Below are 57,671 nucleotides of genomic sequence, written 5' to 3' on the forward strand. Positions count from 1 at the left end.
CAGCTTTCTAAAGTTATATTTCCTGTAGGTGAATTGCTTAAGACAAAAGTACGTGAAATTGCCGAAAAATTAAATTTATCCAATGCCAAAAAAAAGGACTCTACTGGAATCTGCTTTATCGGTGAAAGACCGTTTAGAGAGTTTTTAAATAAATATTTACCTACTAAACCTGGTCCTATCCTAACAGATAGTGGGGAATTAATTGGGGAGCATGTAGGGTTGTCCTTTTATACCATAGGTCAGCGCAAGGGTATAGGCATTGGTGGGGTTAAATCTCATATGAGTTCGGATGGAGTGTCAGATGCATGGTACGTTGCCCGCAAGGATATGAAAAATAATACTTTATATGTGGTAAATGGTCATGATCATCCGTGGTTGTTATCAAAAAAATTATATGCATTAGATGCTTCTTGGATTAATGAATACACCCCCTCAATAGGCACTTACGCTGCAAAAACTAGATACCGTCAAGCTGATGCCTCTTGTGAATTGGAATTTGCACAGGGTTTGGAATTTAAACTTAAATTTAGCGAAGATCAGTGGGCTGTTACACCTGGTCAATCTGCTGTTTTATATGATGGAGATGTTTGTTTGGGTGGCGGAATCATCGAACAGTCATTTCCTATTTAATTTGGAATTATTATGAATAATCAAAACTCAATTCTTGAATTTGCTTTAACGGCTTTGTCTCCTATAGATGGTAGATATTCAACTAAGTGCTCAGATTTAAGGGCTTATTTATCTGAAGCTGGATTTATGGCTCATAGAGTTGAAGTTGAAATAAATTGGCTAATAGCCTTATCAGAAGCTGGATTAAAAGAGATATCAGGATTTTCTGAGGATTCTAAAATCCAATTGCAAAACATTATCAAAGAGTTTTCACTAGCAGATGCAATCAGAATTAAGGAAATTGAAAAAACTACAAATCATGATGTAAAGGCAGTGGAGTACTTTCTAAAAGAGAAAATATCTTCTAGTAAAGAGTTATCCAAAGCTTCAGAATTTATTCATTTTGCCTGCACTTCTGAAGATATAAATAACACATCACATGCATTAATGCTTAAAAGGGTGCGAGAAAGTGTGTTATTGCCAAAAGCAAAAGAAATAATTGATATTTTACGTAGATACGCACACGAGTTTGCTGACATACCTATGCTATCTCGGACTCACGGTCAGACAGCTAGTCCAACTACTTTAGGAAAAGAATTTGCTAATGTGGTTTTGCGTTTAGAGAGGGCTTTTGAGGGAATTAAATCCGTTCAACCACTAGCTAAAATGAATGGAGCTACTGGTAATTACAATGCTCATTATTCTGCTTATCCCGAAATTGATTGGCCTAGTTTTAGTAAATCAGTTTTAGAAAAATTGGGTTTAACCCAAAACACTCACACAATTCAAATTGAGCCTCATGATTGGATGGCAGCTTTGTTTGATGCGGTTTCAAGATTTAATACAATATTGATTGATCTAAATAGGGATATATGGGGTTATATATCCCTAGGATACTTTAAACAAAAACTTAAGGAGGGTGAGGTAGGTTCATCTACTATGCCTCATAAAGTAAATCCTATAGATTTTGAAAATTCTGAAGGTAATCTCGGTTTGGCTAATTCAGTATTAAGGCATTTATCTGAGAAATTACCTATCTCTAGATGGCAACGAGATCTTACTGATTCAACAGTTTTGCGAAATCTAGGAGTAGCTTTTGGTTATTGCATGATTGCATGGGATTCTCACATAAAAGGTCTTAATAAACTAGAAGTTAATTATCAAAAAATCAAAGAGGATATTGAAAATTGTTGGGAGGTTTTAGCCGAACCTATTCAAACTGTAATGCGTAGATATGGCTTACCTCAGCCTTATGAGCAACTAAAAAAATTAACTCGTGGACATGGTATAACGAAAGAGGCATTGCAAAATTTTGTATCTAACTTAGCATTGCCAGAGCAAGTTAAAAGGGAACTTTTAGACCTTACTCCTGAGAAATATATAGGTTTTGCCCCTAATTTAGCAAAATTGGTTTAATACTCCTGTAACTTCAAATTTATATTTTTAAATTTGAAGTTTTTTATGGAGATAAATTATGAAACTACTTAAAACAATTTTTGTTGCCACCTGTATGATTTCTGCTGTTGCGGTTCAGGCTCACGATAAGGCTGAACCTACACCAGCAGAAAAAGCTGTTAAATATCGTCAATCTGCTAAAACAGTGATGGCTACACATTTTGGGATTCTTGGTGGATTGCTTAAAGCTGAAAAATTTGATGAAGAAGCCACTGAAAAACAAGCTGAAATTATCGCAGTAGTAGCACGCCTGCCGTGGTCTCACTTTGGTCCTGGTACTGAGGGTGGAAATGCAAAACCAGAAGTTTGGACTAATGTGGCAAAATTCGAAGAAAATAGAGATCTTCTTTTAAAATCAGTAGATGATTTAGAAGATGCTGAGGAGCTTGAAGAGTTCAAAAAAGCGTTTGCAGGTATGGGTGATGCTTGTAAAAAGTGTCACACAGAATTTAGAGTTAAAAAATAATTTTGGAGGGTGCTATTAGTGGAAGGTAAATTGGAAGGTAAGTCTATTAACTCATTTTTTAAGAAACTTTCTGGTCTTAGTGCCTGTTTATTATCTACTCTGTATTTGGTTGCTTGTTCTACACCTTTTATCAAGCAGCCTATCAAATCATTTCCAAACGAATTTATAAATACTTCATCAGCACTTAAAGCTAGAGCCAGTTTTGATAGAACTAGCATTGCCATCCGACAAGGCAGTTTTTCTCAGGTTGTTGGTCGTATCTATGTAAGAAACCAAAATGAGTCTAGAGAGCGGACTGGTAGATATGTTGAAGTTGCTCTTAATCCAGTTTCAAATTTAAGTAATCAGTGGTTTGACCAAATTTGCCAAAAGGGATTTGACTTAACTGGAAACCTTGAAAGTGGTTATAAGACATTAATTAGAACATCAGTGTCAAACGAGTTGGGTCAGTTTGCATTTCCAAATGTGCCAGTGGGCGAATATTACTTATCAGCAAGGGTATATTGGTTTGATGATAAACCACTCAGTGGACCTGAATTGTATGGCGGTTTGCTAGCGAAAAAAATATATGTTACACAAGCCGCAGTTTCTGAAGATTTGAATGAAAATCATGCTTGCCCAGGTAAATATAGGCTATTTAGACCAATAAGTATTTTTGAATCGTAACAAAATTTCATAATATGGTGAATTTTGTGATATAAACTAGCACTTATTTCACTCTACACAGAAAATTAATATGAAACTTACACATCTTCTACTATCAGCTGTTTTAGCTTCTGGACTAATTGCATGTGAAACTACCTCTCAACCGAGTAGTACTTCAGGTGTTTATAGACCGAATCCTTATAAGGATGGTAAATCTTTGGCTCTATATGTTGTGTCTCCACAAAAAGGCACAGTAAAAAAACGTGTTAAAAATAAGAAAAACCGTTTAGTGTGGGTTAATGAAAAACGTGAAACTCAGTTAGATGCTGATGGTAAAACTTACTTTACTACAGGTCGTGTTGTTGGTCTAGATGATATTTCTTATGCACTAGCAGCTAAAACAATTAATGATGAGCCTGCACTTGGACTTCGTCTTACTCCTGATGCTGCACAACGATTAGCTTCAGAATTAAATTCCACAAAAAATGGGACAATTTTAGCCAGTATCGATAATAAATTTTTCTCACGCGTAAATAATGCAGGAGCTAAGCTAGAGGACGGTGTTATCTTGTTCCCAGTATCATCTTTAGTAGATGCTAGGGACTTAGCTGTTACTTTACGCGATGGAAAGAAAGGTAAGTAAGCATTACAATTTTCGAAACTTAACTTTTAGGAACTCCTATGAATTTGTTTAGAAAATTTTTGCTTTTTTTAGTACCTTTTCTTATAGTTGCTTGTCAGTCGCCTAATCAACCAGGCGACACAAGTACTCCTACAGAACAAGATTCCATTGTTGAGGTTTATCACGCTTCTAATGAGCCTTTAGATGGTTTCCAATCATTAAAGGTTAATAAGAAAATCCGCATTTATGTTTCTAAATTCCCTGTTATAAATAGGTCTTATATCAACCAAGTTCAGAATATCGTGGACGAAAAAGGAAATGCCTATATTCGTTTAGGTCTTACTGCTGATGGGGTTGCTGCCCTATCAAAAACTCCACAAAATCTTGGATATGTAACTGTTGTAAAAGGGAATCTAGTTTCTATTGATGCTTTTGTTCAGCAAAGTAATCTTTTTGTTTTGGTTCCAGACCAAGAAACTGCAAGTTCTTTGAGTAAAATTATCTCAAGTTCAACCAACTGATTAAGGTTTAGTCATGGCTAAATATATATACTCCCGTTATACAGTCTTTGGATTAGTAATTATAGGGAGTGTGGTAGGTTCGATTTTAGCCATGACAGTTAGTTCTTATTGGTTGTGGCTTGCAGTACCCTGTATTTTCTTAACTCTAGTGGGCATAAGAGATTTAACTCAAACCAAACATGCCGTCACGCGCAATTACCCAGTTATCGGTAATATGCGATACATTCTAGAATCCATTCGTCCAGAAATTAGACAGTACTTCCTTGAGCAAGATAATGAGATATTGCCATTTTCAAGGAATCAAAGAGCAGTTGTTTATCAAAGGGCTAAGCAACAAGTTGATAAACGACCTTTTGGTACTATTAAAGACGTTTATGAACAGCAGTACGAGTGGATTAACCACTCTATGCATCCTACGAAAATCGATAACTTTGATTTTCGTACCACTGTAGGCGGTTCTCAGTGTAAGCAGCCTTATTCAATTTCTATATTTAATATATCTGCTATGAGCTTTGGGGCTTTATCTAAAAATGCCATTCTTTCTCTAAATCGTGGTGCAAAACAGGGTGGATTTGCACATGATACTGGAGAGGGTGGTATCAGCAAATATCATATGCAGGGTGGCGACTTAATTTGGAATATAGGTTCTGGATATTTTGGATGTAGGAATTCAGACGGCACATTTAGTGATGAAGAGTTTGCTAAAAAAGCTACTCAGCCTAATGTGAAGATGATTGAGCTTAAAGTTTCACAAGGGGCGAAGCCTGGTCACGGAGGTATACTGCCAGGTGCTAAAGTTACACCTGAAATTGCAGAGGCACGTGGTGTTCCAGTCGGAGAGGATTGTAATTCTCCAGCTTTTCATCCTGAATTTGATACTCCAATTGAGATGATGCACTTTATACAAAGGTTGCGTGACCTATCTGGAGGTAAACCTGTTGGTTTTAAAATTTGTATTGGGCATGCTTGGGAGTTTTTCTCTATTGCAAAAGCCTTTTTAGAAACTGGTATATATCCAGACTTTATTGTGGTTGACGGGGCTGAAGGTGGAACGGGTGCGGCTCCTATTGAGTTTGCGGATCACGTCGGTACTCCTTTAAGAGAGGGTTTGCGACTAGTTCATAATACTCTTGTAGGTATCGGACTTCGCAAGCATATAAAAATTGGTGCTGCGGGTAAGATAATTACTGCGTTCGATATTGCTAGAACTTTATCTTTGGGGGCTGATTGGTGTAATGCAGGTCGTGGATTTATGTTTGCTGTTGGTTGTATACAAGCACAAGCCTGCCACACAGATAAGTGTCCTACTGGCGTAGCAACCCAAGATCCTTTAAGGACTAAAGCATTAGTAGTAGAGGATAAAGCATATCGTGTATACAACTACCACAAAAATACATTGCACGCTTTATCTGAATTGTTAGGTGCTGCTGGTTTAAATCATCCTAGTGAACTTAGGGCACACCATATTGCAAGAAGGATTTCTCCAACTGAAATCAGACTTCTATCTGCAATTTATCCTGAGATGGTTGAAAATGAACTAATTGACGGTAGTAAATGTAGCTTAAAATTATTTGAAGTTGCATGGCCAGTAGCTAATGCACATAGCTTCCATTTAGAGGAATCTGCACAAAATATGGTAGCTTCATTTCACAAAGTGTACGGGGTTAATGAAATGCCCCCAAATTCTTCTAGGGGGCATACTTCTTAAGTTTATTCTTAGGGTCCAAGTAGTCGCTTTAGATTAAAGAATTATTTAAGTTTTGAACAAGACTTAATAAAGCTATCAACAACTTTATCTTCAGGTTCCAATTTTTCCTTAGGTGTATTCCAAAGCCCTTCAGCAAATGTTTTAAAGTCTGCAGGGATTTCAGGGTTTTCTTCCATATACTTAATGGCATCTTCTAGTGGTTTATCTTCGAGCCTTAGAGCATAGAAATTGTGAATAATTGGTTCTGCCATATCACATGTAAACCCACTTTCCTCAACTGAATTAGTTTCGTTTGAAGTATTTTCAAAAGCATCTTTGGTTGTGAGAGTTTCTGGATTAGTAGTTGTGTTTTGATTTGGTTTAATGACTTGTTGTGTGTCAGGATTTACTGGGTCATCCTGAAGGAGAACGTCTTTAAATGAGTTAAACAAAAGATATCCAATACCTACTAAAATTAAAACAAAGATTAAAACCTTAATAATATTTTTCATTAAAAACCTTATGCACAAACGCAATACTAGAAAAAAATCTTATTTTTATTTTACCTTAATAGTAATGTCACTCATTACTATATGGTCCTTTATAAAATTTGGTAAAACATCTGCAGATGTAGCTATACAGAACATAGACTCTTGCGAAGTTGTTATACCCGAATGGATTAAAGCTAATCTTAAAAACAATTTAGATTCCAATCAAGTAATTGAAATTGTGCGTAATCTTGATGAAGAAGGAACATTGCCAAACTACTATGTAACTAAAAGAGAGGCTAGAGCTTTGGGTTGGACTCCAGGTCGTGCATTCAATGAAATCGAGAATTTAAAAGGTAAATCTATAGGAGGGGATCATTTTGGAGACTTCGAAAAACGCTTACCAAGAGGGCGTTGGAAAGAAGCTGATCTTGAGTATAAAGGGGAAAAGAGAAATGCAAAACGTATTTTATTTAACAATAATGGTCGTAAATTTGTGACCATTGACCATTATGAGACTTTTGTAGAGGTTCCAAAATGCAAATAAAAAAATGTGATCTAACAGGTATCAAAAGCACTGAGGAAGCTTATACAAGGTTTACGGATGCATTTAAATTGCCTTCTTGTGTTGGTAGGAACCTTGATGCCTTATATGATGTTTTGAGCACTGAGGTAGAAGGACCATTGGAGATAATTTGGTCTGATTTAGATGGCAGTGCAACTAGTATGAGTTGGGATACAATCAATTCTATGTTAGAAGTGTTTAGATGCGTAGAAAACGACAGGGACGATTTAAATTTGAGGATTTCGGAATAATTTCTTGTCTTTTCTAGGGGGGCAATGTAAAATAATTTTCTTTACTTTGGCTATTCTAAGTATAAATCTTACTTAAGAGAGGCTCTTTAGCTCAGTCGGTTAGAGCGACGGAATCATAATCCGCAGGTCCCCCGTTCGAATCGGGGAAGAGCCACCAATTTTTCTATTGTTGGGCTGTTCCAGCTACTAAATAATTATTTTAGATAATATCACTCAATACTGAATCAATTTGTTTTGCCAACTTACCTCAAACATCTCAAGCAACTGCACCTGGAAAAGCATGTTTGAAGTTTCTGTCGAACTTCATGAGGGGAATTTCGATGTAGCCGTTGGATTTTACGTGCTGTACAAAGTTTACAAATTGCCTAAATTTTAGATTCTAATTTATTCCACTTCTCATAAAGAGTTTCTAAATTAACCTCTAATTCAGTTATTTTCGCTTGTAAATCGATAGATATCTGCGGTCCGTGCTCATAAATACTAGGATCAGATAACTTCTCGGTAATCTTTGAAATTTCACCCTCAATATCTGATATCCTTTGGGGCAGTTCTTCAAGTTCCTTTAATTCAAAAGAACTCAGCTTGGATTTGTTTTTAGGCTTATTTTCTTTAGGTTTTCCAATTTCTGTATCAGACTTTTGTGGAGGACTTTCTTTGGCAATGCTAGGTCTCTGGCGAACATAATCTTCATATCCGCCTACATAATTGGTCCAGGTGGCATTGCCATCATAGGCAATGGTTTGCGTAATCACGTTATCTAAGAAAACGCGATCGTGACTAACAAGAAGCACAGTGCCTGTGTAGGTTTGAAGTAACTCCTCTAAAAGTTCTAGTGTCTCGATATCCAAATCATTTGTAGGCTCATCTAAAACAAGCACATTCGCTGGTCTTGCAAACAAACGAGCCAATAATAGTCGGGCTCGCTCTCCGCCAGATAAACTACTCACAGGAGAATTAGCCCTTGCGGGGTCAAATAAAAAATCTCCTAAATAACCTATAATATGTTTTTTAGTACCGCCGATTTCAACCCACTCACTACCAGGGCTTATAACATCTGCCAATGTAGATTGCTCATCAAGTTGATTTCGCATTTGGTCGAAATATGCAATTTCTAAATTAGTGCCTAATCTGACAGTTCCAGAATTAGGATTAAGCTGTCCTAATATAATACGAAGTAGGGTAGTTTTTCCCGCAGCATTCGGACCGATAATACCGATTCGATCTCCACGAAAAATCTTAGTAGAAAAGTTGCGAACAATCTCCTTAGATCCAAAACTAAAGCTTACATTTTCTAGTTCGGCTACTAGTTTTCCAGATTTTTCACCGCTTGAGAGCTTGAAATTCACATTTCCAATTCGATCACGACGTTCTGCTCTTTCTCGTCTCAAAGCCTCAAGTCTACGAACACGCCCCTCATTTCTAGTTCTTCTGGCTTCTATCCCTTTCCTAATCCAAACTTCCTCTTGTGCTAAAAACTTATCAAATTTTGAGTTTTGAATCTCTTCAGCTTTAAGTGAAGCCTCTTTTTGAACTTGCCATTGAGAGAAATTACCTGGAAAACTATAAAGCTTACCCCTATCAAGTTCAATAATGCGAGTAGTTACCTCATCCAAGAATCGCCTATCATGAGTTATTACAAGTAGTGCAAATGAAGCATTTTTCAGTTTTCCTTCTAGCCATATTATGCTTTCAAAGTCTAAGTGATTTGTAGGTTCATCCAGCAATAGCAGATCAGGATTTTTTAAAATAGAAGTAGCCAAAGCAATTTTCTTATTAGTTCCTCCAGATAATCCATCAGCTTTAAGATTTCCATCGAGACCCAGCTCAATAAGAATTTGTTCAGCTTTAGAACTTCTTTCCCAGTCTTCAGCTTCTATGTAGTCACTTAAAAGATTTTCAAATATAGTTTTACTGTTATCTAGTTTTGGTTCTTGCTCAACTGTTACTACACGTATTCCATTTAAATACGTAACCTCGCCATCATCCGCATGTATGCGAGAATCCAGTATTTTGAGCATAGAAGATTTGCCAGCCCCATTGCGACCAATAAGTCCAACCCTTTCACCCTGTGCAATCGCAAAGTTTGCATGATCAAGTAATGCATGATGCCCAAATGCCAGTTGAACATCTGTAAAAGTAATAAGAGATGCCATTAAAATTTTTCGCTTTTAAGCCTCTCTAAAATTGACTGCTCAGGAATACCCGTCGCTGGCAATGACAACCTTTGTTGCTCAAACCTTATAGCATCCTGAGTTTTAGATCCTGCAATACCATCAGGCTCTCCGATCTGATGTCCGCGTGAAATAAGAATAGTCTGAAGTTCTCGGGTCTGTGCTCGAGAGAGGCTCACATCCTTTGTAGGCCAAGGTTTGACAATAGGTCCTTTTCCACGAAGTCTATCCGATAGATGAGCAATAGCAAGTGCATAACTTTCAGCTGCGTTATAGCTATATATAGCATCAAAATTCTTAAAAGTTATAAATGCAGGACCATCAATTCCAGCTGGCAGTAATAAAGCAGCTCTTGTATCAGGGGATGCCAAAGTTGAAAGGTTCTGTCCATCAATAGTTTTAATGCCTTTGCTCATCCAATAATGAAGTGGACGCTTATTTTTACGCCCAGAAACTTCTATGGACATATTTGGTGGCAATGCTACCTCCGCCCCCCAAGGCTTTCCAGTCTGCCAACCACTTTTAACCATATAATTTGCAGTTGAACCTAGGGCATCCGCTACATTATCTACTAAATCTCTTCGACCGTCGTGGTCAAAGTCTACTGCAATTCTTTCGAATGTCGACGGCATAAACTGTGTCTGCCCAAATGCTCCAGCCCATGAGCCTTTAAGCTTATCTTTTGTAATATCACCAGACTGTAAAATTCGTAATGCAGAAAATAATTCGCCACGGAAATAAAGCTTTCTACGACCCTTACATGCCAATGTGCCTAAAGATCGAACTAAATCATACTTACCTAGATTTGTACCAAAATTACTCTCTACGCCCCAGATGGCTACTACAGTGGCAGGATCAACTCCCATTTGATTTTGAACCTTTTCAAGTAGACTTGCATGTTTTTGCATTAAAGCACGCCCTTGATTAATTCGCTCTTGATCTACTAAATTAGCCATATAACGCCAAATCGGAGTAACAAATTCAGGCTGATAGTTCAATTTTTGCAATAGAGAATCATCAGCTTTGATGGGTAATACATACTTTTCGAAAGTAATATAATTTACGTTTGATTTTTCAGCAGGACCTCTAAGTAGTGATAAGCAATTCTGAAATGAATCAGTCATAGCATATATAGAAGAAGAAAACGAAATCCCTAGGGTGGCAATGACAATTGATTTTAAGTTTAAATTCATGGTCATGAGAGGTAATTTAGTGAAATAAGATTAAAGAGGTTATTAATGATTTTACAATGCTTTGGTTCTGTATAATCAACGTTAAATAAATATTAAATTACGATAGGTTTATGAAATTAAATCATATTTTTTCAAGTGCCATTTTGTCTTTTTCAGTATTAGCATTGCCAGCACTAGCACAAACTGAATCTACCGATAATACCTTTAAACCAGCTAAGTTTAAGGAATTGGAATTCAAAGAAAATTATGCTAGGGCTACAATTCTTTCAGCTCTTATTTTTGATAGATTTCAATACGAAAAAAAACCATTTGACTCGAAGCTACAATCCTTAGTATTTGAGAACTTATTTAAATCACTTGATACTAATAAGATGATTTTTACAAAGGAGGACATTGCCTCCTTCAAAAAGTATGAATCTCAAATTCTAAATTATTATAAAAAGGGTCAGCTTCAAATAGGATTTGAGATATTCAACCTATATAAGCATAGATTAGTTGAAAGATATGATTACGCTATATCTTTGTTAAATAACGGTTTTGATTTTTCTAAAAACGAGGAATTCATAATCGACCGCGAGGATTTGGATTGGCCTGCTACTCATAAAGAAGCTAATGATTTATGGCGCAAAAGAATTAAAAATGATTACTTACGCCTAAAACTAGCTAATGTCGAAGACGAAAAAATTAAAACTACTCTACGCAAGCGCTATATCAATCGCCGAAATACCGTTGCACGTATGGACGGAGAGCAAGCAGCTGAGTATTTTATTAATTCATTGGGAGACAGTTTAGATCCACATACTACCTACTATAGTCCTTCTTCAGCAAAAAACTTTGACGTTACTATTAGCTTATCTGTAGAGGGTATTGGGGCTGTTCTACAAAAGCATTTTGAATATGGTCAAATCCGAGAAGTTGTAGCTGGTGGACCTGCAGCTAAAAGCAAACTAATTAATCCAGGAGATTTGATTGTTGGGGTGGCTCAGGGAGATGATGGTGCTTTTGAGGATGTTATTGATTGGGAATTGGATGACATCGTTAAAAAAATTCGCGGTAAAAGAGGTAGTACCGTTAGGATTCAATTGATACCAGCGGGTTCTGGTCTGGATGGTAAACCAAAAGAAGTAAAAATCGTTAGAGAAAAGGTTTCTATGGAGGAGCAGGCTGCTAGATCTAAAGTCATTGAGGCTAAGACTGACGGTAAAACTCATAAAGTTGGTGTAATAACCATACCATCATTTTATGAGGATTTTGATGCTCAGAGAGCTAAAGAAAAAGACTTTAACAGCCTATCTAAAGATATTTCTAAATTTCTTGATGAGTACAAAAAAAATGGTGTTGAAGCCCTAGTTCTAGACCTTAGAAATAATGGTGGAGGATCACTTAATGAGGCCGCCAAAGTTAGTGGATTATTCATAGGTAATAGAGAAAAAGTAGTTCAAGTAAGTACTCAAAACGGTGAAATTAAAATGGTTGAGTCCCGAGGTGTTGAGCAGTTGTGGGATAAACCAGTTGTTGTGGTTATAAATAGATTCTCAGCATCAGCTTCTGAGATACTTGCTGCAGCTATAAAAGATTATGGTAGAGGAGTTATTGTAGGGTCACAAACATGGGGTAAGGGTACTGTTCAAACCTTCCGTGATTTAAAGGACTTTTTACGTAATGATGCTCAGTACACAGATTTAGGTGCTGTTAAGTGGACTATTCAAAAGTTTTTCCGCGTAAATGGAAGTTCTACTCAACTTAAAGGTGTTGAGCCTGATATTGAGTTTCCTTCAAGTGTGGACAAAGAAAAATTGGGTGAGTCTAGTTACGATAACCCATTGCCATGGACTATATTAAGACCAGCAGATTTTAAGCCTTTTGCGGATTTAAAAGAAAGCATTGCCAAGCTAAATACATTACATAAAGATCGTGTAGAAAAGTCTGGTAGTTGGAGTCTTCTTAAAAAGGAAAATGATTTCCGATTAAAACTTTCTCAGAGAAAAACTTATTCATTGAATTTTGATGCACGCAAAAAGGAACGTGAAGAGATGGATGCACAGATTAAGGCGTTTGATAAAGAGCGTGAAGAATTGGGAGAAATTAATTTTAATGATCTCAAGTTGGATGATGGATTGGCACGTGGAGAGGGTGACTTGAATGAAGAATTGGCTGACGAGAAAAAGCGTAAAGAAAATCTCGATACGATAGCTCGTGAAAGTGCAAATATCGCTGCCGACATGATATCAGTTACTTCGGGGATTAAGTTTAGTCGCTAGTTATGGTTGCGGCCTATAAAGCCCCACCTCATAAAAGAGCCGTTATTATCGGTAATACAGGTCAGTTGGGGCTATCTTTAAAGTTTTCTAAAAGTCTCTATAGCATATGCAGGTATTTTAATTTTTTTATAACCTCGCATATTGATCCTCACGAAAATTTTCGAGCTGTAAAGTCTTATTTAACGGCTTATAAGCCCGATTTAGTAATAAATACTATAGCCTACACATCCGTTGATGCAGCAGAAGAAGATAAGCTAATTTCTTATCATATCAATTCTGTTTTTCCAAAAATTTTAGCTGAGTGGTGTTTAAAAAATGATGCCACTTTGGTTCATTTTTCAACGGACTACGTTTTTGATGGTCGCTCTAATAAACCCTATAAAGAGGAAGATTCTCCCAATCCTATAAATCAATATGGATACGATAAGCTAACTGCAGAACTCTATATTGAGCAAATGACTAACAATTTTTATATTTTTAGGACTAGTGCACTTTATAGCCCTTTTAGAGTTAATTTCCTTAAGAAAATATTCCATAAACTAAGTCATCCTAAGGCAAAAGGTGGATATAGTTTCAATGTTGTGAATGATCAGATTACAATCCCAACAAGCTGTGATTTTTTACTTGAGCACATGTATAAAATCATTAGTACTAAAGCTAATGGTATATACCATGTAGTGCCTTCAAATTATTGTTCATGGTATGAATTTGCTCGATTGATTAGGTCAGAGGCAATTAGAAAAGGGTTCCTAAGTTCAAGTGCCCCCATGATTAGTCCTGTTAAATCAACTAGATTTAAATCTGCAGCAAAAAGACCATTATTTTCAGTATTGGATAATTCTAAAATGGCAAAAGCTTTGGGTATCGAAATTCCAAGTTGGGATGAGATTTTCCGAGAAAATTGCAATGAAATATTCCCCTTAATTCTCTAGAGTGACTTAATTTTAAGTTTTTGCTACAATTAATCTTAAGCTGTATATCTGATTGACTGAATTATTTTTGGACGCGGGTTCGACTCCCGCCGTCTCCACCAATAGGGCATTTGGCTTAAGTGTTTTATTGGCGGGGACGTATTGGCTTCGACAGGGATAACTAGGAAAATTGGCAGTCGGTAGGCGATGACCGTAAATCAAGCACATCAATAAATGCTAACGATGAAAACTTTGCATTGGCAGCTTAATTAAAAAGCTCCCAGGAGTGTGATTCACTTTGCAACAGAAAGAATCAAGGCAGCTTCGGCTGCCTTTTTTATATACAAAATAACTCTATAATTCCTAACTCAATTTCGCCGGGATTGTTTGCTATATAATCCGCATCCCATGATGGGATATTTTGAGGTTCTGGGCAGTAGCCATAAGTTAGAACAATAGTCTTCATATTAGCAGCTTTTCCAGCTAGGATATCTCTTTCATCGTCCCCCACATATATGCATTTGGATGGATCAACATTAGCTTGTTTGCAGGCTAACAATATAGTATCTGGGTGGGGTTTATTGTTCAATGCTGAATCCCCATAGGTGGATGCAATACATCTAGAATCTAATCCTAGGTGCTTGAGCAATGGAATTGCTAATTCTGATGGCTTATTTGTAACTATACCCCATGCAATACCCTTAGAGTCTAATGAATCAAGTAATTCTGGAATACCATCGAAGTATCTAAGATTTTTAGTTAATCTAGAGCGGTAATTAGTCAAATAGTCAATTTTTATAGATTCATAATTTGTATCTGACTTGTGTATACCTAAGGCTTCACCTATCATGGCAGGAGTACCTCTAGATACGAAATTTTTTAAATACTCATATGGAAGAGGGGGTAAACCTCTTTGGGTTCTTAGATTATTTGCACAATCTACTAAATCTATAGCAGAGTCAATTAAAGTTCCATCAAGATCAAAAAAAACTGCTTTATCTACTTTAAAGTTCATTTTTTCTAACTGCTACCATATAGTTAATATCAAGCGACCTACATAATTCATATTCGCCAGTTAATGGTTTGTATTCAAAACCGCTGGAATCTATAAATTCAAGTCCACATCCTCTAGCAAATCTCATAATTTCGCTAGGTTTTAAAAATTTGCTATGTGTATGAGTGCCCTTAGGAACCATGCCTAATACATACTCAGCTACAACTATAGCAAGTGCAAATGACTTTAAATTTCTATTAATAGTAGAAAAAAAGGCAATTCCACCAGGTTTTAATAATTTTGCTACTGCCTCGATAAGACTTTGTGGACTTGGTACATGTTCTAACAATTCCATACATGTGATGACATCATAATATCCACTATTAGTTACAGCATGCTCTTCTGCAGATATAACTTCATAATTGATTTTTAGATCACTATCAAGTGCATGCAGTTTAGCCACTGTTATAGATTCCTTTGCTAAATCTATACCAGTTAAATTCTCTATGCCAGCTTTTACAAGACTCTCAGCCAATATTCCACCACCACATCCAATATCCAAAACTTTTAATTCTGATAAATTACTAGGGATGTGGCTTAAAATCCAATTAAGCCTAATAGGGTTTATATCATGGAGTGTTTTGAATTCACTAGTTTTATCCCACCATTTTGAGGCAATGGATGAGAACTTTTCCAATTCGTTTTTGCTAACGTTTGTCATACATATTAAGTCCAAATGAAAATGGCCCCTAATTAGGAGCCATAATCTTACTAAATAATTTCAAAAATTGGAATTATTTAGGAGTACCAACCATTTCGATATCTACACGACGGTTTTGAGCACGACCTTCACGAGTACGGTTGTCTGCGATAGGTTGAGTTTCACCGCGACCAGAAGCGATGATTTGTTCAGCAGGAACACCTTTGTCGATTAGGTAGTTTTTAACTGTAGCAGCACGACGCTCAGAAAGTTTTTGGTTGTAAGCGTTAGTACCGATAGAGTCAGTGTGACCTACAGTGATTAATGATTCAAGAGTTAAAAGTTTAACTTGCTCAGCGATTTGATCTAGAACAGTACGACCTTCAGGTTTAAGGCTAGATTTGTCGAAATCAAAGAATGTATCAGCATTGAAAGTCACTTTGTTTGCTGTAATAGGTTGAGCAGCTGGAGCACTTGGTTCAGTAACACCGCCACACTCAGGAAGTGCAGTAGCAGGAGTCCAGAAGTCATTTTGCCAGCAGTCGCCGAAGTCACTAACTACAGGATCACCGAAATCACTAACCCAGTTGTCTACTGTTTGAGCTGATGCAACGCCAGCTGAGAAAGCAAGAGCAATTGCTAAAGCGAATTTAGAGGTCATTTATATTTCTCCTCGAAGAGCTAAATGTGCTAAAAAAAGATTCGCAGCGCGTGACGCCACATAAATAAAATTCAGGGATAGTATACCAATCAATGAAGCTTAATACAAAACCTTTTGAATAGAACTCCCTTATTTCCGTAGTTAATATTACGTTATTTAAGGGAATTTAGTTAATATTTACTGTCATATTTACTAGTATCTTGTTAATTTTGTGGTTTTTTTCGTACATTAGTTGTAATTTTTATACAAAGTAAGGTTGTCTTAGATGCGGAAAATTTTAAATTTCTAAAAATAAATATAGATTAGCTTAAAAAGTTAAAGCGCTTTATTAAGTTTGCAGGCATCGTTTGATTGAAACTATTTTGAAACACCTTCAAAATGCTAAAATTTGAGATTAATAAAAATTTTAATAAGTGAATTATATGGATTCTTTCGCAAAGGAAACCCTTCCTGTATCTCTTGAAGAGGAGATGCGTCGTAGTTATCTTAGTTACTCTATGAGCGTGATTGTAGGTAGGGCATTGCCAGACGTAAGGGATGGTCTTAAGCCAGTACATCGCCGAGTGCTATATGCGATGCACGAATTATCTAATAGCTGGAACAAACCATATAAAAAATCTGCACGTATTGTAGGTGATGTAATTGGTAAATATCACCCTCACGGAGATACTGCTGTATATGACACTATTGTTCGTATGGCTCAAGATTTCTCAATGAGATACATGCTTGTCGATGGTCAGGGAAACTTTGGTTCTATCGATGGTGATGGTGCAGCTGCCATGCGTTATACGGAAATTCGTCTAGAGAAAATTTCCCATGAGATGTTGGCAGATCTTGAAAAAGAGACAGTCGACTTTGCTCCTAATTATGACGGGAGTGAGTTTGAACCGAAAATATTGCCAACCAAAATACCTGGGCTTTTAATTAACGGTAGCTCTGGGATTGCAGTTGGAATGGCTACAAATATACCACCGCACAATCTTTCTGAAGTGATCGATGGTTGTTTATTTTGTTTAAAAAATCCCGATTGCAGTATAGATGAATTAATCGAATATATACCTGCACCAGATTTTCCAACAGGTGGGATTATATATGGGTATAGCGGTGTGCGTGAAGGTTATCGAACTGGTCGTGGCCGCGTAATTATGAGGGCTAAAACTCACATCGAGGATTTCGAAAAGGGAAATAGACAAGCCATAATTATCGATGAGATTCCTTATCAAGTTAACAAAAAAACACTTCAAGAAAAAATTGCTGACTTGGTAAATGAAAAACGTATTGAAGGCATATCTGATATCAGAGATGAATCTGATAAAGATGGGATGAGATTAGTTATCGAGCTCAAAAGAGGCGAAGTAGCTGATGTTGTATTAAATAACCTGTTTAAACTAACTCAATTACAAGATACTTTTGGGATGAATTTGGTTGCTCTAGTTAACGGTCAACCAAAACTTTTAAATCTTAAAGAGTTAGTAGTTTACTTCTTGCAACATAGAAGAGAGGTCATTACAAGAAGAACAGTATTTGAGCTTCGCAAAGCAAGGGAAGAGGGGCATAAGCTAGAAGGTCTTGCAGTTGCACTAGCTAATATCGATGAGTTCATTCAAATAATTAAAACTTCAGCTTCACCAGATGAAGCACTTGAGAGATTGATGAGCCGTGGCTGGGATTCTTCTTTGGTTAAAAGTTTGCTATCTAGAGTTGATGAAGATAAAGCTCTTGGTGGATTTAAAGCCTATAGACCTGAAGGTCTACCAGAAGAATATGGTTTACGAAATGATGGTCTATATTACCTAAGTTATGACCAAACTCGAGAAATTCTGAACATGAATTTAAGACGTTTGACAGGACTTGAACAAGAGAAAATTATTTCAAGTTACGAAGCTGCGATGGATGCAATCACTGATCTATTGGATATTCTTTCTAAACCTGAGAGGATAACTGCCATAATTGGTGAAGAGCTTATTGCCATCAAAAATGAGTACACAATTAAAGATGCACGTCGTTCTCAAATCGAATATAACGCAGTTGAATTTGAAACTGAAGATTTGATTACACCTATGGATATGGTTGTGACTCTTTCAAATGAAGGCTATATAAAAAGTCAACCATTGTCTGAGTATCAAGCACAAAATCGCGGTGGCAAAGGTAAAAAAGCCACGGAGATGAAGGATAATGATTTTGTTCAGCAATTGTTTATTGCAAATACTCATGATTATGTATTGTGTTTCTCAAGTTTAGGACGACTTCATAGACTTAAAGTTTGGGAGGTTCCTCAGGGCGGTCGTAATTCAAAAGGTAGACCTATTGTTAATCTTTTTGAGCTTCAAGAAAACGAGAAAATAACGGTTGTATTGCCAATTAAGCAATTCTCGGATGACCAATTTATTTTCCTTGCAACTGCAAAAGGTGTAGTTAAGAAAACCGCACTTTCCCAATATTCAAGCACACGTAAAATGGCAGTTATTGCTGTTACTTTGGATGAGGATGACTATTTGGTAGGGGCCGAATTAACTGACGGTAATAGTGACATTATGCTTTTCTCAAATGCAGGTAAAGCCGTTAGATTTGATGAATCTTCAGTTAGAGCCACAGGTAGATCATCACGTGGTGTTCTAGGTATGAGGCTTGAAGAAGGTCAATCCATTATTTCTTTAATCGTATCTAAAAATGAAAATGCGTATGTTTTAACAGCTACTGAAAATGGTTACGGCAAACGTACTCCTGTAGTTGAATACACTCGTCATGGGCGTGGTACCAAGGGTATGATTGCAATACAAACTAGTGAGCGAAACGGTAAAGTTGTTGCTGCTGTTTTAGTTGATGAATCCGATGAAATTATGCTTATAACTACTGATGGTATTGTTGTTCGTACTAAGGTTGCCCCTATTAGGGAGTTAGGTAGAGCTACTCAGGGCGTTAAGTTGATTAGAATCGATAACGATACTAAATTAAAGGGTGTTCAGAGAGTTGTAGAGTCCGTAAGTGAATCAGAAGTTGGCTTAGATTCTGATACCGTTGTCGAAAACGAATATTCAGTTAATCAGATTAATAAGGATGATGCGGACTATTTAGAAAGTACAGATAGTAGTACTGAAGGAGAAGAATAGTGGGTGTATGGAATTTTTCTGCAGGTCCTGCAAAGTTACCTAAACCTGTATTAGAGCAAGCTTCATCTGAAATGCTTGATTGGAATTCAAGTGGTATTTCAGTTATGGAGATGAGTCATAGATCTGCTGAATATGAACAAATTCTTCAAAATGCAATTTCAGATTTTAAAGATTTGTTAGGAGTTCCAGAGGGTTATTCGGTTCTCTTTATGCAAGGTGGGGCTACAGCTCAAAATGCATTAATTCCTTTGAATATCTTAGGTTCTCGCGAATCAAAAAAAGCTGGTTATGTTCTGACTGGAACTTGGTCGATTAAATCTCATAAAGAAGCAACAAAATACGGTGATATTAGTGTTGTAGCATCTAATCAAACAGACATAGAAATAGATGGTGTACGTTATAAACCTGGTATGTGGATGCCAGAATTCAAGGATTGGGAGCTAAATCCAAATTCTTCTTATGTTCACTTGTGCTCAAACGAGACTATCAGTGGTTTGGAGTTAAAAGAACTACCAAACATGAAAGAATTTGGTTTTGCCGATGTTCCAATGGTAGTAGATATGTCTTCTCATATTTTATCTAGACCCGTCAATTTTGATGGGGTCGGTATTATTTATGCAGGTGCTCAAAAAAATCTAGGTCCTGCAGGTGTTACAGTATTAATTGTTCGAGATGATTTACTTGGATTTACTGAATCGAACTGCCCATCGGTTTTTAACTATGAAAATGTTAAGAATGCAAATTCTGGTTTTAATACACCTCCAACTTATGCAATTTATATCTGTGGTTTAGTGTTTCAATGGCTTCGTTCTAAGGGTGGGCTACTTGCTATACATGAACAAAATATAGCCAAGGCACGTACTTTATATGATTTAATTGATAAATCAAATGGCTTTTATAAAAATGAAGTTCAGACAAAGTATAGATCTGATATGAATGTAACTTTTACATTGCCAACTGAGGAACTTCATAATTTATTTTTGAAAGAAACTAAGGCTAATGGTTTGTTGGGACTTAAGGGACATAAATCCGTAGGCGGTATTAGAGCTTCTATTTATAATGCAATGCCAATAGATGGAGTTAAAGCATTAGCTGAATTTATGGATAGTTTCCTGGCACAGTATGGCTGATCAAAACGAACTTCTCTCGAAGCTTGCACCCTTACGAGATCAAATAGACGAAATAGACGATGCAATATTAATTTTATTGGATAAGCGTGCAAGACTTGCAGTTGAAGTCGGAGAAATCAAAAAAAAATATGGTTCCGATTCTGATGTTTTAAAGCCTGAGCGTGAGACGATAATTTTTAAATCGCTTTCACAAAAGGCTGAAGTTTTTCCTTCAGAAGCAGTCCAAAACGTTTGGACTGAAATTATTTCCGCTTGTCGAGGGCTAGAGAGAAAGCTTAAGGTTGCTTACTTAGGTCCAAGCGGATCTTTTTCAGAAATAGCAGCCTACAAGATTTATGGTCATTATATTGATACCATTTCCTGTGTCACATTTGAGGAAGTTTTTAAGTCGGTCGAATCTAAAGTTGCTGACGTTGGTGTAGTTCCAGTTGAAAATTCTACTGAAGGAACGGTTAATACAACGCAAGATTTATTTTTAGGTTCAAAACTTAAAATTCATAGTGAGTGTGATGTGGAAGTGCATCATTGTCTGCTTCATAAAACGGGTGATATCTCTAATGCAAAAAAACTATTTGTTCACCCTCAAACTCGTGGACAATGTCATAAATGGATATCAAATAATCTACCAAATATAGAAATAGTGACTGCTAGAAGTAATTCTGAAGCAGCTCATATGGCATCGACAGATTCAGCTTCTTTAGCAATAGCTAGTGAAAGTGCAGCCATAATATATGATCTTAAGTGTATACATCATGGTGTACAGGATTCCTCAAATAATAAAACTAGATTCGTTGGTATTGGATACATCAATCCCAAACCAAGTGGCAATGATAAAACAAGTTTGATATTTGCCGCTTCAAATGAAGCTGGAAGTGTATATAAGCTTCTAAATCCGTTTGCTGAATGTGGAGTGTCCATGAGTAGATTGGAGTCTAGACCATTTAAAAATGGTGAATGGGAATATTACTTTTATGTTGATTTGCTTGGCCATGCAGAAGATCAAAACGTAAAAAAGGCTCTAAATGTACTGAAATCTGAGGCACCATTTGTAAAAGTTTTAGGGTCCTACCCAGCCACGAGAAGCTAAATGAAAAGTATTCATAACCTTGGATTAGTGGGTGTGGGGTTAATAGGGACCTCTTTTGTCAGAGGACTACTTGAAAATAATATAGTTTCAAATGTACTCGCATATGATTCAAATCCTTCTAACTTAGAACATGCTTTAAATCAAGGGTGGATTTCTGATCAGGCATCTTTAAATAAGTTATCGAAGGTGTGTGATTTTATTGTCATTGCCACCCCAACAAAATCGATTGTTAAGGTTTTAGATGAGATTAGTACTGATTTAAACGCCGAAGCTATGCTTATCGATGTGGGTAGCACGAAAAATGAGATTATTACCCATGTTAGCGAAAAATTACCCCATCTTAGGACGCAGTTCATACCTTGTCATCCGATTGCTGGATGGCATATTAATGGACCATCATCAGCCAATCCAGATTTGTTTAATTCTAAAAACGTGATTTTGGTCCCTTTTCCAGAGACCGATTCTGACAGGGTTCAATATGTATGCCAATTATGGGAGGGATTAGGTGCTGTTGTTACCATATTAAATGATGCGAGAGAGCACGATAAGATTTTTTCTGCTCTAAGTCATTTTCCTCATTTTATTGCCTCTTCATACATGGAATTTCTTTTACGTAACCCAAGCTTCTCATCTAATTTAAACTTAGGTGGGACTGGTTTTCGTGATTTTTCCCGTATAGCTGGTGGGTCTGAACAAGTGTGGACTGATATATTTTTATCGAATCGTCTTGAGCTTTTAAATCAAATTTTGGAATTTGAAGAACTTGTGTCTGAAATTAAGGAATTACTTAATAAGGGAGATAAAGAAGGAATTTCTCAATGGCTACAGAGAACCGCATTACTGAGAAACTCATGGAGAGGATCTTCTAAATGAATCTTATAACTATAGACGGTCCTAGTGCGTCGGGCAAGGGTACTGTTAGCCAAAGGGTGGCTACTATACTTGGTTGGAATGTACTTGACTCCGGTGCTCTATATAGGCTTTCTGCATTAACTTGCATACGAAATAATGTTCCTATTTCTAATATAGATTTAGTAGTAAAAAGCATTAAGGAGATGGACATAAGATTTTGTGATGGTGAGGTTTTTTTAGATTCAAATATCGTTACAGAAGATATAAGAAACGAGGAAGTTGGTCTTATTGCATCTAAACTTGCTTCAATACCTGAAGTTAGACTAGCTTTAGTGGACTTGCAACATTCATTTCTAACTTCAAAAGGTCTTATCGCTGATGGGCGAGATATGGGTACTGTAATTTTTCCCGAGGCCCCCCTTAAGATATTTTTAGATTCTGATCTGCATACCAGGGTCACAAGACGTTTTAATCAATTAAAAGAAAAAGGTATTGATGCAAATTACGATGAAATTTGGTCAGATATGGCTAGAAGGGATGAGTTAGACAGGAACAGGAAAATTTCTCCACTTATTCCATCTGCAGATGCTTTAATTATTGATAGTACACACTTGTCCATAGATGAAGTTGTAAATTTGATAATTACTAAGTGGCAAAACCTTCAATCAACAACATAAATTATTGATTAAAAAGAATTTTTTATATAAAATTATTATCTTTTTAAGTGCCCTATGCTATAGGGTTTTTTTAACTCCGCTGGTTTTTATGACTGGTGTGTAACTAGGATTAGCCGTTAGGTTTAATCTTTTGGATTTATTAATGTCTCAAACTCTTAACTTACAAGACGCCCTTGGAGGCGAAAGCTTTGCTGATATATTTGAATCAGCTAACCAAAAAGAAATCAAATCAGGTGAGGTTATCACCGCAGAAGTTGTTCGAATAGAACATAATCACGTAGTGGTTAATACTGGACTTAAGTCTGAGTCTATGGTTCCACGAGAAGAATTCCTTAACGATCAGGGCGAACTTGAAGTTGAAGTAGGTGACTTCGTATCAGTTGCTGTTGATTCTCCAGAAAATGGTTTTGGTGAAACTGTTGTTTCTCGTGATCGAGCTAAACGCTTAGCTGCATGGCTTAAACTTGAAGAAGCACTTAATTCTGGTGAACTAATTACTGGTACTATCACTGGTAAAGTTAAAGGTGGCTTGACTGTTATGACTAATGGTATCCGTGCTTTCTTACCAGGCTCATTAGTTGATGTTCGACCAGTTAAAGATACTACTCCATACGAAAATAAAACTATGGAGTTTAAAGTTATTAAACTTGACCGTAAACGTAATAACGTAGTTTTATCACGTCGTTCTGTACTTGAATCTAGTATGGGTGAAGAGCTACAAAAACTTCTTGAAAATCTTCAAGAAGGTTCAGTGGTTAAAGGTACAGTTAAAAATATTACTGAATATGGTGCCTTCGTTGATTTGGGTGGTATCGACGGTCTACTACACATTACAGATATGGCATGGCGTCGTGTTCGTCATCCATCTGAAGTACTTACAGTTGGTCAGGAAGTAGAAGCTAAGGTTCTAAAATTCGACAAAGATAAAAATCGCGTATCACTTGGTATTAAACAACTTGGAGAGGATCCTTGGGTTGGTCTTGCTACTCGTTATCCTAAAGATTCTAAACTTACAGGTAAAGTTACAAACATCACAGAATACGGTGCGTTCGTTGAGGTTGAGACAGGAATTGAAGGTCTTGTTCACGTATCTGAAATGGATTGGACAAATAAAAACGTTGACCCTCGTAAAGTTGTTTCTCAAGGTCAAGAAATCGAGGTTTGCGTTCTTGAAATCGATGAGGATCGTCGTCGCATTTCACTTGGTATGAAGCAAGTTCAACCAAATCCATGGGAAGAATTCGCTAATAATCATAAACGTGGTGATCGCATTAAAGGTGCTATTAAATCAATTACTGACTTTGGTGTATTCATTGGTTTAGAAGGTGGTATCGACGGTTTAATTCATTTATCTGATTTATCTTGGAATGAACCAGGCGAAGTTTATGTACGTAAACTAAGCAAAGGTGACGAAATCGAAGCTATAGTTATTGCCATCGATACAGAAAAAGAGCGTATCTCTTTAGGGCATAAGCAATTGGAAGGTGATCCGTTCACTATGTATACTTCTGCCCATGAGAAATCTTCATTAGTAAAAGGTGTAGTTAAATCGGTAGAACCTAAGGGTGCTACAGTTACCCTTGACTCAGAAGTTGAAGGTTATTTACGTGCTTCTGAGATTTCTAATGGTCGCATCGAAGACGCAACTACAGTTCTTAAAGAAGGTGATGAAGTAGAGGCTATGATTATTAATATTGATCGTAAGGCTCGCTCTATTCAGCTTTCTATTAAGGCTCGCGAAAATGCTCAGACTGCAGAAAAACTTGAGTCTCTTAAAGATTCTTCTTCTGGAACAACAAGTCTTGGTGCTCTACTAAAAGCAAAAATCGATCAAGCGAAAGATAATAAATAGTGACAAAATCAGAACTTATTGATGCACTGGTTGCGAGTTACCCACAATTCGCAACCCGTGACATGGATATAGCTGTCAAAACTATTCTAGATGCTATGACCTTATCCTTAGCACAAGGACATAGAATTGAAATCAGAGGTTTTGGTAGTTTTTCGTTGTCACAGCGTGCACCACGTGTGGGACGCAATCCTAGGACTGGAGAGATGGTTGAAGTCGTTGGAAAACGGGTTCCTCACTTTAAGGCCGGAAAGGAGTTGCGCGAAAAAGTTGATGAGGAGTTTAAGAAATTAATCAATCCCATAATTACTGAGGATAGTTGGGTTTCTTAATCCTAGTTTCAATTACTAGCCTGATACTTTGTATCAGGCTTTTTTTTAAACTCTTTTATGCCTTACAATAATGGAAATTAGAAATTTGGGGTCGATATGAGAATTGTTATTTGGGCTATACGCATCATACTTTTCGTTCTAGTTATTCTTTTAGCAATCAAAAATACTGCACCCGTTGATATTAATTTCTACGGTAACTTATCACTCAAAGCAGTGCCTTTAATTGTCGTTATACTTGCAAGTTTTATTATCGGTGGGGTGTTTATTTATTTGCTCACATTGCCATCAAAATTTAGCAATGGGATTGAACTCAATCGTCTTAGAAAAGAAAATCAGTTGCTGAAATCTGATCTTGAATACACTCACAAAAATGAGAAGATTCTACCAGTCGCTCCCCCTGATGGTTTTGTAGTTACAGAAAAAGTTCGTTGATAGGTTTATTTTGAACTTCGAATTCTGGTATTTAATTTTTATACCCATTTTCTTTGTGCTTGGTTGGTATGCTTCACGTATCGATACCAAGCATTTGGTAGATGAATCAAGTAACCTTCCTAATTCATATTTCAAAGGTTTAAATTTCCTTTTAAAGGAAGATTACGATAGGGCCATAGACTCCTTTGTAGAAGTCGCAAAACTTGATACCGAGACAACTGAGCTACATTTTGCACTGGGAAGTTTGTTTCGCAGAAGGGGCGAGATAGACCGTTCGATTAGAGTCCATCAAAGCTTGCTTAATAGACCCGATCTGCCTGCTCACGAAGCGTCACATGCGAGATTTGAGTTGGCCCAAGATTACTTTAAAGCTGGTCTTCTTGATAGAGCCGAGGTTGAATTTAAAAATTCTATCAAAGACAGCAAATATGCATTGCCATCTTATGCATCTCTTTTGAGGGTGTACGAGATTACTCACGATTGGGAGCTTGCAATCGAAACGCTAAATGGGTTGCAGACTCTCATAGGCAAACCTCTGTCTCAAATAGTTCATTACTATTGTGAAATTATTGAAGACGAATTTCGCTCAAAAAATCCTGATTTAAATAAAATTAAATCAATAATAGAAAAAGCACATAAAGCACACAATGAATTGGGTTCAGAGTCAAATTCTTCAGTTACAGCTAGACTAAATATAGTTGAGGCGAAAATTGCCAAACTATTAAAAGATACTGAAAAGCAAAAAGAGTTTCTACTTAAAGTTCTTGAACAAGCCCCTGAATTTGGTGGGCTAGTTGCATTTCAGATTATGGATTTAATGAGGGCTTCAAATCATGAGTGGGAGGGCTTTGAGCTTCTTAGATCTCACTACGATAAGTACCCTTCAATTGAAGTCTTTAGTGTATTGTTTGATTACTTAGTTAATAAATCCCAAGAGCAGGCTTTGGATTTTGCTAAAAGTGCACTCGTTGCACATCCTTCCATTTTGGCACTTAATAATGCACTTTCAAGCTACCTAAAATCCAATACTTCACACGAGGTGGACAATTTAGTCCTTCTTAAAAAATTGATATCCGCTCAAAGTGATAAACTTGAAAAATATACATGCAACCACTGCGGATTTCAGGCTAAATCCTTTTATTGGCAATGCCCAGGTTGCAACAATTGGAATACTTTTGACCATAAAAGAGTAGAGGACCGATAGTGTCAAATAATTATCCCTTAGAAAAGATAAAAAAAAGCAGGATATTAGTTATTGGTGATTTGATGGTGGATCGATATTGGTTTGGTCAGGTTGACCGAATCTCTCCAGAAGCACCTGTGCCTGTTGTTCACGTCAAAAAAAATGAAAATCGACTCGGTGGTGCAGCTAACGTTGCAAGCAATATTGTAAGTTTAGGAGCACAAGCAACGCTTATGGGAGTTGTGGGGCTAGATGAGCCCGCAAATATTCTGACCAATCTATGTGATGAACACAACATCAAAACAAATTTTGTTGTAGATGATAAAGCTGAAACGACTATAAAGATGAGAGTTCTTGGTGGTCAACAGCAACTACTTCGTATTGATTTTGAAAAATTTCCAAGCGATGAGATCGCTAAAAATTTATGTGAAATTGCATTGCCACTCATTCAAGAACATGATTTAGTGGTCTTTTCAGACTATAACAAGGGGGCACTTAAGTTTATAAGAGAGATGATTTCTCATGCTACTTCATTGAATATTCCTGTATTAGTAGATCCAAAAGGTGCGGACTACTCTCGTTACTCAGGGGCTAGCCTAATTACGCCTAATCGCAAGGAGATGGAGCAAGCCGTGGGTTTATGGAATACTGAAGAGGAATTGACTCAAAAGGCTCAAGAACAAAGAAATAAGCATAAATTAGGAGCTATTTTAGTTACCAGGTCCGAGCGAGGTATGACACTTTTTGACGATAACGGTCGTAGACATCAGGACGCACAAGCCAAAGAGGTGTTTGATGTTTCAGGTGCTGGTGATACTGTTTTAGCAACATTGGCAGTTACTCATGCAGCTGGCTTGGATTTGAAGGATGCGATAATCTGGGCAAATAAAGCAGGCGGTATAGTTGTTGGTAAACTCGGTACTTCAACCGTAAGTGCTAAAGAGATTATGCAATAGTGTGATAGATGATTAAATTTTTAAAATTATTTTTTGCGTATGTGCTTTTTATCGGTTGTGCATGGGCAAATTCAGTTGACGTAAATACTGCTTCATTGCAAGAGCTGGATTCAATTAAAGGCATAGGACCCAAAATGGCCACTTTAATTATTGAAGCTAGAAAAAATGGTGGTAATTTTAAGTCCTACTCTGATTTGGCTGAGAGAGTTAAAGGTCTTGGTTTAAAGAAAATCAAAAGCTTACGTATCGCTGGATTTGAAATCAAGGGTGCGGGGGATGAGGATTTATTGCCACAAATTGAGCCTAAAAAAAGCAAATCAAAAAAACGTGTAAAAAAAATCGATCCAAAAAATGAAGTCGAAATGGCAGTTCCACGTGATACCTTTCCTAAACTTGTAAGACCACCTAAGTTCTAATGGCTACACGAAATTCAATATTTTCAATACCTGAAAATCTTCCTGAAGAAGACAGATCTAGAAGACGTGCAATGCTTTCGCGTCTTGGAATTGCTTGGCTCGTTATGATGCAAATAATGATGTTTGCAGTACCTGGTTATGTGAAGTCCAGCTACGAAGACACGGACAGTTATGAACTGCTATCGAAAGTCATTATTATGATGAACTGGATTAGCTTGGCTCTTACAATCCCAGTAATTTTGTATTGTGCAACTCCGATTTGGAATGGGCTTTTTCGTGCCAATGATGTAAAACATGTGAATATGAACTGGCCCGTTGCAATTGGGATAATCGTTGCTTTTGTGCCATCTGTAATGGTTACATTGACTCATAATGGCGAAGTCTACTATGACTCTATATCTATGTTCGTGGCTTTTTTACTAACAGCTAGATATCTCGAACTAGCAGCAGAGCAGTCAACTTTCAATAAGCAAAGCAATCTCGATTTACAGTCTATTCACGAATCGTTAAAAACTAAAGCTGACAAACTTGCACTAATTTTTGTTGTATTGCAGATTATTCTCGCTGTCATAACCGCAACTATATGGTATGTGTGGATTGATAAATCACATGCATTGCCAGTACTGGTATCTTTATTTGTTATGAGTTGTCCATGTGCTATGGCAATGTCCGTGCCTACAGCCTTTTCGGCTGCTAGATCTGGACTATCTGAAGAAGCTGTTTCAAAGCACCATGAAACCTTAATTAAAAGGATTAAAATTTGTACTTACCAGAATTTGTATGGTTCCTTGATATGGCACATTCTTATGACTCCTCTAGCTATGTTTGGCTTAGTTGAACCATGGCTTGCTGCTGTAACTATGCTTATATCTTCTTTGGGCGTGGCTTGGAACTCATATAGATTATTTAAATTTTTGAAATCAAAAAACTAACTAGATGTACGCATTATTCATACTTTTAGCATTGTCATTTGTATTTGTAATTATGGTCGGATTGTTTCTATTTTGGGCTACCAGTTCAGGGCAATTTGATGATGTTCAAAAACATTCCACAGCTATTTTGGCGGACGACGATACACAAAATTTTGATGTATCTCAATCTTTAGATGAATAGCTGATTTTGGCACTATGTTTTTTTGACTTACTTCAAAATATTTAAGTAAAATGGGAAAGTCCGATGAAATCGATTGAAATTAATTCGGGCAATTTTTAAAAATTTAATAGACTTGTTTTATTAAGAGGAAAACCTATGCGTACATTAAGCGCTGATACACCTGAAACCTTTAACTATAAGGTTGTAAGGCAATTTGCGATTATGACTGTGATATGGGGTGTTGTGGGTATGTTAGTAGGCGTCATTATTGCCGCTCAACTAGTATTCCCAGAGCTTAACCTTGTAGATATTCTCGGTTATGGTCGTTTACGTCCACTTCATACTAATGCAGTAATTTTTGCATTTGGAGGTAGTGCTCTTTTTGCTACATCATATTATGTAGTTCAAAGGACCTGTCATACACGCCTATTCTCAAGTGCACTTGCTTCATTTACATTTTGGGGATGGCAGTTAATTATCGTTTTAGCAGCAGTTACATTGCCAGCGGGCTTTACTAGCTCTAAAGAATATGCGGAGCTTGAGTGGCCAATCGATATTCTAATTACTCTTGTATGGGTTGCTTACGCTGTGGTGTTCTTCGGAACAATATTTAAACGTAGAGTTAAACATATATATGTAGCTAACTGGTTCTACGGAAGCTTCATCTTAACTATTGCAATTCTTCATATCTTTAATAATATTGAATTCCCTGTAGCTGGAGAGTGGTTTAAATCATACTCATTCTATGCTGGTGTACAGGATGCTATGGTTCAATGGTGGTATGGTCATAATGCTGTAGGTTTCTTCTTAACAACCAGCTTCTTGGGTATGATGTACTACTATGTACCAAAACAAGCTCAAAGACCAATTTTCTCATACCGTCTATCTATCGTTCACTTCTGGGCTTTAGCATTCACTTATATGTGGGCAGGTCCACACCACTTGTTATGGACTTCATTGCCAGACTGGACACAAAGTTTGGGTATGACTTTCTCATTAATTCTTCTTGCTCCATCTTGGGGTGGTATGGTTAACGGTATCATGACTATGTCAGGTGCTTGGCATAAACTTCGCCAAGATCCAATCCTTAAATTCATGGTTACTGCACTTTCATTCTACGGTATGTCTACATTCGAAGGCTCTATGATGTCTATCCGTACCGTTAATGCACTATCTCACTATACTGAATGGACAGTTGCACATGTTCACTCTGGTGCGTTAGGTTGGGTTGCTATGATTACGTTCGGTAGTATGTACTATACAATCCCACGACTTTGGGGTCGTAGTGAAATGGCTTCTAAGGGTCTTGTAGAGCTACACTTCTGGATTGCAACTATTGGTGTTGTACTTTACATCGCTTCTATGTGGGTTGCTGGTGTTATGGAAGGTTTAATGTGGCGTTCAGTTGAGGCTGATGGCACTATGACTTACTCATTTGTTCAAGCATTAGATGCTAAAAAACCTCTTCTAATGATTCGTTTACTTGGAGGTACTTTATACCTAGTTGGTATCGTTATCATGTTAGTTAACACTATCAATACAATCCGTGGTCACAAAGCTGTGAATCCTGCTGTTCCTGCACCTACCGAGCACGATGTTGCTCCTAACACAGTAACTGCTTAAGGAGAATGTAATTATGGCTAGTAATAATAAAAAATTCTTCTCTCACCATACAATTGAGAGAAACATGGGCTTATTAATTATCTGCTCTATCCTAGTGGTTATTTTCGGTGGTTTAGTTCAGATTATTCCTCTTTTCTTCCAACATACAACTACTCAAGCTGCACCTGGAGTTAAACCTTTGGATGCTCTTCAATTAGTTGGTCGTGATGTATACATTAAAGAGGGTTGCTACGGATGTCACAGCCAGCAAGTTCGTGTACTTGCTTCTGAAGTTCAACGTTATGGACCATATTCAGTTGCAGGTGAAAGCGTATACGACTATCCTTTCTTATGGGGTTCTCGTCGTATGGGTCCTGATCTTGCACGCGTAGGTAAGCGTTACTCAGACGAGTGGCATCGTGCTCACCTTCGTAATCCTAGACAGTTTGTGCCAGAATCCAATATGCCTGCATATAAATGGCTACAGAATAAGGACATTTCTTCAGTAAATATTCAAAACCGTATGAAAACTTTGAATTCACTTCATAAGACTCATACTGGTCAAGGTATGTATTCTGAGGAAGAAATCGCAAAAGCACCTGAGATGCTAAAAGGCAAAACTGAGGAAGATGCAGTAATTGCATTCCTTCAAAACTTAGGTGTTGGTTATCAAGCTGCGTTGGCGGAGCAGAAAAAAGCAAGTACTGCTCCAGCACAACCTGCTACAAACTAATAGGAGCTGAAAGTAATGGCATTATTGAATGGTTTTTTCACTATTCTATCTATGGCATTATTTTTCGGCATAATCTGGTGGGCTTGGTCTACTAGACGCAAAAAAGATAATGAAGTTGCTGCTAATTTACCTTTTAGCCTACCAGACGAAATTGAATCAGATCAAAATAATGGAGAGTTGTAATCATGAGTGATTTTTTTAGTAGCGGTTGGAGTTACTGGATCACCATCATCACGATAGTGGGCATAGTTTTCTGTATTTGGTTGCTGTGGTCACAAAGACAATGGCTAAAAAGACAAACAGAAATTACTGATACTGGTCATGAGTGGGATGGTATTACAGAGTTCAATTACCCGATTCCACGTTGGTGGATCTTTATGTACCTTGGCCTTTGTGTTATCGGTATTTCTATTATCTTTTTGTACCCAGCTTTAGGTGATTTTAAAGGTATGCTTAACTTTACTTCGCAAGGTAAAGTAGCAGAAGAGCTAAATGAACAAGCTCAAAACATGAAATCAATATACGCTAAATTTGATGGTAAATCAGTAGAAGAGCTTTCAAAAGACCCAGGAGCATTAGCTTTGGGTGAGCGCCTATTCTTAAATAATTGTGCTCAATGCCATGGCTCAGATGCGAAAGGCTCGCCTAACTTCCCTAATTTAACTGATAATGATTGGAAATGGGGATCTCAAGAGGGTGACAAATTTGTAACTACTCCTAATGACATTATTGATATTATTACTAATGGTCGTTTAGGTGTGATGGCAGCATGGAATTCTGTACTTACTCCAGATGATGCAAATAACGTGGCTCACTATGTACGTTCTCTTTCAGGCTTGTCACATGATGCAACTTTGATTGCTAAAGGTAAAGAAAAATACGATCAAATTTGTATTTCTTGCCATATGGCTGATGGTAAGGGTAATCGTCTTTTAGGTGCTCCTAATTTGACAGATGATGTATGGTTCAATAGTTCATCTCGTGATGTTATTGTTCATACAATCCTTAATGGTCGTCAGGGTGAGATGCCATCCCATGGACATCTTTTAACTCAAGATCAAATTAAGATTTTGGCTAGTTATGTTTGGGGATTGTCACACTCAGAAGCTGCTAATTAGCCTCAGATAGCGATTGGGTATTTAGGTACCCAATTTCTAGTCAGTTATAATGACCACTATCTATGATAGTGGTCTTTTTACTTTAAAAAAGTTATGAATACAGAGAATCAAGAAAATATTGAAGAGCAAGGGGAAGAGGAAACTCCTGATTGGCAGCCCCATCGTATAGCTATATCCGAGGATGAAACTGCCCGCATCATGAAGGAAACTACGGCCAAAATTTACGCTAGATCAGTAAAGGGAAGGTTTGATAGGATACGCCAGTTCATGGTGTACTTTACGCAATTTATTTTCTTAATACTACCTTGGTTTAATTGGAATGGACGTCAAGCTTTTTTGCTTGATGTTATAAATCGTAGGTTTTATATTGGTCCTATGGTTCTTACATCCCAGGATGTACTATATCTTGCCATTATCTTGATTATTTCAGCTTATGGACTTTTCCTTGTGACCGCACTAGCTGGTAGGGTGTTTTGTGGTTATGCCTGTCCTCAAACTGTGTATACAGAAATCTTTATGTGGATTGAAAAGCATATAGAAGGGGATCGTGTTCAGAGGATGAAATTAGATAATTCACCTTGGACTGGGCGTAAAATCTTTCTTAGAACATCTAAGCATTTAGCTTGGGGTGCTTTTGCACTCTGGTGTGGTTTAACACTTGTAGGCTGGTTTATGCCTATACGCGATATTGTTCCGCGTGCATTCACTCTGGATTTAAGTTTCTGGCCATACTTTTGGACTATATTTTATGGCACTATCATGTTCTTATTTGCTGGATTATTAAGAGAAAATATCTGCAAATACATGTGTCCATACGCACGTTTCCAAAGTGTGATGATAGATAAAGACACTATTATCGTTACATATGATCAAAAGCGGGGCGAACCAAGAGGTAAACGTAAAAAGGGTTCGGATTACAAAGCTCAAGGACTGGGCGATTGTATTGACTGTACTATGTGCGTTCAAGTTTGTCCTACAGGTATTGATATACGCAATGGTCTACAGTATATGTGCATTGGTTGTGGTGCCTGTATTGACGCCTGTGATGAGGTAATGGATAAGGTTAATTACCCTCGTGGACTGATTCGTTACTCCTCAGAATATGGCGTAAATAACGGCTTAACAGCTAAAGAAGTTCGTCATAGATTTTATAGACCTCGTATCTATATCTATATGACTCTTTTATTTTTATTAATTGGCGGTCTAGCTTATTCATTGCTCTCCCACAATCCTGTAAAAGTTGATATCGTGCGAGATAGGGGCTCTCTTGGTAGGGAAGTTAAAGGTGGATTTTTTGAAAATGTTTATAGAATCCAAGTTTCAAATATGACTACTGAACCGAGAGTGTTCACAGTTTCTGCTGATCAAAATGTACTCCCTGGTGCAGAAGTGAAACTTCAACACAGAAGAGACACGCTTTCATCGGGTAGTAATCACTCTGACCATAAGCATGCAGAGAGTCAAAATTCAGATAATCACGTTAGGGTTGGACCTCTCGAATCTAAGTGGATTCCACTAGTTATACGAGTACCAGGAGATAATCTAAAACGTGGAGAATCGTACGATTTTGAAGTGAAAGTTAATTCAAAATCTGATGATTTAGGAGACCTTGAAGCTGATCATGAAACTAGCTTTTATGCACCTAATTAAATATGAGAAAAAAAACATTTGAAGAATTAGATAAAAAACCTAACCCTTGGTATAAGGAACCCTGGCCCTGGATACTTATGGCAGGGCCTATTATGGCTGTCATAGGATGTATTATTACTATTAACTTAGCACTTAAAGATAATTACGACGACAAAAATAAAGTCCATGCTTATAAGCAAGGTAAATTTATAAGTCGCGATGGATCTGATTTGCCTAAAACTTTATTAAAGAAAACAGATAAAAAGGATTTTGAAATTGGTACTCCTAGTGATGAGGAGAATTCAAAAACTAAGGAGTCTAAGTCTAATAGTTCAAAGTAACTAAAATTGAATTGGTTCAGATTTTTGAATCGCAGTTAATTTTTCTGGTTCTAAAATCTGAACATTTTTATTTTGTATACGAATAATTCCTTCTTTGGAAAACTTAGAAAATAATCTGCTTACCGTTTCTAGAGTCAATCCCAAGTAATTTCCAATATCTTCTCTACGCATACGCAAAACAAAATTCTTAGGAGAATATCCCATAGTTTCTTGTTTTTGTGCGGTATCTTGCAAAAACATAGCCAACTTTTGCTCTGCATTTAGTGAGCCTAGAGTAAGAATCATGTTATGCGATCTGGAAATTTCACTCCCGACAATATCAACCATGACATCGCGTACCTCGGTATACTCATCTATCATATGCTCAACATCTTTGACTGCAAGAAGACAAACTTCAGAATCTTCCATAGCAACTGCATAAGATGCGTGGACCTTGTGGCTTAGTGCATCCAAACCAAGCACCTCATCCCTATAGAAAAATCCAGTTATTTGGCTATGCCCATTGGAATACTCAATAAGGGTTTTAAATGAACCTGATCGTATCGCATATAGGCTAGTAAAAGCATCACCAGTCTTAAAAAGAGCTTCCTTTTTTGGAACACGGATTCTCTCCTTAACTATGATGTCATCGGTTATCTTCAAGCTGTTAGGAAGTTTGCCGTTAGGTAAACAAAACCTACCAACCTTACAGGAAACGCAATTTGGCGATAGCTCTTTTGCTACAAGATGTTTAAGCAAATTAATCCCTTAAATTTTAATTTTTTTTGATTTTAACAAGTTTTAGAATATAAAACATTTTCATAACCAAAGAGTATCCAACGCTGTGGATTGCTATGCATCGAGATTCTGACATGTGTTTTTATAGGGATGTATCCCTCGGTAAAAATCCTACTTTTATAAGAAAAAGACCAACTACTTCCAAGTAAATTTTTAATCAAAAACTGCACTCCAGGGACTATAGGTTTGTAAGGATAAATAAGACTTAGTTCAATAGTATTTGCATTAAAAATACTGCTATCTTTTTTATCATCAGCTTGCTCTTTTTGATAACTATTATTAATAGTGGGATTAAAACGGCTTAGTCGTCCATCGTACCATGTATTAAAATTATCACATGTTGGAGATTCGATTCCGATAACCCATGATTTCCCGAAAAGGTTTTTATTTTGAGCAAATATTTTTTTCTGCAGGGCTATGGGCGACTTACTAATAAATAGTGGCAATGTTTCCGCCTCAAACGTCTCAATTATGACTCTAGGGTTTGCATTTTCAACCATTGCCTGTCTTGCAGTTTCCAACAAAGCAAGATTAAGTATCTGCTTGTACTGATACCATCTAGTAAATTCAAAACATATAAGGGACAGTAGTAAACATGGGATTACAGCTATCAAAAATTCAACTGCACTAGAACCCTTTAAAGGAAAAATTTTCATAACAAAATCCTCATTTTGAGGATTTGATTGTGCAACAAATCACTTTTAATTAAAAGGAGGGTGGATATATTTGTCCTATTTAATTTAGTGCGTAGTTTTAGGATTTTCTTGGGGAGTAGATTTGCTTGAATCTATAAAAAGCTGAGCTGCATCTACAGCATCAAAATTATAAATTTTCCCACAAAAATGACAGCTAACTTCAATATTATTTCGCTCTTTAAGAATACTTTCAATTTCGGACTGACCAAGCATACGAAGCATATCACCTACTTTATATTTTGAGCAGGGACAGTACCAGATTACTGATTCTGCAGGATGCTCTAGTAATTTTTGCTCCCAAAAAAGTCTATCTAGTAACTGGTTTGAATTTATTTGTAGCATCTCATTACTATTAATAGTAGATGCTAGTGCTTTAAGGGTGTCCCAAGTTTCTTGTGCTTGATTAGAGCTTATTTCGTGTCCCCCCGATTCTGGCAATCTTTGTATAAGTAGTCCAGTTGCTCTCTCTGAGTTTGCAGCTAAGTACAAAAGACTATCAAGTTGCTCAGACTGCTTCATGTAATGAGATAAATTTTCAGATATAGAATCCCCTAGTATTTCAACTACACCAATATAAGGTTTTTGACCTTGGGTTTTATCTTTTGGATCTAGGATTACACTAAACCTTCCGCTATTATTATGATTTATAAGTTCCGTGAAAGTAGAGCTATCTGTGATAGGAAATTTATCATTTAGCTTTACAGTAGACCTTATTTTAAAATCGCTTGTGCACTCTACAACAGCCAAAGACACAGCCCCATCACTTTGTATCTGTAGGATTACAGAGCCTTCAAATTTTATATTTGCAGCCAATAAGATACAGGCACAAGTTAGTTGACCAAGATATATAGGCAATGGTGCGGGATAATTTTTATCATATAAAGAATCATCCCAAGCATCTTTCAAATCTACACTTATAATGCGTGCACTTTTATCTATTGTTAGAAATTTCTGAACTTGATCCATCGTTTGAAAGTCTATTAAGAGAGGTTTTGTAGATTTGCCCCAAACTTACGTAATTAAGAGTGTTTTGCTTAAACCTATCTCTAAGTTCCTCAGAGACGTCACCTTTAATTTGATTAACGCCTACTACAAGTGAGTTTGGAGGAATTTGTTTACCCTCAGTAACAATGGCTCCTGCCGCAATTATGCAATTATCTCCAATTACAGCTCCATCTAGAATTATGGAATTCATGCCAATCAAGCAACCATTACCTATGGTGCAAGCATGAACCATAGCCATATGGCCGATTGTTACATAATCTCCGATAATCAAAGGATATTCTGAAGCTTCGTGAAGTACTGAGCCTTCTTGAATATTAGTTCCTTCACCTATAACGACTTTATTAACGTCGCCTCTGATTGCGGTATTTGGCCACACACTACTTTTTGGTCCTATGGTCACATCCCCAATAATAATCGCATTTTCAAAGATAAATGCTGATGGGTGGATTTTAGGTTTTTTATCTTTTAAGGAATAAATTGGCATGTAGGACCTCACATCGTGTCTTTAAGCCAGTAGTATCCATTTTTATCTATTTTTATGGCAATGCCTGTGTCAAACCACTGGTCATCCACTAATGGTACTGGATGTAGAAAATTTGTATGCCACTTCAAGGTACTAACACCTGGACAAGAGTCATTGTGTATGTCAGTTTCTTTAACGTGCAATGTACCAAATGAATTGGTTTTTACCTTATTACCCTCATGGTCAAATACACCCAATACATAACCTGGTACAGCCTTACCAGCACTACCAGCCTCCGAAGGCCACTTTCCGTTAGATTCAGAAATCACAATTGAGAATCCCACAGGCATAAGGATTTTATTAAAACTAAAATTTGAAGATTCTCTAAGCCAAAATTCCAATGCCGAACTGCAACCTTCAGCAAGGGTAGAGACACACCTTAAACCGTACTTACAGCTAGAAAGAACACCTGAATATGCTCTAATACGCTCTAGTTCGTCTGGAGAGGCGAAGAAATTAGTTACTGGATAATGTTCTATCAAAGATAATAATCGTGGTACTGTACGACCGCTCGGACAGCCCACAATTGTTCTGCCAAAATACAAAGTAGGCAGTAATCCACCCATAAGCCCATAATAACTACTCCAATCGTAAGTAGTAAAAAATATGTCCTTATTTTGCGGAAACCAATCCTGTGAGCATGTAAATCCAGGCAAACTACCAATTAAAGTCTCATGTGAAATTACGGTGGCAACAATTTCTTTTTCGATCTGTGGATTTGAGTTAGAACCTTTTTTTGATTTTGTATTTGGGCTATCAAGTCCCACTCCTGAATAAAGAAGTATAGCAGTCGTGTCTGGTCTAACAGGAATAACATTAAAATCCTTAGGCTGTCTAGCTAACAATGACTTCCAAGGGATTAATCGCTCATCCTCAGTATTTAACCCTATGATTTGCTTAAGAGAGTTTTTAAGTTGCGAGTTATGGTCGACAGCATGCAAAAAAGGAGAAAATGAATGCTTATCCACTATCGCAATTCTAGCCCCACAGTCTAACAATCTCTTAGAATAGTACTGTGAGTCATCACTAATACCTAAAGGCACAGCTATAGCCCCAACAGTAATGGCAGCTAAAATGGTTATAGCAGTTTCAGCCGAATGCTGAAGTGCGATAGCGATACGGTCCTGAGGATGTATACCCATGCGTACAAAACCGTTAGCCAATTTATTAACTTTTTCAGAAAGTTGACCATATGACAAGCTCGTAAGCTGTCCGACCTGATCCTCAAAATAAATAGCTGCTAATCTTGCTTCATGAGGACTAGCGGCCCATCTATGACAGCAGGCAGATGCAATATTAAAATTTGAAGGTATATACCACTCGTAATCATCATAAAGACTAGAGTGCATATTAGTAGTTTTAATTTCTTCCATTAAACCGCCTATGGCCACAAATGGCAATATATTAAATAACTTCCTATTATAAGAATTTAAGCTTTATTTGACTAGTGTAAGGTAGGTGCCAGAAAGCCTATCTTGCAAGAAAAGACCCTTAGGATCAAACCATGAATAAACAAAATTCAAAAATGGCGTGAAGAAAACAAAAATAGTCACAGATGACCAACCTATAGCTTTAGATGCTTGATCGACAACAAAAGCCCCCAAAAGTGGGATAATCCAAGCAGTTACGTATCGGATAATCATTCTGCCTAGGGATGGTTTTTTTGAATCAAAGGTTTTTAAGCCTATATTCCAGGTTTTCATTGGCAATGTTTGACCTTTAATATTCCATGACAAAATGAAATAAAGACCTATTGCCAAAAATAAAATAGCCTCACTTACCCAGTAAAATTTATTTGTGTCGGTTCTCTGAGTTAATGAGTCAAATGCGTAAGATGTAACGAATAAAACTGCAAGCAAAAGCATGCCTTCATACATATAGCATGCAAAAATCTTAAGTTTAGTCGGTCGAGCATATTCTAATTTAAGCATCTCTGTAGCTCTCCTGAACCATTTCAAAATTAAACAGTCTGCAGTCTAAATCGCCATTAAAAACAGGGGTTTTACGTCTCGGTTTAAGTCTTAATTTGGATGGTAGGTCTCTGTCACTGGTAATTATATTTATGTCCCAACCAGCATATTGTTTTTTAAGTAGAGAAGACCACTGTCGCCAAAACAGATTATCTTCTTCATCTAAACGTTCACCGTAAGGGGGATTGCATAAAATCATACCCGTTTCGCAAGGAGGCATGCTTTCAAGGGCATTTTGCATTTTTAAGGAAATTTCGTTTTCTTCAAGACCCGCTCTCATCATATTGGAGCGAGCAGCCTTGAGGGCGAAATTATCTATATCAGTTCCAAATAATTTAAGCGGCGTATCTGCCCTAAGTTCAGCTTTAGCTTGTGCCTTCATTTCACGCCATATTTTTACAGGATGATTGCGAAGACGCTCAAATCCTAAGGGGTGAAAAAGTGCAGGGGGTATGTTTTTTGCAATCCAAGCAGCCTCAATAAGAATAGTTCCGCTTCCACAAAATGGATCGTAAAGGGGGATATCTGGGGTCCAATTTGCAAGTGATAAAAGTCCTGCAGCTAGATTTTCTCTGATAGGAGCCATGCCCTTATCCAATCTCCAGCCCCTTTTAAACAAGGACTCTCCAGAGGTGTCTAAATAAATTGTTGCTGATGTAGAATCTATAAAGAGGTGAACTTTTGCACTAGGTCTAGCCTTGTCAATATTAGGGCGAGCACCTTCTTTTATGCGCAATCTATCAACAATTCCATCCTTAGCCCTTAAATTACAAAACTGCAAACTTGTAAATGTGCTTTTTAATCCAGTCACATCAACTCTAAGCGTATGTTCAGGTCCAAACCAACGCTCCCATGGTGCTGACCTAGCTAAATCATATATCTCGTCTTCGGTTTTGATATCCCCATGAGCAATTTGTACTAATATACGGGAGGCAATGCGTGAGTACAGATTTGCTTTCATAACACCAATCCAATTGGTATTGAATTTACAACCTGATTTCCCAACTTCTGCGTCAGAAAATCCAAGATTTAACAATTCATTTTTAAGAGGAACCTCTAATCCAATAGGGCAGGGAGCAAATACAACGAACTCTTCAGTGGTATAGTCGGATTTCTTTTTTGTTTCAGTACGTTCATTTATCGTCGTTTTAGTTGTATTAAGCTCTCTAAGTGCCACTTTTCGAGCACGAGCTCCACTTTTAACTCTTTTATCTTCCGAGCTACTAAATTTTGGAGTTCGTTTAGAAAGCTTTAATGTGTTGTTCTCTTTTTTTTCAGAAGTCATAAGGAGATAGTTTTAAATACCGCTAACCAAACTATACCTACTAATAAAATCAGTGGTAGTTCATTAAAAATTCTGTAATACTTGTGTGATTTAGTATTTGTGCGGTTTTCGAAGGATTTATGAATTTTAAAGCATAGATGATGATAAAAAATTACACCCAAAACTAAAACTAATTTTACGTGCATCCATGGACCACTTTTCCAATAGTAATTTAGCCACAATACTAAACCTAAAACTATACCTGGTACAGCGATAATAGTCATAAATCTTAGGAGCCTTTTTGACATACCTAAGAGATATTCATAAATTACTGGATTATCTTTATTGCTAGCTAAATTAACAAAAATTCGTGGCAAATAAAAAATCCCAACATACCATGATAAAACAAAAACAATATGAAAAACTTTAAGCCATAAAAGCATAGAGTGCCCTATAAAAGTCCATTGCCAGCAGCTTTAAAAACAAGCCGCTCCATTTCAAGCCAAGAATCAGCTAAACGCCCATCTACGGCATATCCCTTTGATATCTGATCTATATCAGTTGCATGCTGTAAAAGCCCCATAATTTTGGGTAGATTTAAGCGACTTAAAGCTTGCATATATCTTTGATGAAAACTTGAAAAAATTCTTAGTTCGTTTAGTACCGAATTGATAGATTTTCCACCGACCTGAGCCTGAACAAGTTTATATAAAATCCTAATTTCACGTGTGATCATAGGCAACAATTGAGGAATCACTGAACCTTCCTGTTTAAGACCTTGTAGAATCTTAAGGCTACGAGAGACATTACCTAAAAGAATAGATTCAGTAAGTTGAAATATATCGTATCGAGCCGAATCAGCGACACTAGCACGCACGGTTTCAAGTGTTAAGTTAGCACCTTTTCCAGCTACTAATGCCAACTTATTTATCTCCTGCTGAGCAGCCACGATATTGCCCTCAATTTTGTCTATAAGAAGCATAAGTGCTTCATCCTCGATAGTTTGATTATTTGCTTTAATAAGCTTTCTAGCCCATGCTGGAAGATCTTGACGTTTTAAATTTGGTATCTCTATTAAGGTGGCAATGCTTTTTATACCAACATACCATTTGGTTTGTTGTGTTTTTTTATCAAGTTTTGGGATGGATAAAATAACGCAGATATCATCTGGTTTATGGGTATCTATATATTCAGCCAACTTAGCTAAAGTGGGTCCTCCTTTTTTTCCAAATTTACCAGTAGGAACCGAGATTTCGAGAATTTTTTTCTCGGAAAATAATGAGTTGGATTGTAGGTGATTCAGAACATCATCCCAAGGACTATTTGAATCCATCACCATAGATATACGTTCCGAGTATTCATGGTTTCTGCAAAAAGCTCTTAATTTATCAGTCGCATCTATACTTAGTAAAATTTCATCGCCAGTAATTAAATAGAATCTTTCAGGTCCATTCTTAGATTCTTTTATATGTTTATCAAGTGAATCGTAATACATAATTTATTTTTTATTTTTAAACTTCTCACTTAATTCGGAGGCGGTGATACGACCAAATAACTTAGATGCAATTTCTTTTTCCATATCTTCATATAGAAATTCTGTCTCTTTATCACCAGCATTTGATTCCAATATGTTGTAAGGCATAATTCGTGTAGTTTTAATAAGAGTTTTTGGGACTAGAACTTCACCTTTATTTGATAATAATTTAAATTCTAAGGATACATATAGTTCATACTCTTCTACTTTTCCGTCAGGGTCAAGTGATAATGGAGTGCGGGCTTTAGAGAGGCCCTTAGTCTCAAGGATAATGTCTGCTAATTTAGGATCATCAATAAATTTAAGATTTGGTGATCTAGCTTTAAGCATTCTTTTGAGCATCACACCAAATCTTTCTTGTGTATTAAGTTCTGAATAAATGGTAGAAAATGGAAGTTCAACTTCTGATCGCATATGAAACCCACAGGACACTAAAATGGTAGTGCTTATAAGAAATAAAAGAATAAAAGCGAACTTAATATTTCTAACCACTTTACTAACCCACTACATTAACCAATTTATTTGGTACAACAATTATTTTTTTTGGAGTACGACCTTCAAGGTGTCTTTCAATTTGTGGATGTTGGAGTGCAAGTTGCTCAATCTGCTCTTTGCTTGATCCATTTGGTACTGTTATTTGACCACGAAGCTTACCGTTTATTTGGAGAACCATTTCAATTTCATCAGCTACTAAAGCTTTTTGATCAACTTGAGGCCATGATGCATCCAAAATCTCACCATATGATTTAGCAAAACCTAAATCCTGCCATAAAACATAAGTTATGTGAGGAACAGCAGGATAAAGCAATCTGAGCAATATGCTTATAGCTTCACTAAGAGCAGGTTTTTTATATTCGCTTTCCTCAAATTTTGCATCTTCTAAAAGATTTAAAAGTTTCATATTTGCTGAAACTACAGTGTTGTATTGCATACGACCATAATCATAGTCAGCTTGATTCAGAATTTGATAAACACTAAGTCTAAATTGTTTTATATCTTTTGGAGCATTTGAAAAGTCAAACCTTTCTCCGTCAGGTATTATCTCATCTTTGAGTGAATAACATAAATTCCATAGTCTTCTTAAGAACCTATTGGAACCGTCAAGACCTGTATTAGACCACTCTAGCGTTTGTTCGGGAGGACTTGCAAACATAACAAATAACCGTGCTGTATCTGCCCCCATGGTATCGATTAGATACTGAGGATCAACACCATTATTTTTAGATTTAGACATGGTACCAATACCCATATAATCAACTGGCTGACCATCTTCTAGGGATGTGGCCCCTACTATTTGTCCTTTATCTCCATAGACATTTTCAACTTTGTCAGGCCAGAAATAATCTATTCCACCACGTTCATTTTTTCGACTATAAATATGATTTAAAACCATACCTTGAGTCAGCAAATTTTTAAATGGTTCGTCAAATTTAACTAGACCAAGATCCCTACTAACTTTTGACCAAAAACGTGCATATAGCAAATGCATGACTGCATGTTCAATGCCACCAATATATTGATCCATAGGCATCCAATAATCAGTTCTGCTATCAACCATAGCTTGGTCATTGTGATGTGAGGCATAACGCATGTAATACCATGAGGAATCAACAAACGTGTCCATAGTATCCGTTTCTCTTTTAGCGTCCGAACCACATTTTGGACACTTGCATTTCATAAATTCATCACATTTGTTTAGAGGATTTCCGCTACCATCAGGAATCAAATCGGTAGGTAATACAACAGGTAAATCTTGATAGGGCACAGGAACAGTACCACAATGGTGACAATGAATTATAGGTATAGGCGTACCCCAATATCTTTGCCTTGAAATGCCCCAATCTCTCAGTCTCCATGTTTCTTGGCGAGAACCAAGCCCTAACTCATTCATGAAGACTTCAATTTTTCTGAATGCATCCTTAAAGTTAAGCCCATCAAGTAAACCTGAATTTATGCACACACCTCTCGATTTATCGGAATACCAATCCTTCCATTCGGTATTACTAAATTCTTCGCCTTTTACGGATATAACTTGTTTGATAGGAATTGAGTATTTAAGAGCAAATGCAAAATCCCTCTCATCATGTGCAGGAACACCCATAACAGCTCCGTCCCCGTATGACATAAGAACATAATTACCTACCCAGATCTCAATTTTTTCCTGTGTAACTGGATGGGTAACAAATAGCCCAGTCGGGATGCCAGATTTTTCCTTAGTGGCCATTTCAGCTTCAGTTGTCCCACCTAATTTTGCTTCCTCAATAAAAGAAGCTATTTTAGGATCCCTAGAAGCAGCAAGGGTGGCAATGGGGTGTTCAGGGGCTACAGCACAGAATGTAACACCCATAATGGTGTCTGGGCGAGTGGTGAAAACGTATAATTTTCCATCTTGAATTAATTTTCCATCCGCATCTTTAATTTCGTGTGGAAATGCAAATCTTAATCCCTCACTTTTGCCTAACCAATTAATCTGCATTAACTTAACGCGTTCAGGCCAGCCTTCCAGACCATTTTGCACATAATCAAGCAATTCCTGTGCATAGTCTGTAATCTTTAAATAATAACCAGGAATTTCACGTTTTTCGATCAAGGCTCCAGAACGCCAACCCCTGCCATCAACTACCTGTTCATTAGCCAGTACAGTTTGATCAACTGGATCCCAATTAACAGTTTGGGTTTTTCTGTAGGCAATGCCTTTTTCAAGCATCTTTAGAAACATCCACTGATTCCATTTGTAATACTCAGGATCACATGCGGCAAACTCTCTAGACCAGTCAATTGCGAACCCCATAGCTTGCAATTGTTTTTTCATATAGTCGATATTTGCATATGTCCACTCTGCTGGAGGCACTTTAGATTTTATGGCCGCATTTTCTGCGGGCATGCCAAAAGCGTCCCAACCCATAGGCATAAGCACGTTGTAGCCTTTCATGCGTAGTTGCCTAGTAAGCATATCATTAATTGTGTAATTTCTAACATGACCCATGTGTAGCTTTCCGCTTGGGTAAGGAAGCATAGAACATGCGTAAAATTTAGGCTTTTCTGTGCCATCCGAATTTTTATCGTGTTCAGTTACTCGATATACGTCAGCATCATTCCATTCTTTTTGTGCTTGCTTTTCAACTAGTTGTGCTTGATATTGGTCTAACATTTGGCAATATATTTTGTTATTTTTAAAGTGATTCATTATAAATCACAGCCTATTTGGATATAGTAATATTAATAGCAGTAATTAATCTATGAGGTATAAATGAATTCAAACTCCATTACTGAATTAGAACCGAAAATTTTATGGAAGTGGTTCGATGATTTTTGCAGTATTCCTCATCCTAGTTTCCACGAAAAAGCCTTAAGCAACTTTATTTTCAATAAAGCTAAGGAATTTGGTTTGTATGTAGAGCAAGATGAAAAAAACAATTTATTAATTAAAAAACCTGCAACTAAGGGAATGGAGGGATATCCAGCCATTGCCATGCAAGCTCATATTGATATGGTTCCTCAAAAAGGGGTAGATAGTAATCATAATTTTGAAACAGACCCTATTACCCCTTATGTAAGGGAGGGTTGGGTTTACGCTAATGATACAACATTAGGTGCGGATAATGGTATCGGGGCGGCTATGGCTTTGGGAGTGATGTTTTCAGATAATGTATCACATCCGCAATTGGATTTAGTTTTAACTACTGAAGAAGAGATTGGAATGGGCGGTGCTGAGGTCTTAAACCCTAGTTGGTTGTCAGCACCGTATTTATTAAATTTAGATTCCGAAGACGAAAGAGTAATTACAGTTGCCTGTGCGGGTGGTCGCGATATAACCCTTAAATTGGAATATGAACAAAATGACCTTTCGGCAGATGCAATAGTTTATGAGGTTAAATTGCATGGGCTCAAAGGTGGGCATTCTGGGATAGATATTAATAAGGGTAGGGTAAATGCAATAATCATGCTTGCGAAAATTTTATTAGCAAGTGATATTAATTTTGCACTTGTTAGTTTAAAAGCAGGCTCTGTGCGTAATGCAATTCCTCGTGAGGCTTCAGCTATAGTGTCCGTAGAAGGACTTTCTATGGGGGATATAGAAAATAAACTCCTTTCATTACTACCAGTTTTATCAGAAGAATTTAAACATACAGAAAATCCATTTCAATTAAGTGTTAGTTCAGTAACTTCTGACACTGGCTCTAATTCAGCTTCCATTGCGGAAACAAAAAGAATACTTAATTTAATTTCTAGTATCCCTAATGGAATGATAAAAAACACTCATTTTTCACATGAATTAGTTGAGACTTCAACTAGTTTAGGCGTTGTTCAAATATCAAATGGTAAATGTGAAATGCAGTGCCTGATGAGATCTTTGATTGATGCTTCAAAATATGGGCTTGAACAACAATTCAAAAGCATTGCAGACCTGGCACAAGCTCATATGGAGTCATCTGCGGATTATCCTGCATGGCAGCCTGAGATGGACTCTCCTTTACTATCAAGCATGGTTAAGATATTCACGGATTACTATGATGAAAAACCATCAATAAAGGCTATGCATGCAGGTCTTGAGTGTGGAATATTAAAAAAACATGCACCTAATATGCAGATGATTTCCTTTGGTCCAAATATTCGTCAAGCCCACTCTCCTAAAGAGTGTGTAGAAATTAGATCTGTTCAGGAGTGCTGGCAACTTTTAGTTAATTTTTTAGCAAATCCCCCAGGCAATTAAAATAAACCGCCCTTAAAAGGGCGGTTTATTGCATTGCATCATCAAGCACAAACAAGCCATCCATCATCAAGCCACCTATGCAAAATTTCAAAGATGTCTTCATCACATGTATTAGCTAATTCGGCTGTTATTTGTCTTTCATCAGCCAGTGTTTTAAAAACTTCATTAATGGGAACCTCGACTACTTCACCATTTATGTAAACTTCATCGTTTCTATAAAGCATTTTGGTTTTTTTATCTAGCTTTAAAATGGTTTCAGGGTCCATATCCTCAATATTTAGTTCTTTTTCATTAAATTCAAATTCTGCTACCTTATTTGGCTCAGTCAGCCAACATCCAAGAAATCTGGAAGCTAGCTTATCGTTAAATTTAATTTTGTTTAAAGCTTCAAGAGATTTTTCTATCATGCTTTCAGGAATTTGAGCTGGGTTAAGGGGGGCATTTTGATTTGGGTCTGAATACAATCCCTCTACGCTAAAACCGTCTATTACTGGCTGTGAATATAGACCAATACCCAAGCCAGACTGAATGCTAATTTGATCTATAGCCGCTTCAAGAACACCGCGAGCCATGTTAGCTAGAGAAAGTGTTCTAAATCCAAAGGAAATGGTTACGCAATCGGCAGTTTCAGCTACTCCATCATGAGCACATTGAGGTGGTAGATAAAGCATATCGCCAGGCTGCAATACCCACTCCTGCTCAGGTTTAAAGTTCTTCAAAATTCTACAAGGAAGATCAGGAATCAGTTCTTGATCTTCTTGCTGACTAATTTTCCAATTTCTTATTCCATGTCCTTGCAGTAAAAACACATCATAAGTATCAAAGTGTGGACCAACTCCACCACCAAAGGATGCTAAGCTGATCATAACATCATCAAACCTCGCATAAGGTATGAAACTAAACTTTTGTGCCATATCATAAAAGCTTTGTTCATGTACATCCATACTCTGTACAAGCAAGGACCAATTTGGAGTCTCAGATGAAGGTATATCGTCTAATGGACCACGATCTAATAGCCATTGTTCATTATCTCGACGTACTAGACGGGATTCAACTCCTTCGAATGATGCCAATGTCCTTAATTTCTCTAAAGGGATAGGCATCTTGAAATCAGGAAATGCCTGCCTAATAAGTAGAGGTTTTTTTTGCCAATAATCCCTCATAAATTCATTTGGACTCAAGCCACCAAGCAATTGCATAGGTTTGTCATATTCCATAATCAACCTCAATTTAAATTAGTAGAAAATTCCTTTAATTTATAAAGCAACTCATGTGCTTCTCTAGGACTTATACTGTCTGGATCAATATTATTAATAAAAGAACGAATCTCATTTAGTTTAGATTTCACATCAATAGGGTCCTCAAAGCTAATATTGATATCATTCGTCTGAATATTAAATAAATCTAATTGCTGCGAGTTTGATTTATTTAATTTTTCTAGTACATTTTGAGCTTGCTTTATAACTGATGCAGGTAAACCAGCTTTTTGAGCTACCTGTATACCATAGCTTTTATTTGCAGGACCACTTTGCACCTCATGCATGAATATCAAACCCTCAGATGATTCAACTGCACTTAAATGCACGTTGGCAATGCCTACGCATTCATCAGCCAGTGTAGTTAATTCAAAATAATGAGTGGCAAAAAGAGTAAGTGATTTATTGTGATTTAATAATCTGCATGCAATCGCCCAAGCCAACGATAAACCATCATATGTTGACGTACCCCGACCAATTTCATCCATTAAAACCAAACTAGAGCTTGTACTATTTGCCAATATAGAAGCGGCTTCAATCATCTCAACCATAAAAGTTGAACGACCTCCAGCCAAATCATCAGCAGCACCAATCCTAGTAAAAATTGCATCGATTTTACCTATGTCCGCTTTCTCAGCTGGTACATAAGATCCCATTCTTGCTAGTAGAACAATAAGTGCAGTCTGCCTCATATAGGTGGATTTACCACCCATATTTGGTCCCGTAATAATCTGCATCCTATCATTAGAATTCAGAAAACAGTCATTAGCAGTAAATTTTTCGATTGTGCGTTCTACAACTGGATGACGACCTTTTTGTATAGAAATAACAATATCATCAACAATCTCTGGTTTAACCCAATTATTGTTATATGCATGAAACGCAAGAGCCGAAAACACATCTATTTTTGCAATTAGTTTCCCTAATTCTTGCAACAATGAAACCCAAATTTGTAGGTTTTCAATAAGTTGATCAAATAAATTTTTTTCACGTTTGATAGCCCGATCATCAGCTGACAATATTTTGTCTTCCCATTGTTTTAGTTCAGGAGTTATGTAACGCTCTACATTTTTAAGAGTTTGCTTACGCCTAAATGATTGTGGAATGCGATCAATTTGAGATTTAGGAATTTCAATAAAAAAACCTTGTACCCGATTAAATTCAACTCTTAGTAGATTGATACCAGTTTCACTTTTAAGTTTTGATTCATATTCAATTAAAAAAGAACCGTTATTTGAACTTATGTCTCTAAGCTCATCTAGTTCTTTGTCGTATCCTTTAGCAATTACACCTCCATCACGAATCATAGTAGAAGGTTCTGTTGCTATAGCTTTAATTAGCAAATCTTTCAAATCATTGGATTTAGGAATAATGTTTAAATCCAGATTTAAATTTGAGAAGTGTTGAATAAGAAAATCCTTTAAATATTCTAAGGTTTCTAAACTATCTCTCAGTTTTGCTAATTCTTTTGGCTTGATTGTAAACATAGCCACTCTAGTGCTCAAACGTTCAATATCAGTTATTGTTTTAAGCTTTGACTTTAATTCTTTAATAATTTCACTAAATCCATAATTAGAATTAGAGGGCTCTAAAAATTGATTTATTAATTTTTGTCTTTCAATTATTTGAGAATTACTTATAAGGGGATTGTGTATCCAGTTTCTCAATAATCTACTGCCCATACCAGTTTCACAATTATCTAATGTTGAAAACAAAGTAGGACCAGAGCTAGAGGTAAGCGACTCAGTCAATTCCAAGTTTTTACGGGTATAAGGATCAAGGCTTATAAAGTTTGAGTCTTTAGAAAAACTTATTTTTCCTATGTGCCCCAGATTTACATCTTGTGTTTTTTGAATGTATCTTAATAAACATCCCGATGTAATAATGCTTAGAGAATTTCTATTTCCTAAACCAAAAATATTGAGATCATCAAGATTAAAAAAAGTTTTTAATCTATTTGAACATTCCTTAAGATCAAAATGCCAATCTGGTATTTTTGTAATCGTACATTTGTATGTGAATTTGTAGTCACTTCCTTCAGGTATTATTATTTCTGCAGGATTGAGTCTAAAAAGTTCTGTATCAAGTGATTTATTTGGAACCTCTGTTGTTTCAAAATTCCCATTTGCAAGTGTGAGCCATGATAGCCCAACAAATGATCCTTTAGAATACAAGCACATAATTGGTCTATCTGACTTTTGAGGTAGCAGACTTTCATCTGTAATCGTACCTGGTGTAATAATTCGAACTATTTTTCTTTCTACTGGACCTTTTGAAAGTGCTGGATCACCTATTTGTTCTCCAATCGCTACAGATAAACCTTGTGCCACCAATCTGGAAAGGTACTGATCAAGCGATTGTACAGGTATGCCTGCCATCGGTATATCATTGCCCCCAGAATGACCTCTTTTTGTAAGAGTTAGATTAAGTATACGTGAAACGATCTCTGCATCCTCGTAGAACATTTCATAAAAATCACCCATACGGAAAAAGAGCAACACGCCATCACCTGCTTGTGATTTCAGATTGAAATACTGCTGCATCATAGGCGTTAGGGTGGCAATGTCCGGCGGTATAAATTTTTTATTCATACTAATCATTTAAAATTATTAAATCTATTTTAACTTTTAAAGGTTTTTTCATGAATACACATCATTTATGGACAGAATGGGGACCTTGGATTAACAAATTTTTAGTAAATTTTTTATCAGCAGCTGCTATTTTAGTTATTGGCTGGATGATTTCTAATTTGGTAGGGAAAGGTTTAAAAGGCGTTCTTACTAAAACTAAGGCAGTAGACCGCACGGCAATGCCTATGATTACAGCCATAGCAGTATGGGCTGTTAGGGTTGTTGTTGTTCTTATTGTTCTGACTCAATTTGGAGTAGAAACAGCATCATTAATAGCTGCTTTGGGTGCAGCTGGCTTAGCTATCGGTCTTGCGTTACAAGGAACATTGCAAAATATTGCCTCTGGAATCATGCTTATTGCTCTGCGACCACTTAATTCAGGTGATTACATTACTATTCATGCAACAGATGTATCTGGAACCGTAGTCGAAGTAGGTTTATTCTTAACTAAACTAGTTAAGCTTGATGGTATGCAGGTTACTGTTCCAAATAGTGTAGTTTGGGGTAGCCAAATCACCAACTTTAGTAAATCTAAGCAACGTCGTATGGATCTTCAAATACCAATCAGCTATGGGGATGATTTGGACAAAGCTATAAAAGTATTAAATGATTTAATTTCTCATGATGCGGATGTACTTACATCACCTAAACATGAAGTATTAGTTACTGAATACAAAGATTCAGTAGTCATTGTGACCGCAAGGGTATGGGCTGATGCAAGTGTATTCTGGGATTTACAAGCTAAATTAATGAAGGATATTCGTAAATATTTAGAACAAAATGGATTTAAATTACCAGTGCCTATTCAACTACAAACCTTTCAAAGTCCAAATGCCTTAAGGGAGGCTATGTATGAAGCTACAACTAGTATAGGTTCTTCTTCAAAAACGGTTGATCAAACCAAATCCATATCTTCTACAGATCAACCTAAACTTAAAAATTCTTAATTAATTTGTACAGTTATTGAAAAGCCCAAATACTAACCTCTGGGCTTTTCTAAAAGTTTTATTATTCCCAAAAACATTTGTACATCCTCCTTACTAATTTGAGATTTTCTTAGGAGATGCTTAGTTTTAAGCTCAATGGAATTTAATTTATCTTTGTCATAACCCGAACTTTCAAGTTTTTCAATAATTGTTTTTATTAAATAATCGCACTGTCCTATAGTGGCTGAATCTTTTATAGCATTGACATCAAAATTAATATTATTTAATTGATTTATATATTTGTATCTCAATTCCCAAGCAGTAATTTGTAGGGCTTGAGCTACGTTAAGAGAGCTATATTCGGGATTGGCTGGAATGGAGACTATGTAGTTAAAGTTATATAGGGAGTTGTTATCCAAACCACTTTGCTCATTACCCATAACAATCGCTATATTGTGATTTTTTGACTCTATCAAGTGGTTTAGGGCTACAGTAGCCATTTGTCGTACATCAATTGATTCAAAGTCTCTTCTAGCCCTTGCAGTTAATGCAAAAGCCATATTTATATCAGAAAGAGCTTCATTTAAATTATCTTTAACTTTTACAGCACTAAGTGTGTCTTGTGCATTAGAAGCCATAGCAATTGCATCTTTGTTGCTATGGATTTCTTTTAATTTTGAGTTGCTTATAGTTAAGTTGCTAAAACCCATAGTTTTAAGAGCACGGGCGGCTGAACCGATATTGCCCCCATGGGAGGTTTGATCCATAACAAAATGTGTCCTTAGGAATAAATCTTGTGTGGTGTTCATTTTGGGCTTAGATAAAGTGTTTTTAATATAATATGGGTTTTCTAAATTTTATATTTTTTAATATGCAACCTCAATTAGCCATCGCTATAAAAGCTGCTAGAAAAGCAGGGGCCATTATCAATCGTTCAAGTTTTGAACCTGAAAAAATCAGAGTTTCACGCAAGGAATCTGGTGATTATGTGACGGATGTTGATTTGGCAGTCGAAGAAGCAATAATTGAGATCATACTTGAAGCCTATCCAGATCATAGTGTTTTGGGAGAGGAGACTGGTGGTCAAAAGGGACAAAATTCAGATCATGTTTGGATTATCGATCCCATAGATGGTACTAATAACTTTGTTCACGGCCTGCAAAATTACGCAGTTTCTATTGCCCTTGCTCACAAAGGTCAAATCACACAAGCATGTATATATGATCCCTCTAGGGACGAACTTTTTTCGGCTTCAAGAGGCAGTGGTGCCTTTTTGAATGACAGACGTATTAGAGTAAGTAATGTAAGTCGTGTGTCAGATGCATTAATATCTGCTAGATTTCCATATACCAAAAATGATTCAGTTACAGATTATGCTGAAAAATCCCTTAAATTAGTTCAAGGTTCAGGCGGTTTCAGAAGGTTAGGATCTACTGTTCTTGAACTTGCCTACGTATCTTGTGGTCGGTTTGATGCGTATTTTGGATCCAATCTTCAAAATTGGGATGTTGCTGCCGCTTCGTTAATTGTTGTTGAAGCTGGTGGTCTAATAGGAGACTTTCAAGGTGAGCAAACATGGAAGCAAACAGGGCATATAGTGGCATCCACTCCTAAATTATTTCCAACCCTCATAAATCATTTCAAATAATAAAAGTAGTTGATTTTTATGAGTAGCGATTTTTTATATCTGTTAAAAGCGGCTTTACTTGGCATAGTAGAGGGTGTAACTGAATTTTTACCGATATCTAGTACTGCTCATCTTTTGATTCTAGGCGACTGGATTAATTTTGATGCGGGTCAGGATAAAGTTTATGAAATCGTTATTCAGTTAGGTTCTATTTTGGCCATTATTTGGTTATATAGAGAAAAATTATGTTCCATAGCTTCAGGGTGTGTCTGTGCAAGAAAGCCTGATCTTTTATTTACTAGAAATATTCTTCTATCCTTTCTTCCTGCTGCCGTAATAGGGGTAATTTTTATAAAACAGATAAAAAGACTGCTAAATGACCAATTTATAGTGTATAGCATCACCTTAATTCTAGGCGGTTTGATAATGATGTGGGTTGAGAGTCGACCTCAATACTCTAAAAGAATTAAGTCTGAAGATAATTTAAATAGCTTACAAACACAGAGCATTGAAGAGATAAGTATTGCACAGGCTTTGATAGTGGGTTTTGCTCAGTGTCTAGCTATGATACCTGGTACATCAAGGTCTGGAGCCTCAATTATTGCAGGTATGCTAGCAGGTATCGAGCGAAAAGTAGCTACTGAATTTTCTTTTTTCCTAGCTATCCCAACTATGTTGGGGGCTACAGCACTTAGTATTTATAAGTATGGTCATCTATTAAGTCAGAGCAACATAGTTGCAGTGATTATAGGTTTCGTAACTGCCTTTTTCAGTGCCTTGTTCGTAGTTAGGGGACTTCTTCGATTTGTTTCTAAGCACTCCTATATCCCATTTGCATGGTATCGGTTAGTTCTTGGTGCTATCGTGGCTATGTGGGTGTGGAATATTCTGTAAGAATTTGTCCACTAGGAGTGATGTGGATATAGCCACCCCTTTTATCATGATCGTAATCCCAATCTGGTAGTACGTATCTCTTAATGTTTCCGTGATTATGGATGTTGGGTTTATGCGTGTGCCCATGTATGATATCGGTTATGTTGGAATTTCTCATAACTAGCGAATCGATAGCTCTATCTGGCACATCATAGTAATACTTGTCACCTTTTTTGCTTGATTCGCTTGTGCCTCTTATTTTGGTGGCGATTTTGCTTCTTGTTCGAGTAGGCAACATAAGAAAAATTTTTTGGACAATCTTATTCCGAAAAATTTTTCGCATCCTTATGTAGGCAATATCGTCTAGGCACATCTGATCTCCGTGCGATATATGTATGTTTTTAATATCGCCTATATTTAGGATGACTTCGTCGGGCAATATATGAATTCCAGTTATTTCTGAAAATTTTTTACCAATTAGAAAATCTCGATTTCCATGAATGAAATAAGTTGGTACGGCTAGGGCAAATGCTTTTAATTTATCTATAGCTTCAGTTAGCCAACCTGGTGTTTCGTATAAGAGGGTATCGTCACCATACCACAAATCAAACAAATCACCCAAAATAATTAAATTATTAGCTTGTGATTGGATAGAGACTAGAAAGTCGTAGAAATTGGAATTTGTGAGAGGGATATCGGGTCCCAGATGAATATCTGAGACCAAAAAAGTATGACCAGTGAAATAAAGTTTATTCAACTAAAGTTGCCTTTTCAATAATCACGTCCTCTTTAGGAACATCATTATGAAAACCACGGCTACCTGTACTTACATTCTCTATAGCATCAACTACTTCTGTACCGCCAATAACTTTACCGAATACAGCATAGCCCCATCCTTGAGCGTTTTTAGATTTGAAATTAAGAAAATCATTATCCGCTGTATTAATGAAAAATTGAGCTGATGCAGAATGTGGGTCATTTGTGCGTGCCATAGCTACAGTGTATTTATCATTTTTAAGACCGTTATCTGCCTCGTTTTGAATAGGTTCACGAGTTGGTTTTTCAGACATGCCTGGAGCAAATCCACCCCCTTGGATCATAAAACCTTTAATAACACGATGGAAAATTACACCGTCATAATGACCAGCTTTAACATAGTCGATAAAGTTTTGTGAAGTTTTAGGTGCTTTTTCTAGATCAAGTTCAATAGTGATTACACCTTTATTTGTCTCTAGGCTAACGTTTTGTTTAGACATATTTTTCTCCTGTGTTTGTGCTTGTACGTTTAGTGTCACGGGCATTATAGTCGCAAATAATAACGTTCTTATTAATTTTTTCATATTTCTATTTTCCTTTGATTAATGAATCCAGTTTTTTAGAATGAGCTGAAGCACCTGAAACACCAAGGCTACCAGCCTTTTGGAAATGCTCCCTTGATTTCACCATATAAACATATCCTAAGTTTTTATGGGCCAAACCATAATCTGGATTAATAGCAATAGCTTGCTCAAGAGAATCTTTTGCTTCTTCAATAAGCCCAAGCCGTAATTGTATAACGGCCATATTATTCCAAGGTTCAGCAAGTTCTGGATAATTATTTGTCATGTTTCTATAAGTTTCTAGAGCTACCTTAAAATTACCCTTTGCTTGATATATCCTAGCTTCAAGAAATAAAAGTTGTACATCGATTTGAGGATCTATATGTATCAAATCCTCTTTTTGATTTTTCTTCACCTCTTTTAGGGCCTCATCTAAATGCCCAGCAGAGATGAGAGAATTAATTCTTTGAGCTAACTGAGTTCTATTTTCTGGAATAGAAGTATCGACTGCTGGCGTAAAAACATCAAAAAATTTAGCAACAGTTTCTGATCCACCCTCATTACTGTAGTCTTTTTCTTTTGTATATGCTGGCAATGCAACCGTACCAACCATTATCGCTAAAAGCGAGATTCTTAATTTATTCAAAATTTATGCTTATAAGGTTAAACTGTATGGAAAATTTTATCCATTTTAAACTTTTCAAATGCAAATTTACGACTCGTTGACTCGTCAAAAACAAGAATTAAAGCCAATTGAAACAAACAAAATTCGAATGTATGTTTGCGGTATTACCGTTTATGACTTCTGTCATCTAGGTCATGCACGTATGCTGGTTAGTTTTGATGTTATTTGCAGATGGCTTCGATATAAAGGTTATCAAGTTAATTATGTACGCAATGTAACCGATATAGACGATAAGATAATTAAAAAAGCAGTAGCCCTAAACAAAAGACTTAATGAGATTACTCAATTCTATACAGATGCTATGCATGCCGATGAGAGGGCATTAGGAGTATTGCCACCTGATCACGAACCTAGAGCAACTGATCACATAAGTGGTATGTTAGAGATTATTAATAAATTAGAATCGAAAGGACTAGCCTACAAGTCTAAGGACAATGACGTAAACTTTTCTGTTAGAAAATTCGATTCTTATGGAAAGCTTTCTGGTCGTTCAATTGATGATTTGCGTTCGGGAGAAAGGGTTGCTATATCTGAAGCAAAACTCGATCCACTTGATTTTGTTTTATGGAAAGCTGCTAAAGATTCTGAACCAGAGGATTCCAAATGGACTTCTCCATATGGCTTAGGTCGTCCAGGGTGGCATATTGAGTGTTCAGCTATGAGTAAAGAGTTACTTGGACTTCCTCTAGACATTCATGGTGGCGGACCTGACCTAAAATTTCCCCATCACGAAAACGAAATTGCTCAATCTGAAGGGGCATATGATATAGAGCTTGCTCGAATCTGGATGCACTGCGGACCTTTAATGGTAGATAACGATAAGATGTCTAAATCACTAGGAAACTTTAAAACAATACGTCAGACAGTTGCTGTCGGCGAGGTTTCTGATGATTCAGCTGAATATGAATTCAATGAACGTGAAGCTGAGATGTTGCGTTTTTTTATTGTTCGTAATCATTATAGAAGTGCTCAGAATTTTACACCCGATAATTTAGTAGATGCTCAATCTGCTATTGATAGGCTTTATCAAACTTTTGGTACTTTTGATGCTAAAGACTTTATCGAATCACCTATTGATTGGTCTAATCCATATGCAGTAAAGTTTATGAATGCCATGGATGATGACTTTAATAC

58 protein-coding genes, 1 tRNA gene and 1 other RNA gene (2 of these 60 cut by a window edge) are annotated in these 57,671 nt (G+C 36.8%); 37 read left to right on the plus strand and 23 right to left on the minus strand.

The features are described 5' to 3' along the window. The 7 genes from mnmA to KUI_RS02695 form a co-directional block, all read left to right on the plus strand. On the plus strand, positions 1–630 hold the 3' portion of the coding sequence (gene mnmA / locus KUI_RS02665; protein WP_014840246.1) for a tRNA 2-thiouridine(34) synthase MnmA. 486 nt of this gene lie to the left of the window's left edge; the window shows 630 of its 1,116 coding nt (coding positions 487–1,116); its start codon lies off the left edge, out of view; it ends in the stop codon at positions 628–630. A gap of 12 nt (positions 631–642) precedes the next feature. Then, positions 643–2,025 carry an adenylosuccinate lyase gene (gene purB / locus KUI_RS02670; RefSeq protein ID WP_013522300.1) on the plus strand — a complete coding sequence of 461 codons (1,383 nt, stop codon included), beginning with the start codon at positions 643–645 and terminating at the stop codon, positions 2,023–2,025. Between the two features lie 58 nt (positions 2,026–2,083). Next, positions 2,084–2,530 (plus strand): c-type cytochrome, encoded by a 447-nt coding sequence (locus KUI_RS02675; protein ID WP_014840247.1) that lies wholly within the window; start codon positions 2,084–2,086, stop codon positions 2,528–2,530. 9 nt (positions 2,531–2,539) lie between these two features. Further along, entirely contained in the window at positions 2,540–3,196 is a 657-nt protein-coding gene (locus tag KUI_RS02680; RefSeq protein WP_014840248.1) for a carboxypeptidase-like regulatory domain-containing protein, read from the plus strand. A gap of 70 nt (positions 3,197–3,266) precedes the next feature. Continuing rightward, positions 3,267–3,818, plus strand: a complete 552-nt coding sequence (locus KUI_RS02685) for a hypothetical protein (RefSeq protein WP_013522303.1) — start codon at positions 3,267–3,269, stop codon at positions 3,816–3,818. 38 nt (positions 3,819–3,856) lie between these two features. Beyond that, positions 3,857–4,318, plus strand: coding sequence for a hypothetical protein (locus tag KUI_RS02690; RefSeq protein WP_013522304.1), 462 nt, complete (start codon positions 3,857–3,859; stop codon positions 4,316–4,318). Positions 4,319–4,331: 13 nt separating this feature from the next. After that, positions 4,332–6,026: an FMN-binding glutamate synthase family protein gene (locus KUI_RS02695; protein ID WP_014840249.1), complete on the plus strand. Its 1,695-nt coding sequence runs from the start codon at positions 4,332–4,334 to the stop codon at positions 6,024–6,026. A 41-nt stretch (positions 6,027–6,067) separates the two neighbouring features. On the opposite strand, the gene KUI_RS02700 is transcribed toward KUI_RS02695, so the two are convergent. Further along, complete coding sequence (locus tag KUI_RS02700) at positions 6,068–6,517, minus strand: hypothetical protein (RefSeq protein ID WP_013522306.1); 450 nt, start codon at positions 6,515–6,517, stop codon at positions 6,068–6,070. A gap of 64 nt (positions 6,518–6,581) precedes the next feature. On the opposite strand from KUI_RS02700, the gene KUI_RS02705 reads away from it, so the two are divergent. The 3 genes from KUI_RS02705 to KUI_RS02715 all read left to right on the plus strand — a co-directional run bounded on the left by KUI_RS02705 (position 6,582) and on the right by KUI_RS02715 (position 7,466). Beyond that, a complete protein-coding gene (locus tag KUI_RS02705) occupies positions 6,582–7,040 on the plus strand; it encodes a ribonuclease domain-containing protein (RefSeq protein WP_013522307.1) in 459 nt (152 codons plus the stop codon). Further along, entirely contained in the window at positions 7,031–7,309 is a 279-nt protein-coding gene (locus KUI_RS02710) for a barstar family protein (RefSeq protein ID WP_013522308.1), read from the plus strand. Before KUI_RS02705 ends, KUI_RS02710 begins: the two co-directional genes overlap by 10 nt. Before the next feature lie 80 nt (positions 7,310–7,389). Next, positions 7,390–7,466: transfer RNA gene (locus KUI_RS02715), tRNA-Met, on the plus strand. Between the two features lie 208 nt (positions 7,467–7,674). On the opposite strand, the gene KUI_RS02720 is transcribed toward KUI_RS02715, so the two are convergent. Next, a complete protein-coding gene (locus KUI_RS02720) occupies positions 7,675–9,462 on the minus strand; it encodes an ATP-binding cassette domain-containing protein (protein WP_013522309.1) in 1,788 nt (595 codons plus the stop codon). After that, entirely contained in the window at positions 9,462–10,679 is a 1,218-nt protein-coding gene (locus KUI_RS02725; RefSeq protein ID WP_013522310.1) for a lytic murein transglycosylase, read from the minus strand. Before KUI_RS02725 ends, KUI_RS02720 begins: the two co-directional genes overlap by 1 nt. A 104-nt stretch (positions 10,680–10,783) precedes the next feature. On the opposite strand from KUI_RS02725, the gene KUI_RS02730 reads away from it, so the two are divergent. The 3 genes from KUI_RS02730 (at position 10,784) to ssrA (ending at position 14,185) form a co-directional block, all read left to right on the plus strand. Further along, positions 10,784–12,934 carry a carboxy terminal-processing peptidase gene (locus tag KUI_RS02730; protein ID WP_013522311.1) on the plus strand — a complete coding sequence of 717 codons (2,151 nt, stop codon included), beginning with the start codon at positions 10,784–10,786 and terminating at the stop codon, positions 12,932–12,934. A 2-nt stretch (positions 12,935–12,936) separates the two neighbouring features. After that, positions 12,937–13,866, plus strand: coding sequence for a dTDP-4-dehydrorhamnose reductase (gene rfbD, locus KUI_RS02735; RefSeq protein WP_013522312.1), 930 nt, complete (start codon positions 12,937–12,939; stop codon positions 13,864–13,866). After that, positions 13,859–14,185, plus strand: a transfer-messenger RNA (tmRNA) gene (gene ssrA, locus KUI_RS08110). Before rfbD ends, ssrA begins: the two co-directional genes overlap by 8 nt. Here ssrA and KUI_RS02740 read toward each other — a convergent pair. The 3 genes from KUI_RS02740 to ompA all read right to left on the minus strand — a co-directional run bounded on the left by KUI_RS02740 (position 14,183) and on the right by ompA (position 16,200). Next, a complete protein-coding gene (locus KUI_RS02740; RefSeq protein WP_013522313.1) occupies positions 14,183–14,860 on the minus strand; it encodes an HAD family hydrolase in 678 nt (225 codons plus the stop codon). The two genes, ssrA and KUI_RS02740, sit on opposite strands and share 3 nt — an antisense overlap. Beyond that, positions 14,850–15,560, minus strand: a complete 711-nt coding sequence (ubiG, locus tag KUI_RS02745) for a bifunctional 2-polyprenyl-6-hydroxyphenol methylase/3-demethylubiquinol 3-O-methyltransferase UbiG (RefSeq protein WP_013522314.1) — start codon at positions 15,558–15,560, stop codon at positions 14,850–14,852. The genes KUI_RS02740 and ubiG overlap by 11 nt, the downstream gene beginning before the upstream one ends. A gap of 73 nt (positions 15,561–15,633) precedes the next feature. After that, positions 15,634–16,200 carry an outer membrane protein OmpA gene (gene ompA / locus KUI_RS02750; protein ID WP_013522315.1) on the minus strand — a complete coding sequence of 189 codons (567 nt, stop codon included), beginning with the start codon at positions 16,198–16,200 and terminating at the stop codon, positions 15,634–15,636. A gap of 422 nt (positions 16,201–16,622) precedes the next feature. Here ompA and gyrA point away from each other — a divergent pair, with 422 nt between their 5' ends. The 19 genes from gyrA (at position 16,623) to KUI_RS02845 (ending at position 34,739) form a co-directional block, all read left to right on the plus strand. Beyond that, positions 16,623–19,310, plus strand: a complete 2,688-nt coding sequence (gene gyrA / locus KUI_RS02755; protein ID WP_013522316.1) for a DNA gyrase subunit A — start codon at positions 16,623–16,625, stop codon at positions 19,308–19,310. Continuing rightward, entirely contained in the window at positions 19,310–20,440 is a 1,131-nt protein-coding gene (serC, locus tag KUI_RS02760; RefSeq protein ID WP_014840251.1) for a 3-phosphoserine/phosphohydroxythreonine transaminase, read from the plus strand. The genes gyrA and serC overlap by 1 nt, the downstream gene beginning before the upstream one ends. Continuing rightward, the gene (pheA, locus tag KUI_RS02765) at positions 20,433–21,527 is read left to right on the plus strand and encodes a prephenate dehydratase (protein ID WP_014840252.1); all 1,095 of its coding nucleotides are present in this window, start codon (positions 20,433–20,435) and stop codon (positions 21,525–21,527) included. The genes serC and pheA overlap by 8 nt, the downstream gene beginning before the upstream one ends. Continuing rightward, complete coding sequence (locus tag KUI_RS02770; RefSeq protein ID WP_013522319.1) at positions 21,528–22,400, plus strand: prephenate dehydrogenase; 873 nt, start codon at positions 21,528–21,530, stop codon at positions 22,398–22,400. Beyond that, the gene (cmk, locus tag KUI_RS02775; protein WP_013522320.1) at positions 22,397–23,056 is read left to right on the plus strand and encodes a (d)CMP kinase; all 660 of its coding nucleotides are present in this window, start codon (positions 22,397–22,399) and stop codon (positions 23,054–23,056) included. Before KUI_RS02770 ends, cmk begins: the two co-directional genes overlap by 4 nt. Positions 23,057–23,198: 142 nt before the next feature. Then, a complete protein-coding gene (gene rpsA / locus KUI_RS02780) occupies positions 23,199–24,908 on the plus strand; it encodes a 30S ribosomal protein S1 (RefSeq protein ID WP_013522321.1) in 1,710 nt (569 codons plus the stop codon). Next, a complete protein-coding gene (locus KUI_RS02785) occupies positions 24,908–25,237 on the plus strand; it encodes an integration host factor subunit beta (protein ID WP_013522322.1) in 330 nt (109 codons plus the stop codon). Before rpsA ends, KUI_RS02785 begins: the two co-directional genes overlap by 1 nt. Before the next feature lie 96 nt (positions 25,238–25,333). Beyond that, entirely contained in the window at positions 25,334–25,669 is a 336-nt protein-coding gene (locus tag KUI_RS02790; RefSeq protein WP_014840253.1) for a LapA family protein, read from the plus strand. A 10-nt stretch (positions 25,670–25,679) separates the two neighbouring features. Then, positions 25,680–26,873: a lipopolysaccharide assembly protein LapB gene (locus tag KUI_RS02795; RefSeq protein ID WP_014840254.1), complete on the plus strand. Its 1,194-nt coding sequence runs from the start codon at positions 25,680–25,682 to the stop codon at positions 26,871–26,873. Further along, positions 26,873–27,808: a D-glycero-beta-D-manno-heptose-7-phosphate kinase gene (gene rfaE1, locus KUI_RS02800; protein WP_013522325.1), complete on the plus strand. Its 936-nt coding sequence runs from the start codon at positions 26,873–26,875 to the stop codon at positions 27,806–27,808. The genes KUI_RS02795 and rfaE1 overlap by 1 nt, the downstream gene beginning before the upstream one ends. Positions 27,809–27,816: 8 nt before the next feature. Then, positions 27,817–28,224, plus strand: a complete 408-nt coding sequence (locus KUI_RS02805) for a ComEA family DNA-binding protein (protein ID WP_014840255.1) — start codon at positions 27,817–27,819, stop codon at positions 28,222–28,224. Then, positions 28,224–29,156 (plus strand): P-type ATPase, encoded by a 933-nt coding sequence (locus tag KUI_RS02810; RefSeq protein WP_014840256.1) that lies wholly within the window; start codon positions 28,224–28,226, stop codon positions 29,154–29,156. Before KUI_RS02805 ends, KUI_RS02810 begins: the two co-directional genes overlap by 1 nt. Before the next feature lie 4 nt (positions 29,157–29,160). After that, complete coding sequence (gene ccoS / locus KUI_RS08115; protein WP_013522328.1) at positions 29,161–29,337, plus strand: cbb3-type cytochrome oxidase assembly protein CcoS; 177 nt, start codon at positions 29,161–29,163, stop codon at positions 29,335–29,337. A 135-nt stretch (positions 29,338–29,472) separates the two neighbouring features. After that, positions 29,473–30,939 (plus strand): cytochrome-c oxidase, cbb3-type subunit I, encoded by a 1,467-nt coding sequence (ccoN, locus tag KUI_RS02820; RefSeq protein ID WP_013522329.1) that lies wholly within the window; start codon positions 29,473–29,475, stop codon positions 30,937–30,939. A 13-nt stretch (positions 30,940–30,952) separates the two neighbouring features. Next, complete coding sequence (gene ccoO / locus KUI_RS02825) at positions 30,953–31,651, plus strand: cytochrome-c oxidase, cbb3-type subunit II (protein ID WP_013522330.1); 699 nt, start codon at positions 30,953–30,955, stop codon at positions 31,649–31,651. 15 nt (positions 31,652–31,666) lie between these two features. Next, positions 31,667–31,834: a cbb3-type cytochrome oxidase subunit 3 gene (locus KUI_RS02830; RefSeq protein WP_013522331.1), complete on the plus strand. Its 168-nt coding sequence runs from the start codon at positions 31,667–31,669 to the stop codon at positions 31,832–31,834. A gap of 2 nt (positions 31,835–31,836) precedes the next feature. Beyond that, complete coding sequence (ccoP, locus tag KUI_RS02835) at positions 31,837–32,769, plus strand: cytochrome-c oxidase, cbb3-type subunit III (RefSeq protein WP_013522332.1); 933 nt, start codon at positions 31,837–31,839, stop codon at positions 32,767–32,769. Positions 32,770–32,862: 93 nt separating this feature from the next. Then, positions 32,863–34,419 carry a cytochrome c oxidase accessory protein CcoG gene (ccoG, locus tag KUI_RS02840; RefSeq protein ID WP_014840257.1) on the plus strand — a complete coding sequence of 519 codons (1,557 nt, stop codon included), beginning with the start codon at positions 32,863–32,865 and terminating at the stop codon, positions 34,417–34,419. A 2-nt stretch (positions 34,420–34,421) separates the two neighbouring features. After that, a complete protein-coding gene (locus KUI_RS02845) occupies positions 34,422–34,739 on the plus strand; it encodes a FixH family protein (protein WP_013522334.1) in 318 nt (105 codons plus the stop codon). Here KUI_RS02845 and KUI_RS02850 read toward each other — a convergent pair whose 3' ends face one another. The 11 genes from KUI_RS02850 to leuS form a co-directional block, all read right to left on the minus strand. Continuing rightward, a complete protein-coding gene (locus KUI_RS02850; RefSeq protein WP_013522335.1) occupies positions 34,740–35,477 on the minus strand; it encodes a helix-turn-helix domain-containing protein in 738 nt (245 codons plus the stop codon). Positions 35,478–35,509: 32 nt separating this feature from the next. Beyond that, positions 35,510–36,172, minus strand: a complete 663-nt coding sequence (locus tag KUI_RS02855; protein WP_013522336.1) for a TadE/TadG family type IV pilus assembly protein — start codon at positions 36,170–36,172, stop codon at positions 35,510–35,512. An 84-nt stretch (positions 36,173–36,256) separates the two neighbouring features. Next, a complete protein-coding gene (gene hslO / locus KUI_RS02860; RefSeq protein ID WP_013522337.1) occupies positions 36,257–37,177 on the minus strand; it encodes an Hsp33 family molecular chaperone HslO in 921 nt (306 codons plus the stop codon). Further along, a complete protein-coding gene (locus KUI_RS02865) occupies positions 37,143–37,700 on the minus strand; it encodes a gamma carbonic anhydrase family protein (RefSeq protein ID WP_014840258.1) in 558 nt (185 codons plus the stop codon). The genes hslO and KUI_RS02865 overlap by 35 nt, the downstream gene beginning before the upstream one ends. Positions 37,701–37,708: 8 nt before the next feature. After that, positions 37,709–39,112, minus strand: a complete 1,404-nt coding sequence (locus KUI_RS02870) for an AMP-binding protein (RefSeq protein WP_044953945.1) — start codon at positions 39,110–39,112, stop codon at positions 37,709–37,711. A gap of 63 nt (positions 39,113–39,175) precedes the next feature. Beyond that, positions 39,176–39,670, minus strand: a complete 495-nt coding sequence (locus KUI_RS02875) for an RDD family protein (protein ID WP_013522340.1) — start codon at positions 39,668–39,670, stop codon at positions 39,176–39,178. Continuing rightward, entirely contained in the window at positions 39,663–40,994 is a 1,332-nt protein-coding gene (locus KUI_RS02880; protein ID WP_014840261.1) for a THUMP domain-containing class I SAM-dependent RNA methyltransferase, read from the minus strand. The genes KUI_RS02875 and KUI_RS02880 overlap by 8 nt, the downstream gene beginning before the upstream one ends. Further along, positions 40,991–41,416: a CopD family protein gene (locus KUI_RS02885; protein ID WP_013522342.1), complete on the minus strand. Its 426-nt coding sequence runs from the start codon at positions 41,414–41,416 to the stop codon at positions 40,991–40,993. Before KUI_RS02885 ends, KUI_RS02880 begins: the two co-directional genes overlap by 4 nt. An 8-nt stretch (positions 41,417–41,424) precedes the next feature. Continuing rightward, positions 41,425–42,468 (minus strand): DNA polymerase III subunit delta, encoded by a 1,044-nt coding sequence (gene holA / locus KUI_RS02890; protein ID WP_014840262.1) that lies wholly within the window; start codon positions 42,466–42,468, stop codon positions 41,425–41,427. 3 nt (positions 42,469–42,471) lie between these two features. Continuing rightward, positions 42,472–42,921 carry an LPS-assembly lipoprotein LptE gene (locus KUI_RS02895; protein ID WP_013522344.1) on the minus strand — a complete coding sequence of 150 codons (450 nt, stop codon included), beginning with the start codon at positions 42,919–42,921 and terminating at the stop codon, positions 42,472–42,474. Between the two features lie 82 nt (positions 42,922–43,003). Beyond that, positions 43,004–45,658: a leucine--tRNA ligase gene (leuS, locus tag KUI_RS02900; protein WP_044954039.1), complete on the minus strand. Its 2,655-nt coding sequence runs from the start codon at positions 45,656–45,658 to the stop codon at positions 43,004–43,006. A gap of 99 nt (positions 45,659–45,757) precedes the next feature. Between leuS and KUI_RS02905 the strand changes: the two genes are divergently transcribed. Then, on the plus strand, positions 45,758–47,221 hold the full coding sequence (locus KUI_RS02905; RefSeq protein ID WP_014840264.1) for an aminoacyl-histidine dipeptidase: 1,464 nt from the start codon (positions 45,758–45,760) through the stop codon (positions 47,219–47,221). Between the two features lie 41 nt (positions 47,222–47,262). Here the strand turns inward: KUI_RS02905 and KUI_RS02910 are convergent, their stop codons facing one another. After that, positions 47,263–48,438, minus strand: coding sequence for a JmjC domain-containing protein (locus tag KUI_RS02910; protein WP_014840265.1), 1,176 nt, complete (start codon positions 48,436–48,438; stop codon positions 47,263–47,265). An 8-nt stretch (positions 48,439–48,446) separates the two neighbouring features. After that, a complete protein-coding gene (mutS, locus tag KUI_RS02915; protein ID WP_014840266.1) occupies positions 48,447–51,068 on the minus strand; it encodes a DNA mismatch repair protein MutS in 2,622 nt (873 codons plus the stop codon). Positions 51,069–51,118: 50 nt separating this feature from the next. On the opposite strand from mutS, the gene KUI_RS02920 reads away from it, so the two are divergent. After that, the gene (locus KUI_RS02920; protein WP_013522349.1) at positions 51,119–52,054 is read left to right on the plus strand and encodes a mechanosensitive ion channel family protein; all 936 of its coding nucleotides are present in this window, start codon (positions 51,119–51,121) and stop codon (positions 52,052–52,054) included. Positions 52,055–52,086: 32 nt separating this feature from the next. Here the strand turns inward: KUI_RS02920 and KUI_RS02925 are convergent, their stop codons facing one another. Next, complete coding sequence (locus KUI_RS02925) at positions 52,087–52,800, minus strand: RNA methyltransferase (RefSeq protein ID WP_232008468.1); 714 nt, start codon at positions 52,798–52,800, stop codon at positions 52,087–52,089. A gap of 104 nt (positions 52,801–52,904) precedes the next feature. Here KUI_RS02925 and KUI_RS02930 point away from each other — a divergent pair, with 104 nt between their 5' ends. Beyond that, a complete protein-coding gene (locus tag KUI_RS02930) occupies positions 52,905–53,681 on the plus strand; it encodes an inositol monophosphatase family protein (protein WP_013522351.1) in 777 nt (258 codons plus the stop codon). 18 nt (positions 53,682–53,699) lie between these two features. After that, complete coding sequence (locus KUI_RS02935; RefSeq protein WP_013522352.1) at positions 53,700–54,554, plus strand: undecaprenyl-diphosphate phosphatase; 855 nt, start codon at positions 53,700–53,702, stop codon at positions 54,552–54,554. Here the strand turns inward: KUI_RS02935 and KUI_RS02940 are convergent. The 3 genes from KUI_RS02940 to KUI_RS02950 all read right to left on the minus strand — a co-directional run bounded on the left by KUI_RS02940 (position 54,529) and on the right by KUI_RS02950 (position 56,498). Beyond that, positions 54,529–55,290: a UDP-2,3-diacylglucosamine diphosphatase gene (locus KUI_RS02940; RefSeq protein ID WP_014840268.1), complete on the minus strand. Its 762-nt coding sequence runs from the start codon at positions 55,288–55,290 to the stop codon at positions 54,529–54,531. The genes KUI_RS02935 and KUI_RS02940 overlap by 26 nt on opposite strands. Further along, complete coding sequence (locus KUI_RS02945; protein ID WP_173546073.1) at positions 55,283–55,789, minus strand: peptidylprolyl isomerase; 507 nt, start codon at positions 55,787–55,789, stop codon at positions 55,283–55,285. The genes KUI_RS02940 and KUI_RS02945 overlap by 8 nt, the downstream gene beginning before the upstream one ends. An 88-nt stretch (positions 55,790–55,877) precedes the next feature. After that, complete coding sequence (locus KUI_RS02950) at positions 55,878–56,498, minus strand: tetratricopeptide repeat protein (protein WP_225972007.1); 621 nt, start codon at positions 56,496–56,498, stop codon at positions 55,878–55,880. A gap of 58 nt (positions 56,499–56,556) precedes the next feature. Between KUI_RS02950 and cysS the strand changes: the two genes are divergently transcribed. Continuing rightward, positions 56,557–57,671, plus strand: partial view of a cysteine--tRNA ligase gene (gene cysS / locus KUI_RS02955; protein WP_013522356.1) — the 5' portion only. It continues 346 nt past the right edge of the window; the window shows 1,115 of its 1,461 coding nt (coding positions 1–1,115); it begins with the start codon at positions 56,557–56,559; its stop codon lies beyond the right edge, outside the window.

Origin of the sequence: Taylorella equigenitalis ATCC 35865 (assembly GCF_000276685.1) — a bacterium.
GTDB lineage: Bacteria > Pseudomonadota > Gammaproteobacteria > Burkholderiales > Burkholderiaceae_B > Taylorella > Taylorella equigenitalis.

Excerpts from the sequence above, each read along its gene's own strand:
- KUI_RS02700 (WP_013522306.1), bottom strand. The coding sequence starts at position 6,517 with ATGAAAAATATTATTAAGGTTTTAATCTTTGTTTTAATTTTAGTAGGT.
- KUI_RS02905 (WP_014840264.1), top strand. The coding sequence starts at position 45,758 with ATGAATTCAAACTCCATTACTGAATTAGAACCGAAAATTTTATGGAAG.
- ccoO (WP_013522330.1), top strand. The coding sequence starts at position 30,953 with ATGGCTAGTAATAATAAAAAATTCTTCTCTCACCATACAATTGAGAGA.
- KUI_RS02830 (WP_013522331.1), top strand. The coding sequence starts at position 31,667 with ATGGCATTATTGAATGGTTTTTTCACTATTCTATCTATGGCATTATTT.
- KUI_RS02740 (WP_013522313.1), bottom strand. The coding sequence starts at position 14,860 with ATGAACTTTAAAGTAGATAAAGCAGTTTTTTTTGATCTTGATGGAACT.
- ccoG (WP_014840257.1), top strand. The coding sequence starts at position 32,863 with ATGAATACAGAGAATCAAGAAAATATTGAAGAGCAAGGGGAAGAGGAA.
- KUI_RS02930 (WP_013522351.1), top strand. The coding sequence starts at position 52,905 with ATGCAACCTCAATTAGCCATCGCTATAAAAGCTGCTAGAAAAGCAGGG.
- mutS (WP_014840266.1), bottom strand. The coding sequence starts at position 51,068 with ATGAATAAAAAATTTATACCGCCGGACATTGCCACCCTAACGCCTATG.
- hslO (WP_013522337.1), bottom strand. The coding sequence starts at position 37,177 with ATGGATCAAGTTCAGAAATTTCTAACAATAGATAAAAGTGCACGCATT.
- rpsA (WP_013522321.1), top strand. The coding sequence starts at position 23,199 with ATGTCTCAAACTCTTAACTTACAAGACGCCCTTGGAGGCGAAAGCTTT.
- KUI_RS02910 (WP_014840265.1), bottom strand. The coding sequence starts at position 48,438 with ATGGAATATGACAAACCTATGCAATTGCTTGGTGGCTTGAGTCCAAAT.
- KUI_RS02925 (WP_232008468.1), bottom strand. The coding sequence starts at position 52,800 with ATGGATCAAACCTCCCATGGGGGCAATATCGGTTCAGCCGCCCGTGCT.
- KUI_RS02675 (WP_014840247.1), top strand. The coding sequence starts at position 2,084 with ATGAAACTACTTAAAACAATTTTTGTTGCCACCTGTATGATTTCTGCT.
- KUI_RS02810 (WP_014840256.1), top strand. The coding sequence starts at position 28,224 with ATGGCTACACGAAATTCAATATTTTCAATACCTGAAAATCTTCCTGAA.
- KUI_RS02720 (WP_013522309.1), bottom strand. The coding sequence starts at position 9,462 with ATGGCATCTCTTATTACTTTTACAGATGTTCAACTGGCATTTGGGCAT.
- ccoS (WP_013522328.1), top strand. The coding sequence starts at position 29,161 with ATGTACGCATTATTCATACTTTTAGCATTGTCATTTGTATTTGTAATT.
- KUI_RS02920 (WP_013522349.1), top strand. The coding sequence starts at position 51,119 with ATGAATACACATCATTTATGGACAGAATGGGGACCTTGGATTAACAAA.
- KUI_RS02770 (WP_013522319.1), top strand. The coding sequence starts at position 21,528 with ATGAAAAGTATTCATAACCTTGGATTAGTGGGTGTGGGGTTAATAGGG.
- KUI_RS02845 (WP_013522334.1), top strand. The coding sequence starts at position 34,422 with ATGAGAAAAAAAACATTTGAAGAATTAGATAAAAAACCTAACCCTTGG.
- KUI_RS02685 (WP_013522303.1), top strand. The coding sequence starts at position 3,267 with ATGAAACTTACACATCTTCTACTATCAGCTGTTTTAGCTTCTGGACTA.
- holA (WP_014840262.1), bottom strand. The coding sequence starts at position 42,468 with ATGTATTACGATTCACTTGATAAACATATAAAAGAATCTAAGAATGGA.
- ubiG (WP_013522314.1), bottom strand. The coding sequence starts at position 15,560 with ATGACAAACGTTAGCAAAAACGAATTGGAAAAGTTCTCATCCATTGCC.
- KUI_RS02870 (WP_044953945.1), bottom strand. The coding sequence starts at position 39,112 with ATGGAAGAAATTAAAACTACTAATATGCACTCTAGTCTTTATGATGAT.
- KUI_RS02865 (WP_014840258.1), bottom strand. The coding sequence starts at position 37,700 with ATGCCAATTTATTCCTTAAAAGATAAAAAACCTAAAATCCACCCATCA.
- KUI_RS02935 (WP_013522352.1), top strand. The coding sequence starts at position 53,700 with ATGAGTAGCGATTTTTTATATCTGTTAAAAGCGGCTTTACTTGGCATA.
- KUI_RS02690 (WP_013522304.1), top strand. The coding sequence starts at position 3,857 with ATGAATTTGTTTAGAAAATTTTTGCTTTTTTTAGTACCTTTTCTTATA.
- KUI_RS02855 (WP_013522336.1), bottom strand. The coding sequence starts at position 36,172 with ATGAAAATTTTTCCTTTAAAGGGTTCTAGTGCAGTTGAATTTTTGATA.
- pheA (WP_014840252.1), top strand. The coding sequence starts at position 20,433 with ATGGCTGATCAAAACGAACTTCTCTCGAAGCTTGCACCCTTACGAGAT.
- KUI_RS02705 (WP_013522307.1), top strand. The coding sequence starts at position 6,582 with ATGTCACTCATTACTATATGGTCCTTTATAAAATTTGGTAAAACATCT.
- KUI_RS02875 (WP_013522340.1), bottom strand. The coding sequence starts at position 39,670 with ATGCTTAAATTAGAATATGCTCGACCGACTAAACTTAAGATTTTTGCA.
- gyrA (WP_013522316.1), top strand. The coding sequence starts at position 16,623 with ATGGATTCTTTCGCAAAGGAAACCCTTCCTGTATCTCTTGAAGAGGAG.
- KUI_RS02880 (WP_014840261.1), bottom strand. The coding sequence starts at position 40,994 with ATGACTTCTGAAAAAAAAGAGAACAACACATTAAAGCTTTCTAAACGA.
- KUI_RS02895 (WP_013522344.1), bottom strand. The coding sequence starts at position 42,921 with ATGCGATCAGAAGTTGAACTTCCATTTTCTACCATTTATTCAGAACTT.
- purB (WP_013522300.1), top strand. The coding sequence starts at position 643 with ATGAATAATCAAAACTCAATTCTTGAATTTGCTTTAACGGCTTTGTCT.
- KUI_RS02725 (WP_013522310.1), bottom strand. The coding sequence starts at position 10,679 with ATGACCATGAATTTAAACTTAAAATCAATTGTCATTGCCACCCTAGGG.
- ccoP (WP_013522332.1), top strand. The coding sequence starts at position 31,837 with ATGAGTGATTTTTTTAGTAGCGGTTGGAGTTACTGGATCACCATCATC.
- cmk (WP_013522320.1), top strand. The coding sequence starts at position 22,397 with ATGAATCTTATAACTATAGACGGTCCTAGTGCGTCGGGCAAGGGTACT.
- leuS (WP_044954039.1), bottom strand. The coding sequence starts at position 45,658 with ATGTTAGACCAATATCAAGCACAACTAGTTGAAAAGCAAGCACAAAAA.
- KUI_RS02695 (WP_014840249.1), top strand. The coding sequence starts at position 4,332 with ATGGCTAAATATATATACTCCCGTTATACAGTCTTTGGATTAGTAATT.
- KUI_RS02805 (WP_014840255.1), top strand. The coding sequence starts at position 27,817 with ATGATTAAATTTTTAAAATTATTTTTTGCGTATGTGCTTTTTATCGGT.
- KUI_RS02710 (WP_013522308.1), top strand. The coding sequence starts at position 7,031 with ATGCAAATAAAAAAATGTGATCTAACAGGTATCAAAAGCACTGAGGAA.
- KUI_RS02885 (WP_013522342.1), bottom strand. The coding sequence starts at position 41,416 with ATGCTTTTATGGCTTAAAGTTTTTCATATTGTTTTTGTTTTATCATGG.
- ompA (WP_013522315.1), bottom strand. The coding sequence starts at position 16,200 with ATGACCTCTAAATTCGCTTTAGCAATTGCTCTTGCTTTCTCAGCTGGC.
- KUI_RS02730 (WP_013522311.1), top strand. The coding sequence starts at position 10,784 with ATGAAATTAAATCATATTTTTTCAAGTGCCATTTTGTCTTTTTCAGTA.
- KUI_RS02945 (WP_173546073.1), bottom strand. The coding sequence starts at position 55,789 with ATGTCTAAACAAAACGTTAGCCTAGAGACAAATAAAGGTGTAATCACT.
- rfbD (WP_013522312.1), top strand. The coding sequence starts at position 12,937 with ATGGTTGCGGCCTATAAAGCCCCACCTCATAAAAGAGCCGTTATTATC.
- ccoN (WP_013522329.1), top strand. The coding sequence starts at position 29,473 with ATGCGTACATTAAGCGCTGATACACCTGAAACCTTTAACTATAAGGTT.
- KUI_RS02790 (WP_014840253.1), top strand. The coding sequence starts at position 25,334 with ATGAGAATTGTTATTTGGGCTATACGCATCATACTTTTCGTTCTAGTT.